The organism is Pseudomonas sp. GW821-FHT02A08, assembly GCF_059422045.1.
On the sequence record NZ_JBWKWD010000019.1, the window covers coordinates 1 to 57671 of the forward strand.

At 60.3% G+C, this 57671-nt stretch carries 52 protein-coding genes (1 of these 52 running past the window's edge); 22 read left to right on the plus strand and 30 right to left on the minus strand.

What is annotated here, in order from left to right; genetic code table 11:
* Positions 1-203: 203 nt before the first annotated feature.
* Genes AC07W4_RS14935 through AC07W4_RS14950 form a run of 4 tightly spaced genes read right to left on the minus strand, consistent with a single transcriptional unit; the run spans position 204 to position 3654 of the window.
* Positions 204-1361, minus strand: a complete 1158-nt coding sequence (locus AC07W4_RS14935; protein WP_008047416.1) for an osmoprotectant ABC transporter ATP-binding protein OsmV — start codon at positions 1359-1361, stop codon at positions 204-206.
* Positions 1358-2011 carry an ABC transporter permease gene (locus AC07W4_RS14940; RefSeq protein ID WP_495032942.1) on the minus strand — a complete coding sequence of 218 codons (654 nt, stop codon included), beginning with the start codon at positions 2009-2011 and terminating at the stop codon, positions 1358-1360. The genes AC07W4_RS14935 and AC07W4_RS14940 overlap by 4 nt, the downstream gene beginning before the upstream one ends.
* Positions 2012-2023: 12 nt before the next feature.
* Positions 2024-2917, minus strand: a complete 894-nt coding sequence (locus tag AC07W4_RS14945) for a glycine betaine ABC transporter substrate-binding protein (protein WP_495032943.1) — start codon at positions 2915-2917, stop codon at positions 2024-2026.
* A gap of 20 nt (positions 2918-2937) precedes the next feature.
* On the minus strand, positions 2938-3654 hold the full coding sequence (locus tag AC07W4_RS14950; RefSeq protein WP_495032944.1) for an ABC transporter permease: 717 nt from the start codon (positions 3652-3654) through the stop codon (positions 2938-2940).
* A 486-nt stretch (positions 3655-4140) separates the two neighbouring features.
* Between AC07W4_RS14950 and AC07W4_RS14955 the strand changes: the two genes are divergently transcribed.
* Positions 4141-5724: a peptide chain release factor 3 gene (locus tag AC07W4_RS14955; protein ID WP_033040112.1), complete on the plus strand. Its 1584-nt coding sequence runs from the start codon at positions 4141-4143 to the stop codon at positions 5722-5724.
* A gap of 338 nt (positions 5725-6062) precedes the next feature.
* Positions 6063-6317, plus strand: a complete 255-nt coding sequence (locus AC07W4_RS14960) for a hypothetical protein (protein ID WP_008051732.1) — start codon at positions 6063-6065, stop codon at positions 6315-6317.
* Between the two features lie 130 nt (positions 6318-6447).
* Here AC07W4_RS14960 and AC07W4_RS14965 read toward each other — a convergent pair whose 3' ends face one another.
* The 9 genes from AC07W4_RS14965 to AC07W4_RS15005 form a co-directional block, all read right to left on the minus strand.
* On the minus strand, positions 6448-7428 hold the full coding sequence (locus tag AC07W4_RS14965; protein ID WP_495032945.1) for a peptide ABC transporter ATP-binding protein: 981 nt from the start codon (positions 7426-7428) through the stop codon (positions 6448-6450).
* The gene (locus tag AC07W4_RS14970) at positions 7428-8396 is read right to left on the minus strand and encodes an ABC transporter ATP-binding protein (RefSeq protein ID WP_008051721.1); all 969 of its coding nucleotides are present in this window, start codon (positions 8394-8396) and stop codon (positions 7428-7430) included. Before AC07W4_RS14970 ends, AC07W4_RS14965 begins: the two co-directional genes overlap by 1 nt.
* Positions 8397-8406: 10 nt before the next feature.
* Positions 8407-9318 (minus strand): ABC transporter permease subunit, encoded by a 912-nt coding sequence (locus AC07W4_RS14975; RefSeq protein ID WP_008051719.1) that lies wholly within the window; start codon positions 9316-9318, stop codon positions 8407-8409.
* Between the two features lie 10 nt (positions 9319-9328).
* Positions 9329-10339, minus strand: coding sequence for an ABC transporter permease subunit (locus AC07W4_RS14980; RefSeq protein WP_008051717.1), 1011 nt, complete (start codon positions 10337-10339; stop codon positions 9329-9331).
* 72 nt (positions 10340-10411) lie between these two features.
* Positions 10412-12007, minus strand: a complete 1596-nt coding sequence (locus AC07W4_RS14985) for an ABC transporter substrate-binding protein (protein WP_008051710.1) — start codon at positions 12005-12007, stop codon at positions 10412-10414.
* A 78-nt stretch (positions 12008-12085) separates the two neighbouring features.
* Positions 12086-13519, minus strand: a complete 1434-nt coding sequence (locus tag AC07W4_RS14990) for an OprD family porin (RefSeq protein ID WP_495032946.1) — start codon at positions 13517-13519, stop codon at positions 12086-12088.
* 173 nt (positions 13520-13692) lie between these two features.
* On the minus strand, positions 13693-15294 hold the full coding sequence (locus AC07W4_RS14995; RefSeq protein WP_495032947.1) for an ABC transporter substrate-binding protein: 1602 nt from the start codon (positions 15292-15294) through the stop codon (positions 13693-13695).
* 303 nt (positions 15295-15597) lie between these two features.
* Positions 15598-17223: an ABC transporter substrate-binding protein gene (locus AC07W4_RS15000; protein ID WP_008051704.1), complete on the minus strand. Its 1626-nt coding sequence runs from the start codon at positions 17221-17223 to the stop codon at positions 15598-15600.
* A 447-nt stretch (positions 17224-17670) separates the two neighbouring features.
* On the minus strand, positions 17671-18387 hold the full coding sequence (locus AC07W4_RS15005; protein WP_495032948.1) for an SIMPL domain-containing protein: 717 nt from the start codon (positions 18385-18387) through the stop codon (positions 17671-17673).
* Between the two features lie 361 nt (positions 18388-18748).
* Here AC07W4_RS15005 and AC07W4_RS15010 point away from each other — a divergent pair, with 361 nt between their 5' ends.
* The 9 genes from AC07W4_RS15010 (at position 18749) to AC07W4_RS15050 (ending at position 30458) form a co-directional block, all read left to right on the plus strand.
* Positions 18749-20011: an ATP-binding protein gene (locus tag AC07W4_RS15010; protein WP_008051702.1), complete on the plus strand. Its 1263-nt coding sequence runs from the start codon at positions 18749-18751 to the stop codon at positions 20009-20011.
* The gene (locus AC07W4_RS15015; protein WP_007973041.1) at positions 20004-20564 is read left to right on the plus strand and encodes a response regulator transcription factor; all 561 of its coding nucleotides are present in this window, start codon (positions 20004-20006) and stop codon (positions 20562-20564) included. The genes AC07W4_RS15010 and AC07W4_RS15015 overlap by 8 nt, the downstream gene beginning before the upstream one ends.
* Positions 20565-20661: 97 nt before the next feature.
* Entirely contained in the window at positions 20662-22389 is a 1728-nt protein-coding gene (locus AC07W4_RS15020; RefSeq protein WP_495032949.1) for an ABC transporter ATP-binding protein/permease, read from the plus strand.
* A 193-nt stretch (positions 22390-22582) separates the two neighbouring features.
* Positions 22583-23332, plus strand: coding sequence for a FadR/GntR family transcriptional regulator (locus tag AC07W4_RS15025; protein WP_177318814.1), 750 nt, complete (start codon positions 22583-22585; stop codon positions 23330-23332).
* A gap of 424 nt (positions 23333-23756) precedes the next feature.
* Entirely contained in the window at positions 23757-24668 is a 912-nt protein-coding gene (gene kdgD / locus AC07W4_RS15030; RefSeq protein ID WP_007981458.1) for a 5-dehydro-4-deoxyglucarate dehydratase, read from the plus strand.
* Positions 24669-24728: 60 nt separating this feature from the next.
* Positions 24729-26174: an aldehyde dehydrogenase family protein gene (locus AC07W4_RS15035; RefSeq protein ID WP_495032950.1), complete on the plus strand. Its 1446-nt coding sequence runs from the start codon at positions 24729-24731 to the stop codon at positions 26172-26174.
* Between the two features lie 223 nt (positions 26175-26397).
* The gene (locus tag AC07W4_RS15040) at positions 26398-27765 is read left to right on the plus strand and encodes an MFS transporter (protein ID WP_495032951.1); all 1368 of its coding nucleotides are present in this window, start codon (positions 26398-26400) and stop codon (positions 27763-27765) included.
* Positions 27766-27776: 11 nt separating this feature from the next.
* Complete coding sequence (gene garD / locus AC07W4_RS15045; protein WP_495032952.1) at positions 27777-29330, plus strand: galactarate dehydratase; 1554 nt, start codon at positions 27777-27779, stop codon at positions 29328-29330.
* A gap of 186 nt (positions 29331-29516) precedes the next feature.
* The gene (locus AC07W4_RS15050; protein ID WP_413426888.1) at positions 29517-30458 is read left to right on the plus strand and encodes an AEC family transporter; all 942 of its coding nucleotides are present in this window, start codon (positions 29517-29519) and stop codon (positions 30456-30458) included.
* 127 nt (positions 30459-30585) lie between these two features.
* Here AC07W4_RS15050 and AC07W4_RS15055 read toward each other — a convergent pair whose 3' ends face one another.
* From AC07W4_RS15055 to gatC, 6 genes are all read right to left on the minus strand, one after another.
* Positions 30586-30966: a carboxymuconolactone decarboxylase family protein gene (locus tag AC07W4_RS15055; protein WP_495032953.1), complete on the minus strand. Its 381-nt coding sequence runs from the start codon at positions 30964-30966 to the stop codon at positions 30586-30588.
* On the minus strand, positions 30963-32024 hold the full coding sequence (locus tag AC07W4_RS15060) for a calcium/sodium antiporter (RefSeq protein WP_495032954.1): 1062 nt from the start codon (positions 32022-32024) through the stop codon (positions 30963-30965). The genes AC07W4_RS15055 and AC07W4_RS15060 overlap by 4 nt, the downstream gene beginning before the upstream one ends.
* Before the next feature lie 50 nt (positions 32025-32074).
* The gene (locus tag AC07W4_RS15065) at positions 32075-32449 is read right to left on the minus strand and encodes a septal ring lytic transglycosylase RlpA family protein (protein WP_495032955.1); all 375 of its coding nucleotides are present in this window, start codon (positions 32447-32449) and stop codon (positions 32075-32077) included.
* A gap of 163 nt (positions 32450-32612) precedes the next feature.
* Complete coding sequence (gene gatB, locus AC07W4_RS15070) at positions 32613-34058, minus strand: Asp-tRNA(Asn)/Glu-tRNA(Gln) amidotransferase subunit GatB (protein WP_008051679.1); 1446 nt, start codon at positions 34056-34058, stop codon at positions 32613-32615.
* Between the two features lie 10 nt (positions 34059-34068).
* Complete coding sequence (gene gatA, locus AC07W4_RS15075; RefSeq protein ID WP_495032956.1) at positions 34069-35520, minus strand: Asp-tRNA(Asn)/Glu-tRNA(Gln) amidotransferase subunit GatA; 1452 nt, start codon at positions 35518-35520, stop codon at positions 34069-34071.
* A gap of 17 nt (positions 35521-35537) precedes the next feature.
* Positions 35538-35825, minus strand: a complete 288-nt coding sequence (gatC, locus tag AC07W4_RS15080; protein WP_007901429.1) for an Asp-tRNA(Asn)/Glu-tRNA(Gln) amidotransferase subunit GatC — start codon at positions 35823-35825, stop codon at positions 35538-35540.
* A gap of 211 nt (positions 35826-36036) precedes the next feature.
* Here gatC and mreB point away from each other — a divergent pair, with 211 nt between their 5' ends.
* From mreB to tldD, 8 genes are all read left to right on the plus strand, one after another.
* Positions 36037-37074, plus strand: a complete 1038-nt coding sequence (gene mreB / locus AC07W4_RS15085; RefSeq protein WP_002555108.1) for a rod shape-determining protein MreB — start codon at positions 36037-36039, stop codon at positions 37072-37074.
* Positions 37075-37217: 143 nt separating this feature from the next.
* Positions 37218-38354, plus strand: a complete 1137-nt coding sequence (mreC, locus tag AC07W4_RS15090; protein WP_495032998.1) for a rod shape-determining protein MreC — start codon at positions 37218-37220, stop codon at positions 38352-38354.
* Positions 38354-38845, plus strand: a complete 492-nt coding sequence (gene mreD / locus AC07W4_RS15095) for a rod shape-determining protein MreD (protein ID WP_007970244.1) — start codon at positions 38354-38356, stop codon at positions 38843-38845. The genes mreC and mreD overlap by 1 nt, the downstream gene beginning before the upstream one ends.
* A gap of 32 nt (positions 38846-38877) precedes the next feature.
* Complete coding sequence (locus tag AC07W4_RS15100; RefSeq protein ID WP_495032957.1) at positions 38878-39474, plus strand: Maf family protein; 597 nt, start codon at positions 38878-38880, stop codon at positions 39472-39474.
* Positions 39475-39531: 57 nt separating this feature from the next.
* Positions 39532-40989, plus strand: coding sequence for a ribonuclease G (gene rng / locus AC07W4_RS15105; RefSeq protein ID WP_008018726.1), 1458 nt, complete (start codon positions 39532-39534; stop codon positions 40987-40989).
* A 75-nt stretch (positions 40990-41064) separates the two neighbouring features.
* Complete coding sequence (locus tag AC07W4_RS15110; RefSeq protein ID WP_495032958.1) at positions 41065-44868, plus strand: YhdP family protein; 3804 nt, start codon at positions 41065-41067, stop codon at positions 44866-44868.
* Positions 44869-44937: 69 nt separating this feature from the next.
* Positions 44938-45792 carry a carbon-nitrogen hydrolase family protein gene (locus AC07W4_RS15115; protein ID WP_495032959.1) on the plus strand — a complete coding sequence of 285 codons (855 nt, stop codon included), beginning with the start codon at positions 44938-44940 and terminating at the stop codon, positions 45790-45792.
* A gap of 12 nt (positions 45793-45804) precedes the next feature.
* Positions 45805-47247 (plus strand): metalloprotease TldD, encoded by a 1443-nt coding sequence (gene tldD, locus AC07W4_RS15120; protein WP_008046138.1) that lies wholly within the window; start codon positions 45805-45807, stop codon positions 47245-47247.
* Positions 47248-47349: 102 nt separating this feature from the next.
* Here the strand turns inward: tldD and yjgA are convergent, their stop codons facing one another.
* The gene (yjgA, locus tag AC07W4_RS15125) at positions 47350-47874 is read right to left on the minus strand and encodes a ribosome biogenesis factor YjgA (protein WP_008046139.1); all 525 of its coding nucleotides are present in this window, start codon (positions 47872-47874) and stop codon (positions 47350-47352) included.
* A gap of 108 nt (positions 47875-47982) precedes the next feature.
* Between yjgA and pmbA the strand changes: the two genes are divergently transcribed.
* Positions 47983-49329 (plus strand): metalloprotease PmbA, encoded by a 1347-nt coding sequence (gene pmbA, locus AC07W4_RS15130; protein WP_495032960.1) that lies wholly within the window; start codon positions 47983-47985, stop codon positions 49327-49329.
* Positions 49330-49467: 138 nt separating this feature from the next.
* On the opposite strand, the gene AC07W4_RS15135 is transcribed toward pmbA, so the two are convergent.
* From AC07W4_RS15135 to AC07W4_RS15180, 10 genes are all read right to left on the minus strand, one after another.
* Entirely contained in the window at positions 49468-49743 is a 276-nt protein-coding gene (locus AC07W4_RS15135) for an HPr family phosphocarrier protein (RefSeq protein ID WP_495032961.1), read from the minus strand.
* Positions 49744-49758: 15 nt separating this feature from the next.
* Complete coding sequence (gene rapZ / locus AC07W4_RS15140; protein WP_495032962.1) at positions 49759-50616, minus strand: RNase adapter RapZ; 858 nt, start codon at positions 50614-50616, stop codon at positions 49759-49761.
* A 2-nt stretch (positions 50617-50618) separates the two neighbouring features.
* Positions 50619-51083 carry a PTS IIA-like nitrogen regulatory protein PtsN gene (gene ptsN, locus AC07W4_RS15145; protein WP_008046148.1) on the minus strand — a complete coding sequence of 155 codons (465 nt, stop codon included), beginning with the start codon at positions 51081-51083 and terminating at the stop codon, positions 50619-50621.
* 12 nt (positions 51084-51095) lie between these two features.
* Complete coding sequence (gene hpf / locus AC07W4_RS15150) at positions 51096-51404, minus strand: ribosome hibernation-promoting factor, HPF/YfiA family (RefSeq protein WP_007941242.1); 309 nt, start codon at positions 51402-51404, stop codon at positions 51096-51098.
* 74 nt (positions 51405-51478) lie between these two features.
* A complete protein-coding gene (locus AC07W4_RS15155; protein WP_015093497.1) occupies positions 51479-52972 on the minus strand; it encodes an RNA polymerase factor sigma-54 in 1494 nt (497 codons plus the stop codon).
* A 245-nt stretch (positions 52973-53217) separates the two neighbouring features.
* Complete coding sequence (gene lptB / locus AC07W4_RS15160) at positions 53218-53943, minus strand: LPS export ABC transporter ATP-binding protein (protein WP_008054366.1); 726 nt, start codon at positions 53941-53943, stop codon at positions 53218-53220.
* Complete coding sequence (gene lptA / locus AC07W4_RS15165; RefSeq protein WP_008046154.1) at positions 53943-54491, minus strand: lipopolysaccharide transport periplasmic protein LptA; 549 nt, start codon at positions 54489-54491, stop codon at positions 53943-53945. Before lptA ends, lptB begins: the two co-directional genes overlap by 1 nt.
* Positions 54478-55050 (minus strand): LPS export ABC transporter periplasmic protein LptC, encoded by a 573-nt coding sequence (gene lptC, locus AC07W4_RS15170; protein ID WP_008046157.1) that lies wholly within the window; start codon positions 55048-55050, stop codon positions 54478-54480. Before lptC ends, lptA begins: the two co-directional genes overlap by 14 nt.
* A gap of 7 nt (positions 55051-55057) precedes the next feature.
* A complete protein-coding gene (locus AC07W4_RS15175; protein ID WP_008046159.1) occupies positions 55058-55582 on the minus strand; it encodes a KdsC family phosphatase in 525 nt (174 codons plus the stop codon).
* The gene (locus tag AC07W4_RS15180; protein ID WP_495032963.1) at positions 55582-56556 is read right to left on the minus strand and encodes a KpsF/GutQ family sugar-phosphate isomerase; all 975 of its coding nucleotides are present in this window, start codon (positions 56554-56556) and stop codon (positions 55582-55584) included. The genes AC07W4_RS15175 and AC07W4_RS15180 overlap by 1 nt, the downstream gene beginning before the upstream one ends.
* A gap of 275 nt (positions 56557-56831) precedes the next feature.
* On the opposite strand from AC07W4_RS15180, the gene AC07W4_RS15185 reads away from it, so the two are divergent.
* Together AC07W4_RS15185 and mlaE are read left to right on the plus strand one after the other, a co-directional pair.
* A complete protein-coding gene (locus AC07W4_RS15185) occupies positions 56832-57641 on the plus strand; it encodes an ATP-binding cassette domain-containing protein (RefSeq protein WP_008046162.1) in 810 nt (269 codons plus the stop codon).
* On the plus strand, positions 57641-57671 hold the 5' portion of the coding sequence (mlaE, locus tag AC07W4_RS15190; RefSeq protein WP_495032964.1) for a lipid asymmetry maintenance ABC transporter permease subunit MlaE. It continues 767 nt past the right edge of the window; only the first 31 of its 798 coding nucleotides appear in the window; it begins with the start codon at positions 57641-57643; its stop codon lies beyond the right edge, outside the window. The genes AC07W4_RS15185 and mlaE overlap by 1 nt, the downstream gene beginning before the upstream one ends.

Consider the following 57671-nt stretch of genomic DNA (forward strand, 5'->3'; position numbering starts at 1 on the left):
CAAGTTTCCAGATAGCTTTTGCAGACGCTACTGTTGATATTTTTTTCCGGCCTGCGAATCACTGGAAAATCCCACAGAACCTGTGGGAGCGAGCTTGCTCGCGATGACATTTTCACAGCCGGCATCGTAGTTGCCTGAAATGGCGCCATCGCGAGCAAGCTCGCTCCCACAGGTTTTGTATTTTTACCCGGTAATGTGAGCTGTCAGGCGACCACGGCCTCGGCAGGCGACACGATGTTGGTCTTCATCCCGCGCGAACGACCTGAGCTCAGGTAAGCCGCAATCGACTCCTGAGTGACTTCGCCAAGGAACACCCGCTCGGCATCCATCACCGGCAACCACGCTCGATTGAACTCGTACATGCGCGACAGCAGGATACGCAAGTGTTCGTCGTAGGCCGCCGTGGCGTTGAACTCCCGTTGGTACTGCGCGCAGGTGCCGGTCTGACGGTGCAGGTCGCGACGTCGTACATAACCCAGGGCTTTGTTCTCGGCACAAGTGACCACCACGTAGCGTCGGTCATGCTCGTCCATCAACTCCAGCGCTTCGGCCACCGGCGTTTCCGGGCTGACGGAAGGTGCGTTGTCCGCCGCGTCTTCGGCTTTCACCAGCAGCAGGCGTTTCAGCGTGCTGTCCTGACCGACGAAGTTACTGACAAACTCATCCGCCGGGTGTGCGAGCAAGGTGTCCGGGTGATCGATCTGCAACAGTTTGCCAGCGCGGAAGATCGCGATCTTGTCGCCGAGCTTGATCGCTTCATCGATGTCGTGGCTGACCATGATTACGGTCTTGTTCAGCGCCCGCTGCATTTCGAAGAACTCGTTCTGGATCATCTCGCGGTTGATCGGGTCGACCGCCCCGAACGGCTCGTCCATCAATAGCAGTGGTGCGTCGGCGGCCAGTGCGCGAATCACGCCGATCCGCTGTTGCTGCCCACCGGACAATTCCCGTGGATAACGATGCAGGTATTGCTTGGGTTCGAGCTTGATCATGCTCATCAACTCGCGGGCGCGGTCCTGGCATTTCTGCTTGTCCCAGCCGAGCAGTTTCGGTACCACGACGATGTTCTCCTCGATGGTCATGTTCGGGAACAAACCAATCTGCTGGATCACGTAGCCGATGTTGCGACGCAGGGTCACTTCGTCGAGGCCGGTGGTGTCTTCGCCGTTGATCAGGATTTTGCCCGAGGTCGGTTTGATCAGGCGGTTGATCATTTTCAGCGTGGTGCTTTTGCCGCAACCCGATGGCCCGAGGAACACGCAGATTTCGCCTTCATTGACGGTCAGGCTCACCGAGTCCACGGCTTTCACATCTTTGCCGTTGCTTTGGAAGGTCTTGCTGAGGTTTTGAAGTTCGATCATTTGAGGAGTCCTTTTGGAGTCAGCGAGCGTTGCAGCACTTGCAGGATCAGATCGGCGATGATCGCCAGCACACTGACCAGTACGGCGCCGACGATCAGCATCGACATGTCGCTGCGGCTGATGGAAGCGAGGATGAGTACGCCCAGGCCGCCGGCGCCGATGGTGGCGGCGATGGTCATGACGCCGATGTTCATCACCACGGCGGTACGCACACCGGCGAGGATCACCGGCACGGCGATGGGCAACTCGACCATGCGCAGGCGCTGGCCGAAGGTCATGCCGATGCCGCGGGCGGCTTCGCGGATGCCCGGCTCGACGTTGGTCAGGGCCAGGTAGGTGTTACGCATGATCGGTAGCAGCGAGTACAGGAACACCGCGGTAATCGCCGGCATCGGCCCCAGGCCCTGACCGAACTTTGAGTAGAACGGCAGCAGCAGGCCGAACAGGGCAATCGACGGTACGGTCAGCAGCACCGTGGCGCTGGCCTGCAAAGGCCCGGCGAGGCTCGGGAAGCGTGTCATCAGGATGCCCAATGGCACGCCGACCAGAATCGCCAGGGACACGGCGATGCCGACCAGGGTGATGTGTTGCCACGTCAGGTGTAAGACCAATGGCCAGTCGAGATGGGAAAAGGCGTTCAGGAATTCCATGACTTTTCCTCTTTAATTGATCGGGTGCTGGCGCAGGAAATCGGCGGCAACGGCTGAAGGACTTTGGTGCTCGACGTCGACCCGGGCGTTGAGTGCGCGCATGGTGTTGTCGTCGAACAGTTCCGCCAGCGGCTTGAGCTGTGCGGCCAACCGCGGATGCACATCGAGGTAGGCCTGACGCACCACCGGTGCGGCGGTGTAGTCGGGAAAGTAATGCTTGTCGTCTTCCAGCAGCTTCAGTTTGAAGGCGTTGAGGCGACCGTCGGTGGTGTAGACCAGACCGGCAAACACCTGATCGTTGCGCAAGGCGGTGTAGACGAGGCCGGCGTCCATCTGCCGGACGTTCTTGCGGGTCAGGTTCATGTCGTAGAGCTGGACCATGCCATCAAGACCGTCCGAACGGTTGGCGAACTCGGTATCCAGCGCCACCAGGTTGTTGGTCTCGGCTTCCTTGCGCAGCACCCTGTTCAGCTCGCTGATGGTGTTGATGTGCGGGTATCGGTCGGCGACGTTCTCCGGCAGGGCGAGGGCGTAGGTGTTGCTGAATTTCGACGGGGTGAGCCAGACCAGGCCTTTTTTCGCGTCGAGTTCTTTTACTCGTGCGTAGGACTGTTCGCTGTCGAGTTTTTCGGTGACATGGTTGTAGGCCACCAGCGAAACGCCGGTGTATTCCCAGAGCATGTCCAGTTGGCCACTTTCGTGGGCGCTACGGGCCAGATTGCTGCCCAGACCACCGGTCACTTGCACCTCGTAACCCTTGGTGCGCAGGTACTGCGAAGTGATTTCCGCCAGCAGGGTCTGTTCGGTGAACACCCGGGCGCCGATGCGGATCAAGGGTTTGTCAGCGGCTTGGGCAAATCCTGCGAACAGCAGGACGCAGCCTAGTAAAAAGCTTGAAGTTTTCATGACGATTCCTTTGCCGAGGCTTAAGACGGGCGCAAGCCGCGTTCGAGCCAGAGGTGGCTGGCGAGTGTCACCAGGCCGTCGAGCAACAAGGCCAGCAGGGCGGTGCAGGCCGCGCCGAGCAGCAATTGCGGCTGATTGTTCAGGGCAATGCCGGGGAAGATCAGGCTGCCGAGACTGTTGGCGCCGATCAGGAACGCCAGCGGCGCCGTCCCGACATTGATCGCCAATGCCACGCGCACTCCACCGATGATGATCGGCACCGCGTTGGGCAATTCGACTTTCCACAGCACCTGGCGCGGGGTCATGCCGATGCCGACGGCGGCTTCCTTGAGCGAACCCTGAACGTTTTTCAGGCCTTCATAAGTGTTGCGCACGATGGGCAGCAAGGAGGCGAGGAACAGGGCGAAGATGGCAGGGCCGCTGCCGATGCCGAGGATGCCAAGGGCGATGGCCAGGACGGCCAGGGGCGGAACGGTGTTGCCGATGTTGAAGATCTGCATGAAGCGTTCGGCGCGGCCGGCCATGGACGGGCGGCTGAGGAGGATACCGGCAGGAATGCCCACGACAAGGGCGGCCAGCATGGAAGCGAGGACGAGAACCAGATGAGCTTGCAGGTAAAACAACAAATCGTCGCGGTAGTGTTCGATCGTGTTGATGCCGATCCATTGAATCAGCAGGGCCAGAAGGGCGATTACCAGCGCGCCTCCTATCAGCCCTTTGCCATAGTGGATAGCCACAGGCGGACTCCTTTTTTCAGTCGGCGAACACTTTTTCGTGTGGCAACGCCTTGCTTGGCTGCCGAAAAAATGTCGCGATAAGCAGCTCGGGCAGGCCGGCAAACCAGCGTGCAATCGAGCCATGAGCACAGCCTCGTCAGGCCGAATTGCAGGTGTTTCAGGCCCCCGACGAGTGGTCGTAACGGGGGAGTGGACGTCTCCGTGCTTTAAAAGGTTCCCCAATCCAACATTATTTGGCCACCTGTCGTCGCACCTCGATTCACGTAGCAGCTGCCGAGCCTGCGAGGCTGCGTCCGGCGGCGCAGCCGTCGTAAAACCGGAACTTGCGGTGTATCAGGCAAACCTTGTTTGCCGACTCTACGACGGCTGCGCCGCCGGACGCAGCCTCGCGGGCTCGGCAGCTGCTACGGGCGAACGGTGGTTCGGAGGTCGCGATTTGGGCTATACTCGCCGCCCTTTTTTGAATCACCTGCCAGGCGATTTCCCATGACCAAACAGGCCGCCGAAGTCGCGAAACGCCGCACTTTCGCCATTATTTCCCACCCCGATGCCGGTAAGACCACCATCACCGAGAAGCTCCTGCTGATGGGCAAGGCGATTGCGGTAGCCGGTACGGTGAAATCTCGTAAATCCGATCGCCATGCCACCTCCGACTGGATGGAAATGGAAAAGCAGCGTGGTATCTCCATTACCACGTCGGTCATGCAGTTCCCGTATCGCGAACACATGATCAACCTGCTCGACACCCCGGGCCACGAAGACTTCTCCGAAGATACCTACCGCACCCTGACGGCGGTGGACTCGGCGTTGATGGTTCTCGACGGCGGTAAAGGTGTTGAGCCACGGACCATCGCCCTGATGGACGTCTGCCGTCTGCGTGACACGCCGATCGTCAGCTTCATCAACAAACTCGACCGTGACATCCGCGACCCGATCGAACTGCTCGACGAAATCGAGGCCGTCCTCAAGATCAAGGCGGCGCCGATCACCTGGCCGATTGGTTGCTACCGCGACTTCAAAGGCGTGTATCACCTCGCCGATGACTACATCATCGTGTACACCGCCGGTCACGGCCACGAACGCACCGAAACCAAGATCATCGAAAAGCTCGACTCCGATGAAGCCCGCGCCCACCTGGGTGACGAGTACGAGCGTTTCATCGAACAGCTGGAACTGGTGCAGGGCGCCTGCCATGAGTTCAACCAGCAGGAGTTCCTCGACGGCCAACTGACCCCGGTGTTCTTCGGTACTGCACTGGGCAACTTCGGTGTCGACCACGTCCTCGACGCCGTCGTCGATTGGGCTCCGCGCCCACTGGCGCGTGTGGCCAACGAGCGCACCGTGGAGCCGGTGGAAGAGAAGTTCTCGGGCTTCATCTTCAAGATCCAGGCGAACATGGACCCGAAACACCGCGACCGTATCGCCTTCATGCGTATCTGCTCCGGCAAGTACGAAAAAGGCATGAAGATGCGCCACGTGCGCACCGGCAAGGACGTGCGGATTGGCGACGCGCTGACCTTCTTCTCCTCCGAGCGTGAGCAACTGGAAGAGGCGTTTGCCGGCGACATCATCGGCCTGCACAACCACGGCACCATCCAGATCGGCGACACCTTCACCGAGGGCGAAGTCCTGGGCTTCACCGGCATCCCGCACTTCGCCCCGGAACTGTTCCGTCGCGTACGCCTGAAGGATCCCCTGAAATCCAAGCAACTGCGACAGGGCCTGCAACAGCTGGCCGAAGAAGGCGCGACCCAGGTGTTCTTCCCGGAACGCAGCAACGACATCATCCTCGGCGCCGTCGGTGTGCTGCAGTTCGATGTGGTCGCCAGCCGCCTGAAAGAGGAATACAAGGTCGAGTGCTCCTACGAGCCGATCACTGTTTACTCGGCTCGCTGGATCGAATGCAGCGATAAGAAGAAGCTTGAGGAATTCTCCAACAAGGCTGTGGAAAACCTGGCACTGGACGGCGGTGGTCACCTGACCTACCTCGCGCCTACGCGGGTCAACCTGGCGTTGATGGAAGAGCGCTGGCCGGACGTGAAATTCCGTGCGACCCGTGAGCATCACTAAGCGCTGACACCGAAACACCCAAAACCCCGTTGCGAAAGCTGCGGGGTTTTTTATTGCCTGGCGCAATTCCATGTAGGAGCGAGCCTGCTCGCGATGATTCCAGCCGCGCTGTGTTTATCCAGACAGAGCGCGTCATCGTTAGCATCCATCGCGAGCAGGCTCGCTCCTACAGGGTGCTGCGGTGTTAGTGGAATTGTGAATAACCCCTATTCCAAACCAGTCTCCCAACCCTCTGCATTTTCCCCTGTTCGATAGCGTCCAATCTGGAGAACCCGGCTGATCGGAACTAGATTTGACTCAGCGCCAGACAGGCACTCAACGAAAGGAAGGAATCGGCTATGAACAGGTTGTTTCGCGTTTTACTGCTGTTGAAGGTGATGGTGATGCTCTCGCTCGGCACTTCGATGGCGTGGGCCGAGTGTATCGATCATGGGGAGCAGGCTTCGAGCGGGCAGGCGGGTTATGCGGGGTTGATGATCGCCAAGTCCGAATCGGAACCGGGAGATCTGGGGCAGGGTGGTGCTGACAACGACGATGACTCGACCACCGACGAGCCGGACTCCGATGAAGAAGAGGGCGACAGCCAGACGTAGCCGCTCAACGGCGGGCAAAAGAAAACCCCTTCTACCCGAGTGATGCGCATTCGAGGCGGAAGGGGTCGGGTTAACGCTTGACTACTTGAGCTACTCAATTCCTGTGGGAGCGGGCTTGCTCCCACAGTTTTTAAGCCGCGCCGTCGAGGAATTGCTCGGCGTAGTGGCAAGCCACCTGGCGGTTGTCGAGCAGGCGCAGGGCCGGTTCTTCAGTGCTGCAACGCGCGGTGGCGTACGGGCAGCGCTTGTGGAAGGCGCAGCCGGACGGCGGGTTCAGCGGGTTGGGCAATTCGCCGACGATCTTGATTTTCGGCTTGTCCGGATCCGGGTGGATGGCCGGCGTTGCTGACAACAGCGCCTGGGTGTAGGGGTGCAGGGGACGGGAGTAAATGTCCTCTTTCGTGCCCATTTCCACCGGGCGACCGAGATACATCACCATCACATGGTCGGCAACGTGGCGTACCACTGCCAGGTTGTGGGAGATGAACACGTAGGCGGTGTTGAACTCTTGCTGCAAATCCATGAACAGGTTGAGCACCTGCGCCTGAATCGACACGTCCAGCGCCGAGGTCGGTTCGTCCGCCACCAGCACTTTCGGTTGCAGCATCATCGCCCGGGCCAGGGCGATCCGCTGGCGCTGACCGCCGGAGAACATGTGCGGATAACGCTGATAGTGCTCGGGACGCAAGCCCACCTGCTTCATCATCGCCTGGACTTTTTCGCGGCGCTCCGCAGCGCTCAGGTTGGTGTTGATCAGCAACGGCTCGGCCAACTGATCACCGACTTTCTGCCGTGGGTTCAACGAGGCGTACGGGCTCTGGAACACCATCTGCACGTCTTTGCGCAGTTGCTTGCGCTGGGCCTTGTCGGCGCCGGCGACTTCCTGCCCGGCAATTTTCAAGGAGCCGGAGGACGGCTCTTCGATCAGGGTCAGGGCACGGGCCAGGGTGGATTTGCCGCAACCCGACTCGCCGACGACAGCGAGGGTCTTGCCGGCTTCCAGTTCGAACGACACGCCGTTGAGGGCGCGCACGGTGGCGTGACCCTTGAACAAGCCTCGGGACACCTCGTAGTGACGGGTCAGGTCGCGGGCAGTAAGAACGACGGCCATTACGCCACCTCCTGGTTCAACGGGTAGAAGCAGCGAGCGAGGCTGTTGCTTTTCTGGTCAAGGGCCGGACGTTGTTGCCGGCAGTTGTCTTTCACGTACGGGCAGCGCGGCGACAGCAGGCAACCCTGCGGACGGTCGTAGCGACCGGGAACGATGCCCGGCAGGGTCGACAGGCGCGCGGCGCCCAGGCTGTGCTCCGGAATCGCCTTGAGCAGCGCTTCGCTGTACGGGTGCGCCGGGATGTCGAACAGTTGCGGCACCTGACCGACTTCGACCGCTTGGCCGGCGTACATCACGCAAACGCGCTGGGCGGTTTCGGCCACGACGGCGAGGTCGTGGGTGATCAGCACCAGGCCCATGTTCTGCTCTTTCTGCAACGCCAGCAGCAGGTCCATGATCTGCGCCTGGATGGTTACGTCCAGCGCCGTGGTCGGTTCGTCGGCGATCAGCAGTTTCGGTTCGCCGGCAATCGCCATGGCAATCGCGACACGCTGGCTCATGCCACCGGACAGTTGATGCGGGTAGGCGTCCATACGGCTGGCGGCACCCGGGATCTCGACTTTTTCCAGCAGTTCGATGGCGCGCTTGCGGGCAGCCTTGCCGGACATTTTCAGGTGCAGGCGCAGCACTTCTTCGATCTGGAAACCGACGGTGTAGCTCGGGTTCAGCGCGGTCATCGGATCCTGGAAGACCATGGACAGGTCTTTACCGACGATCTGCCGACGCTGGCGATTGTTGAGCTTGAGCATGTTCTTGCCGTCGAAATTCAGGGCGTCAGCGGTGACGATCCCCGGATGCTCGATCAGGCCCATCAGCGCCATCATGGTCACGGATTTACCGGAACCGGACTCGCCAACGATGGCCAGCACTTCGCCCTTGTCCACTTGCAGGTCGAGACCATCGACAACTGGCGTGGCGTTCTTGTCGCCGAAGCGAACGTTGAGATTCTTGATTTCTAGCAGTGACATGGGAATCTCCTCAGGCGGCGTTCTTGAGTTTCGGGTCCAGCGCATCGCGCAGGCCGTCGCCCATCAGGTTGATTGCCAGCACGCTGAGCAAAATGGTCAAACCAGGCAGGCTCACCACCCACCAGGCGCGTTCGATGTAGTCGCGGGCCGAAGCCAGCATGGTGCCCCACTCAGGGGTTGGCGGTTGTACGCCAAGGCCGAGGAAGCCCAGTGCGGCGGCATCGAGGATTGCCGAGGAGAAGCTCAGGGTGGCCTGAACGATCAACGGCGCCATGCAGTTTGGCAGCACGGTGACGAACATCAGGCGTGGCAGGCCGGCACCGGCCAGGCGTGCGGCGGTCACGTAGTCGCGGTTCAGCTCGCCCATCACCGCCGCGCGGGTCAGACGAACATAGGACGGCAGGGACACCACGGCGATGGCGATCACGGTGTTGATCAGACCAGGGCCGAGGATGGCGACGATCGCCACGGCCAGCAGCAGGGACGGCAGGGCCAGCATGATGTCCATCAAGCGCATGATGGTCGGACCGAGCACGCGCGGGAAGAACCCGGCGAACAGGCCCAGCAGGATGCCCGGAATCAGCGACATCACCACCGACGACAGGCCGATCATCAGCGACAGGCGCGAGCCAGTGATCAGGCGCGACAGCAGGTCGCGACCCAGTTCATCAGTGCCGAGCAGGAACTGCAGTTGCCCACCTTCCAGCCAGGCTGGCGGGGTCAGCAGGAAATCGCGGTACTGCTCGCTCGGATCGTGAGGGGCAACCCACGGGGCGAAGATGGCGCAGAAAATCACCAGCAGCATGAACATCAGGCCGGCGACGGCACCTTTGTTCTTGGAGAACGCTTGCCAGAATTCTTTGTACGGAGACGGGTACAGCAGGCTTTGATCGACTGCTACCGGTGGAATTGGAGTGGTCATGGTCATGATCTCAGCGCTGATGACGGATGCGTGGGTTGGCAAAGCCGTAGAGGATGTCCACTACGAAGTTGACCACAATCACCAGGCAGGCGATTAACAGGATGCCGTTTTGCACGACGGGATAGTCCCGGGCGCCAATGGCTTCGATCAGCCATTTGCCGATGCCGGGCCACGAGAAGATGGTTTCGGTCAGGACCGCACCGGCCAGCAGGGTGCCGACTTGCAGGCCGACCACGGTCAGTACCGGAATCAGCGCATTACGCAGGCCGTGTACGAACACCACGCGCGCCGGCGAAAGGCCTTTGGCCTTGGCGGTGCGGATGTAGTCTTCACGCAGCACTTCGAGCATCGACGAACGGGTCATCCGGGCGATCACTGCCAGCGGAATGGTGCCGAGCACAATGGCCGGCAGGATCAGGTGGTGCAGGGCGTCGAAGAAGGCGTCCGGCTCGTCGGCCAGCAGGGTATCGATCAGCATGAAGCCGGTGCGTGGCTCGATGTCGTAGAGCAGGTCGATCCGCCCGGACACCGGGGTCCAGCCCAGACTTACCGAGAAGAACATGATCAGGATCAGGCCCCACCAGAAGATCGGCATCGAGTATCCCGCCAGGGAGACACCCATCACCCCGTGGTCGAACAGGGACCCTCGCTTGAGTGCCGCGATCACCCCGGCCAGAAGGCCCAGGATGCCGGCGAACAACAGGGCGGCCATGGACAGTTCCAGGGTCGCGGGGAACAGGGAGGTGAATTCGCTCCACACGCTTTCACGGGTACGCAGGGATTCCCCGAGATCGCCGTGGGCCAGCTTGCCGATGTAATCCAGGTACTGGGCATACAGGGGTTTGTTCAGACCTAGGCGTTCCATTGCCTGAGCGTGCATTTCGGGATCGACCCTACGTTCTCCCATCATGACTTCCACGGGGTCGCCCGGGATCATGCGAATCAGCGCGAAAGTCAGCAAGGTGATGCCGAAGAACGTGGGGATCAGTAACCCCAGTCGGCGGGCAATAAAACTAAACATCGTGTGTTGTACCTCATCAGCCGGTTAGGCGTGCCCGGCATGCCTGGGTCAGGAATGCCGGGAGTTTTCTTATTACTTCACCTGGGTGGTGGCGAAGTTATTCGTGGTGAGGGGGCTAATGTGATAACCCTCTACGTTGTTGCGCATTGCGGTAAACATTCTAGTGTGTGCCATGCTGATCCACGGCTGGTCCTGGTTAAAAATAACCTGGGCCTGTTCGTAGAGCGCTGCGCGTTCGGCCGGATCGGTTTTTTCCCGAGCCTGGTCGAGCAGCGCCTGGAACTTGTCATTGCACCAACGTGCGTAGTTTTCTCCGTTCTTGGCCGCTTCACAACTGAGCATAGGCGTCAGGAAGTTATCCGGGTCGCCGTTATCGCCCGCCCATCCGGCGGAAACCATGTCGTGCTCGCCGTTTTTGGCGCGCTTGAGCATTTCGCCCCATTCCATCACGCGGATGTCGATCTTGATCCCGACCTTGGCCAGGTCGGCTTGCATCATCTGCGCGCCGAGCATCGGGTTCGGGTTGGTCGGACCGCCACCGTTGCGGGTGAACAGGGTGAAGGTGGTGCCTTCCGGTACGCCGGCCTCCTTGAGCAGGGCGCGAGCCTTGTCCAGATCACGGGCCGGGTTTTTCAGGCTGTGGTTGTAACCCAGCAGGGTGTCCGGGTACGGGTTGACCGCTGCCGTTGCATTGCCTTTGCCGAACAGGGCGTTGACGTAGGCTTCCTTGTCGAAGGCGATGTCGATGGCTTTGCGCACCCGCACATCACTCATGTATTTGTGCGTGGTGTTCATGGCGATGTAGGAAACGGTCATCGCGTTCAGCTCATCGACTTTCAGCTTGTCGTCTTTCTTGATGCTCGGGATATCGTCCGGCTTCGGATACAGCGCGACCTGGCACTCGTTGGCCTTGAGTTTTTGCAGGCGCACGTTGTTGTCGGTGGCGATGGCCAGGATCAGCGCATCAGCCGGAGGCTTGCCACGGAAGTAGTCCGGGTTGGCCTTGAAGCGGACCTGAGCGTCCTTGTTGTAGCGCTGGAAGACGAATGGGCCGGTGCCGACCGGCTTGTTGTTCAGGTCGCCGGTCTTGTTCGCCTTGAGCAACTGGTCGGCGTATTCGGCGGAGTAGATCGAAGAGAAGGCCATGGCGATGTCGGCCAGGAACGGCGCTTCGCGACGGGTCAGGGTGAACTTGACCGTGTTGTCGTCGACTTTCTCGACGCTTTTCAGCAGTTCCTTGAAGCCCATGCTTTCAAAGTACGGGAAGCCCACGCTCGACAGCTTGTGCCATGGATGATTCGGGTCCAGCTGGCGCTGGAAGCTCCAGACCACGTCGTCGGCATTCATGTCGCGGGTCGGCTTGAAGTATTCGGTGGTGTGGAACTTGACGCCTTTACGCAGATGGAACGTGTAGGTCAGGCCGTCTTCGCTGATGTCCCAGGAGTCGGCCAGTGCCGGAATCACGTCGGTGGTGCCGGGCTTGAAGTCCGCCAGGCGATTGAAGATGGTTTCGGCCACGGCATCGGCGGTGACTGCAGTCGTGTACTGGACCATGTCGAAGCCTTCGGGGCTGGCTTCCGTGCAAACCACCAGGGGTTTGGCCGAAACACCGACAGCGACACTGAGCAACGCGGCCGCGATGGCCGCACGTAGGGGAAGCATTTTCATCAAGAACCCTCTGCAATCAGTTAAAGGACAAAAGCCGAACGGTCGATTCGTCATCGAATCAGCCGTTCGGCACGGGCATTACAGGATGTTGAACGGAACCGTGGTCACCAGACGGAACTCGTTGATGCTGCCGTCAGCCTGGTTTTCGCTGGCACGGTGAGCGGTGTAGGTGCCGCGGATCGTGGTGGCCTTGAGCGGGCCGCTCTGCACGGCGTAGGTCGCGCCGATGCCGTATTCGTAATGGTGTTCGCCATCTTGCGACTGGATACCGTCGTAGCCTTTGCCAGCCACACCCTGGTTGCCGGTGTAGTGAGTACCGTCGATGCCCCAGCCGCGAGCCTGGTAGATGTTGAACTTCAGGCCCGGCACGCCGTATTCGGCCATGTTCAGACCGTAGGCAACCTGGAACGATTTTTCGTTCGGGCCGTTGAAGTCCGACAGCAGGGAGTTGGCCAGGTAGATGCCGTTGGTTTCGTGCAGGTAGTCGAAGTATTCGTTACCGTTCACTTCCTGGTACGAGAGGGTCAGGGTATGGGCCTGGTGGGTCAGGCCGAACGACAGCGAGTAGGTGTCGTTGTCGATATCGCCGATCAGGGCTTTACCGGTTTCCTTGGTTTTGTAGTAGTTCAGGCCGGTGGTCAGGCTCAGTACCTGGCTGTCGCCCAGTACGTGAGAGGCGCCGAAGTAGTACTGGTTCCAGATGTCTTCAGCCTGGGTCGCCCAGAGGCTGGTGGTCAGGCTGGCAAATGGGGTGTAGGTGATCCCGCCGGTGTGAACGTGGTCGGTTTCGACGATGCCGTTGGCGTATTCGGTGCGGAATTTGCGCTGGCTTTCTTCGGTACGCGGTGAGTTGCGGTCGAAGGTGGCCAGGTCGAAGGCCAGGTTGTTCAGCTCTTCGCTGTGGATAGCCACACCTTCGAAGCTCGAAGGCAGTGCACGGTTACCGATCACGTCGACCATCGGGCTGCTGAAGTTCATGCGGCCGGCGGTCAGGGTGCTGTTGGAAACACGGGCCTTGACGTTGGCCAGGCCCAGTTTGCTCCACTGGCCTTGAGCGTCGCCGCCCTCTTTGGTCAGGGTACGGTTGTTGCCCGCGCCTGGACGACTGCCTGGTGCGCCGCCGTTGTTGGATGCCAGGTCTTTGCGGTCCCGGTCCAGGGCGATGGCGTTGTAGGCGGCGACTTCAGTGCTGAAGCCAACAGTACCTTCGGTGAAGCCCGAGTTGTACTTGAGGATGGTGCCCTGGACCCAGTTGATCCGGCGATCGGTCGGGGTCGAAACGCCGTCCTTCTTGTAGGCGAACTTGGCGCCGCGTTGCAGTTGTTCGTTGGCATACCAGTTACGCGTGGTGCCGGTGATCGACTGGCCTTCGACAAAGCCGGTGGCTTCGCTTTGGGCGTTTTTCTCGTTCACGGTAACCGGGGTGAAAGCCTGGCTTTGGGTTTCTGCGTAAGCCGTGGCGGTTACGCTGCTTATGGCCAAGGCCAATAACGCGGTGCTGCTCAGTTTCATGGGTAAAGCTCCTTACTTTCTTTTTTTATGCCGGTCTTTTTTTGTGATCCGGCTATTGGTTTAGAACTCATTCACGGCATCGCAAACGTTTGCTGTCGGCCAAATTGGCGAAAGACGGCAAAGCGTCTGCGTGAGGGCGGAAAATCCGCCCCCCGGCATTTCTGGCTAATCGGTTATTTTTCTATGCTGACACCCGAGAAAACATTGCGACCGAACGGGCTCACTTTGAACCCTTCGATTTTGGCGCTCAGCGGCTGGTTGACCGTTGAGTGGGCGACCGGCGTGATCGGCACCTGCTGCTTGAGGTACTGCTGTGCCTGTTTGTAGAGCAGGGTGCGCTGGTCGCGGTCGGTGACGACCTTGGCCTGCTTGATCAGCTTGTCGTAAGCCGGATCACACCACATCGAGTAGTTGTTGCCACCAATGGCGTCGCAACTGTAGAGCGTGCCCAGCCAGTTGTCCGGATCACCGTTGTCACCGGTCCAGCCGATCAGGCTGATGTCGTGCTCGCCATTCTTGGTGCGCTTGATGTACTCGCCCCACTCATAGCTGACGATCTTGACCTTGAGGCCGATCTTCGCCCAGTCAGCCTGGAGCATCTCGGCCATCAACTTGGCATTGGGGTTGTACGGACGCTGGACCGGCATGGCCCAGAGGGTGATTTCGGTGCCTTCCTTGACGCCGGCAGCCTTGAGCAGCTCCTTGGCTTTTTCCGGGTTGTAGGCGGTGTCCTTGATCGTGTTGTCGTAGGACCATTGAGTCGGCGGCATGGCGTTGACCGCCAGTTGCCCCGCGCCCTGGTAGACGGCATTGAGAATGCCTTGCTTGTTCACCGCCATGTCCAGCGCCTGGCGCACTTCGAGCTGGTCGAACGGTTTGTGGCGCACGTTGTAGGCGATGTAGCCGAGGTTGAATCCAGGCTTCTCGATCAGTTGCAGGGCGGGGTCGTTCTTCAGTGCGGTCACATCGGCCGGGCGCGGGTGCAGGGTGATCTGGCACTCACCGGCCTTGAGTTTCTGCACGCGCACCGAGGCGTCGGTGTTGATGGCGAAAATCAGGTTGTCGAGCTTGACCCGGCTCGGGTCCCAGTAATGCTGGTTGCCGGTGTAGCGGATGTTCGAGTCTTTCTGGTAGCTCTTGAATACGAACGGCCCTGTGCCGATCGGCTTCTGGTTGATGTCGCTAGGCTTGCCTTCAGCCAGCAGCTTGTCGGCGTATTCGGCCGACAGGATGGCGGCGAAGCTCATGGCGATGTTCTGGATGAACGCGGCGTCCACGCTATTGAGCGTAAAGACCACGGTCAGCGGCCCGGTCTTTTCGACCTTGGCGATGTTCTTGTTCAGGCTCATGCCGTTGAAGTACGGAAACTCTGTCGGATAAGCCTTACGGAAGGGTTGTTGCGGATCGAGCATGCGATTGAACGTGAACAGCACGTCATCGGCGTTGAAGTCTCGGGTCGGCGTGAAGTATTTGGTGGTATGAAACTTCACCCCTTCGCGCAGGTGAAACGTGTATTTGAGGCCGTCCTCGGAGATGTCCCAGCTCGTGGCCAGGCCCGGTACGACGTTGGTCGCGCCTTTTTCAAACTCTGCCAACCGGTTGTACAGCGGTTCGGCGGCGTCGTTGTCGGTCGCAGTGGTGTACTGCGCCGTGTCGAAACCGGCGGGGCTGCCCTCGGAGCAGAACACCAGGCTGTTGTTGGCGGCCTGGGTGATGGTAGTGGCGGCCAACAGGCCGGTGCCCAGCAATGCGGATAAAACCAAGGTATGGCGCATAACGCTCCCTCTTCTCTCAAAGTGTTGTCAATGAGCCGCCGTCCCGTCCGCGGACGTAGAGGCATCACTGATTTCAAGCCACGCACGCAGCAGTAACCGATGACCCACGCATGCACTGGTCGGATCCCGACGGTATGAGCCACGGGTCCGGCAGTAAATGAGTAGAGTCCTAAAGACTCGTAGGAAATGGCAACGCGTCCTCGCCCGATGCTGTAGTCAGCTGCGGATTAGGATGTAGGCGAATTCCTGCTTTCTCGGTAGATAAAGCAACGGCGACGTCAGGAACGTCGCCGTTGCTAAACCTTATTTGCTGACGCTGACGCCGTAGAAGGAGTTCAAGCCAAATGGGCTGATCTTGAAGTCCTGCACGTTGGCGCGCATGGGTTGGAACACCGTCGAGTGAGCGATAGGTGTCATAGGCACAGCATCCTTGAGGACGTGTTGCGCCTGTTTGTACAGCTCGGTGCGTTTGCCTTGGTCCGAAGTGCGCTTGGCTTGCTTGACGATGTCGTCAAACTTCTTGTCGCACCATTTGGAGAAGTTGTTGCCTTCCAGCGAGTCGCAGCCGAACAGCACGTTCAGCCAGTTGTCCGGATCACCATTGTCACCGCTCCAGCCAATCAGCATCGCCTGGTTTTCGCCACCTTTGGAGCGCTTGATGTACTCGCCCCACTCGTAGCTCTGGATCTTGACCTTGAGGCCGATCTTGGACCAGTCGGACTGCAGCATTTCTGCCATCAGCTTGGCGTTCGGGTTGTATGGACGCTGTACCGGCATCGCCCAGAGAACGATTTCGGTGCCATCTTTGACGCCAGCTTCCTTGAGCAGCTCTTTGGCTTTCTCAGGGTTGTACGGCGCATCCTTGATGGTGGTGTCGTAGGACCACTGGGTCGGAGGCATGGCGTTGACGGCCAGTTGGCCAGCACCCTGGTACACGGAGTCGATGATCTGTTGCTTGTTGACCGCCATGTCCATTGCCTGGCGTACCTTCAGGTCAGCCAACGGGTTCGCATCGGTTTGTCCCTTGACCTTGGGCATCACGTTGTAGGCGATGTAACCGAGGTTGAAACCAGCCTGGTCAGGCAGCTTCAGGGTTTTGTCTTCGCGCAGAGCCTTCAGGTCGGCCGGACGAGGGAACAGGGTGACCTGGCACTCGTTCTTCTTCAGCTTCTGGATACGTACCGACGGGTCGGTGGTGATGGCGAAGATCAGGTTGTCGATCTTCACGTCGTCAGGCTTCCAGTAGTCCTTGTTCCCGGTGTAGCGGATGTTGGAGTCTTTCTGGTAGCTCTTGAACACGAACGGGCCAGTACCGACCGGCTTCTGGTTGATGTCGGCGGCCTTGCCTTCCTTGAGCAGCTGGGCAGCGTACTCGGCGGACTGGATCGAGGCGAAGCTCATGGCCATGTTCTGGATGAACGCGGCATCAACGTCCTTTAGGGTGAACTTGACAGTCTTGTCGTCGACTTTATCGATCTTGGTGATGTTGGTGTCCATCCCCATGTCGGTGAAGTACGGGAATTCGGTCGGGTACGCTTTGCGGAACGGGTCATCCTTGTTAATCATGCGATTAAAGGTGAACAGCACGTCGTCGGCGTTGAACTCACGAGTCGGCTTGAAGTACGGGGTAGTGTGGAACTTCACACCTTCACGCAGATGGAAGGTGTAGGTCAGGCCGTCATCGGAGACGTCCCAGCTGGTCGCCAGACCTGGAATGACAGCGGTGCCGCCGCGCTCGAACTGGGTGAGGCGGTTGAACATGGTTTCTGCAGAGGCGTCGAAGTCGGTTCCGGTGGTGTATTGACCTGGATCGAAACCGGCCGGGCTCCCTTCGGAGCAGAACACCAGGTTAGTCGCAGCTTGAGCGAACGGTGCACTAGCCAACAGGCTGGCGCCGACTAAAAACGGAATGACCGCGTGTTTAAGCATGGTGGCCTCATGATTTGTTGTCATTTTTGGAATTAGAGGACGACCTCGTGAGTCGTGCCTGCGGATACTTATGCAGGGGCCATACCCAATGCAAGATCCAGAGTGACTACAAGCCTTAAACGGTGGCACGAACGTACCTTAATGTCGCATTTGTATAATTGCTGACGCATTTGACCGTTTGCGCGGCATTTTTACGGTGCGAGTGACGCACTTTTACAGTGCGCGCCTGGTTCGGGTTGCTCCCCCGTGGGGCGGCGGTGTTACTTATTCATACCCCGGATTGTGGGGTGGGCATGGCGTGAATAAGAGTGGTTATTGTTGCACCGATAGTGGCCAATCGACGGCATTTCTCGGGTGGACCTATCCAGTTATAGCTCATGCCTGAAAACTGCCAAAAAAAACGGCGATCATTTTTATGATCGCCGTTCTTGTTTACGGGCTATCGATTCAAGGCATCAGCACTTCGATCGAACCATCGGCGGTCATGCTGACCTGGCTGGTGCCGGCCTCGACATCCGGCGTCACCGGTGCGCTGTCCATGGCGGCGGCTTTCATCATCATTGGTGCGCGCAGGTAAGGCTGTGGATAACCGTTGCTGTTGAGGTTCAGGTTGACGATTTTGTAGCTTTTGCCGCCGAGGGCGTCGGTGGCCAGTTGGGCGCGGGCCTTGAAGGCGGTCACGGCATCCTTGAGCAGGGCGTCTTCGCTGGCCTTGCGGGTCGGGGTGGCGATGGCGAAGTCCATGCCGCCCATTTTCAGGTCGGTGAGCAGTTCGCCGGTCAGTTTCGACAGTGCGGCGAAGTCCGAGCTTTCCAGGCGCAATTCGGCGCGCTCGCGCCAGCCGGTGATTTTCTGGCCCTTGGTGTCGTAGATCGGGTAGCTGTTACGGCTGCCCTGACGCAGGGTGATGTCCTTGACTTGCTTGGCCCTGGCCAGCGCCTTGTTCATGGTGGAGCTGACGTCGGCGGCGAGTTTGGCCGGGTCGGTGTTCTGTTCTTCGGTGTAGAGGGTCACGATCATCAGGTCGCGGGCCACTTCCTGACTGACTTCGGCGCGCAGGGAAATCTGGTTGTAATGAAGCTCGTCGGCGGCCAGGGTCGGGAGGCTGGCGACGATGCCAACACTCAGGGCGAGGAGGGCGGCGCTGCGGCGGAATGTGTGCATGAAGGCTCCTTGAAAGGTGCGCAGGGGTATGGTCCGGACCTGCGTGAAACCATCAGACTCTAGCTTTTATGCTCCGGTTCGCACAGTTACAACTTCTATACAGATGCACGCGATTCCCCGTAGCAGCTGCCGAAGGCGGCGTTCGGCTGCGAAGCAGTCGTAAACCTGCGTGCATGATGTCTTTGTATGAACGCGGAGCCTGATTGACGACTGCTTCGCAGCCGAACGCAGGCTTCGCCAGCTGCTACAAGGGATGTGTGCCGGCCAATAGGCTGTGGCCGTTTGCCGCACTTTTGCCTGTCAGCCCCCGCGCTTGGTTATACTCCCTGCGATCCGCCTGGAGCGCTCATCAGGAGAGCTCATGCTCGCCCCCGTTCAAATCACTTCCGCGACTCGCCAGAACCTCTGGCGGCTGACGTTCATCCGCACGTTGGTGCTGGCCGCCCAGGCCGGTTCCGTTGGCCTGGCCTACTGGCTCGAATTGCTGCCGCTGCCCTGGTTTCAGCTGGCAGCGACACTCGCATGCTCAATGCTGCTGTGCGTGTTCACGGCGATTCGCCTGCGCACCTCGTGGCCGGTGACCGAGCTCGAATACGCCGTGCAACTGGCCTGCGACCTGTTTATCCACAGCGCCCTGCTGTATTTCTCCGGTGGCTCGACCAACCCCTTCGTCTCCTATTACCTGGTGCCTCTGACGATTGCCGCCGTGACGTTGCCATGGCGTTATTCGGTGATCCTGTCGGGTATCGCGCTGACGATGTACACGCTGTTGCTGGCACAGTTCTACCCGTTGCAAACCTTTCCGATCGCTCGGGAAAACCTGCAGGTGTACGGAATGTGGTTGAGCTTTGCCCTCGCGGCTGCGGTGATTACGTTCTTCGCCGCGCGCATGGCCGAAGAGCTGCGTCGCCAGGAAGAGTTGCGCGCCATTCGTCGCGAAGAAGGCCTGCGCGATCAGCAACTGCTGGCCGTCGCCACCCAGGCCGCCGGTGCGGCCCATGAACTGGGCACGCCGCTGGCGACCATGAGTGTGCTGCTCAAGGAAATGCGTCAGGACCACCATGACCCGATGTTGCAGGACGACCTGAGCGTGCTGCAGGATCAGGTCAAGCTGTGCAAGCAAACCTTGCAGCAACTGGTGCGCGCCGCCGAGGCCAATCGCCGGTTGGCGGTGGAAATGCAGGACGTCACCGATTGGCTCGATGAAGCCCTCAATCGCTGGCACCTGATGCGCCCGGAAGCCAGCTATCGCTTCCAGCGCCTTGGCCAGGGCCCGGTTCCCCGCATGGCACCGCCACCGGACCTGACCCAGGCTTTGCTGAATCTGTTGAACAACGCTGCCGATGCCTGCCCCGAAGGGCTGCAAGTGACGCTGGACTGGGATTGGGAAAACCTCACCATCAGCATTCGCGACCATGGTGCCGGTGTGCCGCTGGCCATCGCCGAGCAAATCGGCAAACCGTTTTTTACCACCAAGGGCAAAGGCTTCGGCCTGGGCCTGTTTTTGAGCAAGGCCAGCGTGACACGCGCCGGCGGCTCAGTGAAACTCTACAGTCATGAGGAAGGTGGCACGCTCACCGAGCTGCGCCTGCCCCGTGTCGCCCGAGGAGACGAACATGAGTGAAGAGATCCAAGTCGAAGGCGAAGAACTGCCGCATTTGTTGCTGGTCGATGACGACGCCACATTCACCCGCGTCATGGCCCGCGCCATGGCCCGTCGCGGTTTTCGCGTCAGTACTGCCGGTTCCGCCGAAGAAGGCCTGGAGCTGGCCAAGGCCGATCTGCCGGATTATGCCGCCCTGGACCTGAAGATGGACGGCGATTCCGGCCTGGTGCTGCTGCCCAAGCTGCTGGAAATGGACCCGGAAATGCGCGTGGTGATCCTCACCGGTTACTCGAGCATCGCCACCGCCGTCGAGGCGATCAAGCGCGGTGCCTGCAACTACCTGTGCAAGCCGGCGGATGCCGACGACGTGCTGGCGGCGCTGCTGTCCGAGCACGCCGACCTCGACAGCCTGGTGCCGGAAAACCCGATGTCCGTGGACCGCCTGCAGTGGGAGCACATCCAGCGCGTGCTGACCGAACACGAAGGCAACATCTCCGCCACGGCCCGTGCCCTGGGCATGCACCGCCGCACCCTGCAGCGCAAACTGCAGAAGCGTCCCGTTCGCCGCTGAACCTGCGCTGAACGAATGCGGGCCGTATCTCGCGACAAACCGGACCGATCATCTATGATCGGTTCGTGTGCGTACTTTTCTCTATCGAGCCTTTTCCATGAATCAGAACGCTGAGTATTGCGCGGTCAACGACGCCGTGCGCGGGCAGTTTTTTCGCAAAGTGTGGGCAATGATCACGCCCTACTGGCGCAGTGAAGAGAAGGTCAAGGCCTGGACGCTACTGATTGCGGTGATTGCACTGTCGCTGATCAGCGTGGGGATCTCGGTGTGGTTCAACACCTGGTACAAAGACTTCTACAACGCCCTGCAAAAGAAGGACGAGGCCGCGTTCTGGCAATTGATCCTGTACTTCTGCGCGATTGCGGCGGTGGCGATCATCGGCGCGGTGTACCGGCTGTACCTGACGCAGATGCTGACGATCCGCTGGCGGGCATGGCTCACCGAAAAGCACTTTGCACGCTGGCTCGCCGACAAGAATTACTACCAGCTGGAGCAGGGCGGTTACACCGATAACCCGGACCAGCGGATTTCCGAAGACCTCAACAACTTCACCTCCAATACCCTTGAACTGGGTATCGGGTTGCTGCGCAATATCGTCAGCCTGGTGTCATTCTCGATCATTTTGTGGGGCGTGTCGGGCAGTATCGAAGTCTTCGGCATCACCATTCCCGGCTACATGTTCTGGTGCGTGCTGGTTTACGCGGTGGTCGGCAGCTGGTTGACGCATTTGATCGGTCGTCGCCTGATCGGCCTGAACAACCAGCAACAACGCTTCGAAGCCGACCTGCGTTTCTCGATGGTGCGAATTCGCGAGAATGCCGAAAGCATCGCGTTGTACAACGGCGAGCCGAACGAGAATCGTCGGTTGAGCGGCCGCTTCGGGATGGTCTGGCACAACTTCTGGGACATCATGAAAGTGTCCAAGCGCCTGACGTTCTTCACCGCCGGTTACAGCCAGGCCGCCATCATCTTCCCGTTCATGGTTGCCGCCCCGCGTTACCTTTCCGGCAAGATCGAACTGGGCGAACTGATGCAGATCAGCTCGGCGTTCGGCAATGTGCAGGAAAGCTTCAGCTGGTTTATCAGTGCGTACCAGAGCCTCGCTTCCTGGCGCGCCACCTGCGATCGTCTGTTGAGCTTCCACCAGGCCATGCGTGACAACGAAGAGCGTGCGCCGGCCATCGACGTACAGAATTCGGGCTCGGCGCTGAAAGTGCACAACCTCGGCCTCGACCTGGCTGAAGGTCGTCACCTGCTGACCAACGCCGACATGACCGTGGAGGAGGGCGAGCGTGTGATGCTCAGCGGTCGTTCCGGCAGCGGCAAGTCGACCCTGCTGCGGGCGATGGGGCATCTGTGGCCGGCCGGCCACGGCAGTATTCGCCTGCCATCGGCGCGCTACCTGTTCCTGCCGCAAAAACCCTATTTGCCGATTGGCACCCTGCGTGATGTCCTCAGTTATCCACAGCCCGGCGATACCTATCCGAACGAGCGCTATGCGCAGGTGCTGGAAACCTGCCGCTTGCCGCACCTGATTGCCCGTCTCGACGAGGCCAACCACTGGCAGCGCATGTTGTCTCCGGGGGAGCAGCAGCGGCTGGCCTTCGCCCGTGCGCTGCTTTATGCACCGCAATGGCTATACATGGACGAAGCCACCTCGGCGATGGACGAAGAAGACGAGGCCACGCTGTACCAGGCGCTGATCGATGAGTTGCCGGGGCTGAGCATTGTCAGCGTCGGCCATCGCAGCAGCCTGAAGCGCTTCCACCCGCGGCACATTCGTATCGAGAATGGCCATCTGGTGGACCAGGCCGTGACTGCATAAACACCCCGGTTCCTTGTAGGAGCGAGCTTGCTCGCGATGGACTTGAACGCGCCGTGTTTATTCAGAAAACACGCGTTATCGTTAGCCTCCATCGCGAGCAAGCTCGCTCCTACATGGGGTGGTGGTGATCGTACAACCGCGTTGCGCTATGATGCGCTTTCAGCCGCCGAATTTTTCGAGACAGATGTTCACCATGGAAAACCCGATCGACGCACCTCGCCTCCCTCGCAAGCGCCGCAGCCTCGCTCAGGAACTGGTGACGGTGCTGTCCGAGCAGATCCGCGACGGTCACCTCAAGCGTGGCGACAAGTTGCCCACCGAGTCGGCCATCATGGACGCCCATGGTGTCAGCCGCACGGTTGTGCGCGAGGCGATTTCCCGATTGCAGGCGGCAGGGCAGGTGGAAACCCGCCACGGCATCGGCACTTTCGTGCTCGACACGCCGAGCCCAAGCGGTTTCCGCATCGACCCGGCGACCGTGGTGACCTTGCGGGATGTGCTGGCGATCCTGGAGCTGCGCATCAGCCTGGAAGTGGAGTCTGCCGGGCTGGCGGCGCAACGTCGCAGCCCGGAACAGTTGGCCAATATGCGCGCCGCCCTCGATGCGTTGAATGAAAGTGCCGCTCACGCCAGTGACGCGGTGGCTTCGGACTTCGCCTTCCACCTCGAAATCGCGCTGTCCACCGGCAACCGTTACTTCACCGACATCATGACTCACCTGGGCACCAGCATCATTCCGCGCACACGGCTGAACTCCGCGCGCCTGGCCCATGACGACCAGCAACACTACATGAGTCGCCTGAGCCGTGAGCACGAAGAAATCTACGACGCCATTGCCCGCCAGGATTCCGATGCGGCGCGGGCCGCCATGCGTTTGCACCTGACCAACAGCCGTGAGCGGTTGCGTCATGCCCATGAAGAGGCTGAGGCGCAGCGGGGCTGAGTGTTCTGATCCAAGGCGGTATTGGCTGACAGATTGCCTTCGCGAGCAAGCCCGCTCCCACATTTGAATTTCTGCGAACTCACAATTTGTGAGCGACACAGATCAAGTGTGGGAGCGGGCTTGCTCGCGAAGGGGCCGTAAGCCATCCCACAAAACCTTCAGTCATCCTCTCTTTTACTTATCCCTCGCCACAATCTTCCGACAACGTATCTCCTGAGCACCTGTTTTTCGAGGTGTGATCATCCCTGTTCTCTTGCGCAGAAACCCTCTAAAACAGGGATTCTGCGCATTCTTGTCGAACAATTTTCACCCCCAGCGATGAAATGCAGTTGACGGTTGTATTTTAAGTTGTACGATGACCTACAACTTCGGCGCAGGCTGAACGGTTTTCTCACACAACGTCGCTATCCAGGGTGTTCGAATAATGAATCCACAAGAACTGAAGTCCATCCTCTCTGCCGGTCTGCTGTCTTTCCCGGTCACCGATTTCAATGCTCAGGGCGACTTCAATCGCGCGGGTTACATCAAGCGTCTCGAATGGCTGGCCCCATACGGCGCCTCGGCGTTGTTCGCTGCGGGCGGCACCGGTGAGTTCTTCTCTCTGGCGGCCAGCGAATATTCGGAAATCATCAAGACTGCAGTCGACACTTGCGCCACCAGCGTGCCAATCCTGGCCGGCGTGGGCGGTTCGACCCGCCAGGCCATCGAATACGCACAGGAAGCCGAGCGTCTGGGCGCCAAAGGCTTGTTGCTGCTGCCGCACTATCTGACCGAAGCCAGCCAGGACGGCGTTGCCGCCCACGTTGAAGCCGTGTGCAAATCGGTCAACATCGGCGTGGTGGTCTACAACCGTAACGTCTGCCGCCTGACCGCGCCGCTGCTGGAACGCCTGGCCGAGCGCTGCCCGAACCTGATCGGTTACAAGGATGGTCTGGGCGATATCGAGTTGATGGTGTCGATCCGTCGCCGCCTCGGCGATCGCTTCAGCTACCTGGGCGGTTTGCCAACCGCCGAAGTCTACGCCGCGGCCTACAAGGCGCTGGGCGTGCCGGTCTACTCCTCGGCGGTGTTCAACTTCATCCCGAAAACCGCGATGGATTTCTACCACGCCATTGCTCGCGAAGATCACGCCACCGTCGGCAAGATCATCGACGACTTCTTCCTGCCGTACCTGGACATCCGTAACCGCAAGGCCGGTTACGCCGTGAGCATCGTCAAGGCCGGGGCAAAAATTGCAGGCTATGACGCAGGTCCTGTGCGTGCGCCGCTGACCGATCTGACGGGCGAAGAGTATGAAATGCTCGCCGCGCTGATCGACAAGCAAGGTGCGCAATAACACTCGATAAAACCAAGGCCGCTGAGCAATCAGCGGCTTCTTGCGTGAGGAGATCTTCAAGTGGCTGATGCAAAGCGTTTCGATAACTACATCAACGGCGAATGGGTCAAGGGCAGTGATTACTGCGCCAACATCAACCCGTCCGAGTTGAGCGATACCATCGGCGAATACGCCAAGGCTGATCTGGCTCAGGTCCACGCCGCCATCGACGCCGCTCGCGCCGCGTTCCCGGCCTGGTCCACTTCCGGCATCCAGGCTCGCCACGATTCATTGGATAAAGTCGGCACTGAGATCCTCGCCCGCCGCGAAGAACTCGGCACCCTGCTGGCCCGGGAAGAGGGCAAGACCCTGCCCGAAGCCATTGGCGAAGTGACTCGCGCCGGTAACATCTTCAAGTTCTTCGCCGGTGAATGCCTGCGCCTGTCCGGTGACTACCTGCCGTCGGTGCGTCCGGGCGTCAACGTTGAAGTCACTCGCGAAGCCCTGGGCGTGGTTGGTCTGATCACCCCGTGGAACTTCCCGATTGCCATCCCTGCGTGGAAAATCGCCCCGGCCCTGGCCTACGGCAACTGCGTGGTGCTCAAACCCGCGGACCTGGTTCCGGGTTGCGCCTGGGCCCTGGCTGAAATCATCTCCCGTGCAGGCTTCCCGGCTGGTGTGTTCAACCTGGTGATGGGCAGCGGTCGCGTGGTTGGCGATGCACTGGTCCACAGCCCGAAAGTCGATGGCATCAGCTTCACCGGTTCCGTGGGTGTCGGTCGTCAGATCGCCGTCAGCTGCGTCTCGCGCCAAGCCAAGGTCCAGCTGGAAATGGGCGGCAAGAACCCGCAGATCATTCTCGACGACGCCGACCTCAAGCAAGCGGTCGAGCTGTCGGTACAGAGCGCGTTCTACTCCACCGGCCAGCGTTGCACCGCTTCCAGCCGCTTCATCGTCACTGCTGGCATCCACGAGCGGTTCGTCGAAGCCATGGCCGAGCGCATGAAGTCGATCAAGGTCGGTCACGCGTTGAAGGCTGGTACCGACATCGGTCCGGTGGTTTCCCAAGCGCAGCTTGAACAGGACATGAAGTACATCGACATCGGCCAGTCCGAAGGTGCACGTCTGGTCAGCGGCGGTGGTCTGGTGACCTGCGACACCGAGGGCTACTTCCTCGCGCCGACCCTGTTTGCCGACAGCGAAGCGTCGATGCGCATCAGCCGCGAAGAGATCTTCGGCCCGGTGGCCAACATCGTCCGTGTCGCCGATTACGACGCAGCCCTGGCCATGGCCAACGACACCGAGTTCGGGCTGTCGGCGGGCATTGCCACCACCTCGCTGAAGTACGCCAATCACTTCAAACGCCACTCCCAGGCCGGGATGGTGATGGTCAACCTGCCGACCGCCGGTGTGGATTACCACGTTCCGTTCGGTGGGCGTAAAGGTTCATCCTATGGATCACGTGAGCAAGGTCGCTATGCGCAAGAGTTCTACACAGTCGTGAAGACCTCTTACATCGGTTCGTAACACGCAACACCGCTGTATCCGGTGCCACCTCGGTGGCACCGATACCGCAAACCCATGTAGGAGCTGCCGCAGGCTGCGATCTTTTGATCCTGATTTTCGGTGCCTTTGATGGCGCTAAAGATCAAAAGATCGCAGCCTCGTTTCACTCGACAGCTCCTACAGCCCTACAGGGAATACACAAGATTCACCCGCGCATAAAAATAATCAGTGGGAGTACATCTACATGCAATCGACCAAGCCGACTCACGTCCGCTATTTGATCCTGCTCATGCTGTTCCTGGTGACCACGATCAACTACGCCGACCGGGCTACCATCGCAATCGCCGGCTCCAGTCTGCAAAAAGACCTCGGTATCGACGCCGTTACCCTCGGCTACATCTTCTCCGCATTCGGTTGGGCCTACGTGGCCGGGCAAATCCCTGGCGGCTGGCTGCTGGACCGTTTCGGCTCGAAAAAAATCTACGCACTGAGCATCTTTACCTGGTCGCTGTTCACCGTCCTGCAGGGCTATGTCGGCGAGTTCGGCATGTCCACCGCTGTGGTCGCGCTGTTCATGCTGCGCTTTTTAGTGGGCCTGGCCGAAGCGCCATCCTTCCCCGGCAACGCGCGTATCGTGGCCGCCTGGTTCCCGACCGCTGAGCGTGGCACCGCCTCGGCGATCTTCAACTCGGCGCAGTACTTTGCCACTGTGTTGTTCGCACCGCTGATGGGCTGGATCGTCTACAGCTTCGGCTGGCAGCACGTGTTCATCGTCATGGGCGTGATCGGCATCATTTTCTCAGGTATCTGGCTCAAAGTGATCTACAGCCCGCGCCAGCACCCGATGATCAATGACGCCGAGTTCAAGCACATCGCCGACAACGGCGGCATGGTCGACATGGACCAGGACAAGGGCAAAGGCAAAAAAGGCGACGGTCCGAAGTGGGATTACATCCGCCAACTGCTGACCAACCGTATGATGCTCGGCGTGTACCTGGGCCAGTACTGCATCAATGGCATCACTTACTTCTTCCTGACCTGGTTCCCGGTGTACCTGGTGCAGGAACGCGGCATGACCATCCTCAAGGCTGGTTTCATCGCGTCCTTGCCGGCTATCTGCGGCTTCATCGGTGGTGTGCACGGCGGGGTGATTTCCGATTACCTGTTGCGCAAAGGCCATTCCCTGACCTTCGCCCGCAAGGCGCCGATCATTGCCGGCCTGCTGGTTTCCAGCAGCATCGTGGCCTGCAACTATGTCGATGTTGAATGGATGGTCGTCGGCTTCATGGCCCTGGCCTTCTTCGGCAAAGGTGTGGGCGCATTGGGCTGGGCCGTGGTGTCCGACACCTCGCCGAAGCAGATCGCCGGCCTGAGCGGTGGCCTGTTCAACACCTTTGGTAACCTGGCCTCGATCACCACCCCGATCGTGATCGGCTACATCATCAGCTCCACCGGCTCGTTCAAGTGGGCGTTGGTGTTCGTTGGTTGCAACGCACTGGTCGCGGTGTTCAGCTATCTGGTGATCGTCGGCCCGATCAAGCGCGTGGTGCTCAAAGAGCCACCAGCGAACGGTACTGAAGCCCCTGGCAAATTGTCTCAAGCGCATTCCTGAGGAGCGGCGTCATGCAGTTGATTGAACATTCCGACTCGCCGCGCTATATCCGCCTGCACGAGCGGGACAACGTAGTGATTGTGGTCAACGATCAAGGCGTACCGGCCGGTACCGAGTTTGCGGACGGCCTGGTCACCGTGGACTTCGTGCCACAGAGCCACAAAGTCACCCTGGAAGATATTCCCGAAGGTGGCGAGGTGATTCGTTACGGTCAGGTCATTGGCTATGCCTTGCAGCCGATTCCCCGCGGCAGTTGGGTCAAGGAAGATCAACTGCGCATGCCGACCGCGCCACCGCTGGACAGCCTGCCGCTGTCCACCGATGTGCCGGCCGCGCAGGCACCGCTGGAAGGCTTCACCTTCGAGGGTTATCGCAATGCCGACGGCACCGTCGGCACGCGTAACATTCTCGGCATCACTACCACCGTGCAGTGCGTTACCGGGGTGCTGGATCATGCGGTCAAACGCATCAAGGATGAGTTGTTGCCCAAGTACCCGCACGTCGATGACGTGGTGGCGCTGACCCACAGCTACGGCTGCGGCGTGGCCATCACCGCCACTGACGCGTACATTCCGATCCGTACCGTGCGCAACCTGGCCCGCAACCCGAACCTGGGTGGCGAAGCCCTGGTGATCAGCCTGGGCTGCGAGAAATTGCAGGCCGGGCAGGTGATGCACGAGAACGACAGCTCGGTGGATCTCAGCGAGCCTTGGTTGTACCGCTTGCAGGACTCCAGTCACGGCTTTACCGAAATGATCGAGCAGATCATGGAACTGGCCGAGACGCGCTTGAAGAAGCTCGATCAACGTCGCCGGGAAACCGTGCCGGCGTCCGAGCTGATCCTGGGCATGCAATGCGGCGGCAGTGATGCGTTTTCCGGCATCACCGCCAACCCGGCGCTCGGTTATGCCTCGGACCTGTTGCTGCGGGCCGGTGCGACGGTGATGTTTTCCGAAGTCACCGAAGTGCGCGATGCCATTTACTTGCTGACCTCACGTGCGGAGAACCAGGACGTCGCCCGGGAACTGGTGCGGGAAATGGACTGGTACGATCGCTACCTGGCCAAGGGCGAGGCGGATCGCAGTGCCAACACCACGCCGGGCAACAAGAAGGGCGGGTTGTCGAACATTGTCGAGAAATCCCTGGGATCGATCGTCAAGTCCGGCAGCAGCGCGATCAACGGCGTGCTCGGCCCAGGCGAGCGCTTCAAGCGCAAAGGCCTGATCTTCTGTGCGACCCCGGCCAGCGACTTTGTCTGCGGGACCTTGCAGTTAGCGGCGGGGATGAACCTGCATGTGTTCACCACCGGTCGTGGCACGCCTTACGGGCTGGCCATGGCACCGGTGGTGAAGGTCTCGACCCGGACCGAGCTGGCGCAGCGCTGGCCGGACCTGATCGACATCGATGCCGGGCGCATTGCCACCGGCCGCGCATCGATCGAGGAGCTGGGTTGGGAGCTGTTCCACTACTACCTGGACGTGGCCAGCGGCAAGAAACAGACGTGGGCCGAGCAGCACAAACTGCATAACGACATCACCCTGTTCAACCCGGCGCCTGTTACTTAAGACCGAGTCGCCTGCTTCGCGAGCAAGCCCGCTCCCACACTGGATTGTCGCCGCGCATAAATTTTGTGTTCGACACTGATCAAATGTGGGAGCGGGTTTGCTCGCGAAGGCGATCCAGCAGGCGCCGAAGTCTTCAGTGGCTTATCATTAGCCACCTAACGACGCTCACCAAGGTTACCCCCCGGCATGCTGGCAATTTTCCTCGAAACCCTGAACATCACCGCGCCGGTGTTTGCCATGCTGTTTCTGGGTGTGCTGCTCAAGCGCATCGACTGGATCAACGACAACTTCATCCACACCGCATCGGCTCTGGTGTTCAACGTCACCATGCCGGCGTTGCTGTTTCTGGGCATCTTGCATGCCGACCTGCACGCGGCATTGCAGCCGGCGCTGCTGATCTATTTCTCCCTCGCGACCCTGGTGTGTTTTGCCATCGCCTGGGGCTGGGCGATCTGGAAGTGCCCGCGGGAGGATCGGGGGATCTACACCCAAGGCGCCTTTCGCGGTAACAACGGGGTCATCGGCCTGGCGCTGGCGGCAAGCATGTATGGCGACTACGGGATTTCCCTCGGGGCGATCCTGGCGGCGTTGGTGATCCTGTTCTACAACACCCTCTCGACCATCGTGCTGGCGGTGTACAGCCCGGTGATCAAGTCCGATCCGTGGAGCATCTGCAAAAGCGTGTTCAGCAATCCGTTGATCATCAGCGTGATTGCGGCTGCGCCGTTTGCCTATTTCAAGATCGGCTTGCCCGGCTGGCTGGAAACCTCCGGCCAGTACCTGGCGCAAACCACCTTGCCGCTGGCGCTGATCTGCATCGGCGGTACGCTGTCCCTGGCGGCACTGCGCAAAAGCGGCAACATGGCACTGAGTTCAAGCCTGGTGAAGATGATCGGCTTGCCGGTGCTGGCGACGCTGGGGGCGTGGTTGTGGGGCTTTCGCGGCGCGGAACTGGGGATTCTGTTCCTGTACTTCGGCAGCCCGACCGCCGCCGCCAGTTTCGTCATGGCCCGGGCGGCGGATGGCAATCACGAGCTGGCGGCGGCGATTATCGTGATCACCACGCTGATGGCGGCGGTCACCACCAATGTCGGGATCTTCTTTTTGCAGTGGGGTGGGTGGATCTGACCTCAGGCTTTGCGGTGTTCTTTCGAGCCATTCGCGAGCAAGCCCGCTCCCACATTTGGAATGCATTCCTCTGTGGGAGCGGGCTTGCTCGCGAAGGCGTCATGTCGGGCGCCCCGATTTCAATGACTCACTCAGGCTTCTGATAACTGTCGATCACTTCCTGCGCAGCCCGAAACGCATCAATCGCCGCCGGCACACCGGCATAAACCGCACAATGCAGCAGCGCCTCGCGAATCTCCTCCACAGTGCAGCCGTTGTTCAGCGCACCGCGCACGTGACCTTTCAACTCCTGCGGGCACTTGAGTGCAGTCAGGGCGCCAAGGGTGATCAGGCTGCGGGTTTTCAGCGGCAGGCCTTCGCGATTCCACACACCGCCCCAGGCGTGTTCATTGACGAAATCCTGCAGCGGCTGGGTGAACTCGGTGGCATTGCCCAGTGCGCGGTCGACGAAGGCGTCGCCCATCACTTGGCGGCGGACTTCAACGCCGGTTTTTTTATTCTCGGTCATGGGATTTCCCTCTTGTGGTGTTGGCGACGCCAGGCGCGTAGTGACGTGAACAGCAAGAACGCCACCAGCGCCGGCAGGACGAAAAACAGCATCAGGTGTTCCAGCTTGCCGGCCAGAGGCATGCCGGTGGTGAACGACACCACGTGCAGCCCATACGCCAGGTACAAACCCAGAAACAGCAGGCCTTCGGCACGGGTCACCCGATAGCCGGAATAGAACACCGGCAGGCACAGCGCCGCGACACCGAGCATCACCGGCAGGTCGAAATCCAGGGCGTTGGGCGACACCGACAGCGGCGTTGGCGCTACCAGTGCGGTAAAACCGAGCACACCCAAGAGGTTGAACAGGTTGCTGCCAATCACGTTGCCCACGGCAATATCGCGCTCGCCGCGCATTGCCGCGATCAACGAAGTGGCGAGCTCAGGCAGCGAGGTGCTGACGGCGACGATGGTCAGGCCGATGATCCGCTCCGACAACCCAAGGTCGGTGGCCACGGCAACCGCCGCGCCCAGCAGCAAGTGCCCGGCGTACACCAGCATCGCCAGCCCGGTGACGATCATCAGCAGGCTGCTCAGCCATGGCGCTTGCGCATGATGGTCATGGCTCGATACCGGGCGTGCCGAATGCCGTGACTGGCGCAGCAACAAGCCCAGGTAAATCGCCAGTGCCGTCAGCAACATCACGCCGTCGGCACGGTTCAGTTCTTCATTCCAGGCGAGTACGAACACCAACAGGCTGGCGCCGATCATCAGCGGAATATCCAGGCGCACCAGTTGCCGGGACACCCGCAAAGGAATGATCAGTGCGGACAACCCGAGGGTGACGAGAATGTTGAAAATGCTGCTGCCAATCACGCTGCCGACGGCAATGTCGGCGTTGTGCGCCAGGGTCGCCTGCAGGCTGACCGCCATCTGCGGTGCGCTGCTGCCGAGGGCGACGATGGTCAGGCCGATAATCAGCGGGCGTATGTGCAGCCGAGCGGCAATGCGTACGGCGGCGCGCACCATCAATTCGGCGCCGACAATCAGCAGGAGCAATCCGCTGAGCAATTCGATCACGCTGATCAGGGGTAAATCGGCTAGTCCGAAAATGGTCGGGGCTCCATCGGTCAGTCGTCGAGGGCTTGCACGCGAACCCGCGCGGTGCCGCTGCGCAGCATGCCCAGGCGCTCGGCGGCTTCCTTGGACAGGTCGATCAGGCGGCCCCGGGTGTGCGGCCCGCGATCATTGATGCGCACCACGCAGGATTTGTCGTTATTCAGATTGGTGACCTTCACCCGTGTACCGAAGGGTAGTTGGCGATGGGCGGCGGTCATGGAATTCATGTTGAAACGCTCGCCGTTGGCGGTGCGTTTGCCTTGGTGTTTGGCGCCGTAGTACGACGCCACGCCGGTTTTGTCGTAACCATGCGGATCGACGGTGTCGGTGCTGGCGCAACCGGCCAGGAGCGAGAAGAGGGCGCAGGCGCTGAACAGACGCTTCATTTGGGCGTTCCAAAAAACAAATGTGGGAGCGGGCTTGCTCGCGAATGCATTCTGACAGTCAACATTGAATTGAGTGCCAAACCGCATTCGTCGGAACGCCGCCCGGAGCAAGCCCGCTCCCACAGGAAAATGGAGCCAGTGAGTCGGGCTGGCTCCATCCTCATCAGCCTTCGAGCTTGCTTTTGAGCAGTTCGTTGACCTGTTGCGGGTTGGCCTTGCCTTTGGAGGCTTTCATGGCCTGGCCGACAAAGAAGCCGAACATCTTGCCGCGTTTGGCTTCGTCTGCCGCGCGGTATTGTTCGACCTGCTCGGCGTTGGCCGCGAGCATTTCGTCCAGCACCGCCGAGATGGCGCCGGTGTCGGTCACTTGCTTGAGGCCGCGCTTGTCGATGATCTCGTCCGCGCTGCCTTCGCCGTTGGCCATCGCTTCAAACACCACCTTGGCGATCTTGCCGGAGATGGTGTTGTCCTTGATGCGCAGCAGCATGCCGCCCAGAAGCTCTGCGGAAACCGGCGACTGTTCGATGTCCAGGCCTTGCTTGTTGAGCAGGCTGCCCAACTCGACCATCACCCAGTTGGCCGCCAGTTTGGCGTCGCCGCCGATGCTCGCGACTTTCTCGAAGTAATCGGCTTGTTCGCGGCTGGTGGCCAGCACGCTGGCGTCGTAGACCGACAGACCGAACTGCTCCTGGAAGCGCTCGCGCTTCTGCGGTGGCAATTCCGGCAGGGTGGCGCGCACGTCGTCGAGGAACGAGTTCTCGATGACCACCGGCAGCAGGTCCGGATCGGGGAAGTAACGGTAGTCGTTGGCTTCCTCTTTGCTGCGCATCGGACGGGTCTCGTCCTTGTTCGGATCGTACAGACGGGTCTGCTGGATCACCTTGCCGCCGTCTTCGATCAGTTCGATCTGACGCTGGATTTCGCTGTTGATCGCCTTTTCGATGAAACGGAACGAGTTGACGTTCTTGATCTCGCAGCGGGTGCCGAATTCGACCTGGCCTTTCGGACGGATCGATACGTTGCAGTCGCAACGCAGCGAGCCTTCGGCCATGTTGCCGTCGCAAATCCCTAAGTAACGCACCAGCGCGTGGATCGCCTTGACGTAGGCCACGGCTTCCTTGGCGCTGCGCATGTCCGGTTCGGAAACGATTTCCAGCAGCGGTGTACCGGCACGGTTCAGGTCGATGCCGGTGGCGCCGCTGAATTCTTCGTGCAGGCTTTTGCCGGCGTCTTCTTCCAGGTGCGCGCGGGTGATGCCGACCCGTTTGACCGTGCCGTCTTCCAGGGCGATGTCCAGGTGACCCTTGCCGACGATCGGCAATTCCATCTGGCTGATCTGGTAGCCCTTGGGCAGGTCCGGGTAGAAGTAGTTTTTACGGGCGAACACGTTGTGCTGGCCAATCTCGGCGTCAATCGCCAGACCGAACATCACCGCCATGCGCACCGCCTCCTGGTTCAGCACCGGCAGCACGCCGGGCATGCCCAGGTCTACCAGGCTGGCCTGGGTGTTCGGCTCGGAGCCAAAGGTGGTGGAACTACCGGAAAAGATTTTCGACCGGGTGGTGAGCTGGGTGTGAATCTCCAGCCCGATCACGACTTCCCATTGCATGTGTGTCTCCTCAGAAGCCGGTTGGGGTGCGGGTGTGCCAGTCAGTGTTCAACTGATACTGATGGGCAACGTTCAACAGGCGACCTTCCTGGAAATACGGGGCGAGCAGTTGCACGCCAACCGGCAGACCGTCGACAAAACCGGCCGGCATCGACAGGCCAGGCAGGCCCGCGAGGTTGGCGGTGATGGTGTAGACGTCTTCCAGGTAAGCAGCGACCGGGTCGCTGTTCTTGGCGCCGAGCTTCCAGGCCGGGTTCGGCGTGGTCGGGCCAAGGATGATGTCGACCTCATTGAAGGCCGCCATGAAGTCGTTCTTGATCAAGCGACGGATCTTCTGCGCCTTCAGGTAATAGGCGTCGTAGTAACCGGCGGACAGCGCGTAGGCACCGACCATGATCCGGCGCTGTACTTCCGGGCCGAAGCCTTCGCCACGGGAGCGCTTGTACAGGTCGATCAGGTTGACCGGGTTTTCGCAGCGGTAGCCGAAGCGTACGCCGTCGAAACGCGACAGGTTGGACGAGGCTTCCGCCGGGGCGATCACGTAGTACGCAGGAATTGCGTGCTGCATGTTCGGCAGGCTGATTTCCTTGATCACGGCGCCGAGCTTTTCCAGCTCCTTGACGCTGTTGTGGATCAGCTCGGCGATGCGCGGGTCGAGACCGGCGCTGAAGTATTCCTTCGGCACGCCGATGCGCAGGCCTTGCAGCGAGCCGTTGAGGCTGGCGCTGTAGTCCGGCACGGGCTCATCGATGCTGGTGGAGTCGTTCGGATCGAAGCCGGCCATACCTTGCAACAAAATAGCGCAGTCTTCGGCGGTGCGTGCCATCGGGCCGCCCTGATCGAGGCTGGAGGCGTAGGCGATCATGCCCCAGCGCGAAACGCGACCGTACGTCGGTTTCAGGCCGGTGAGGTTGGTCAGGGCCGCCGGCTGACGGATCGAACCGCCAGTGTCGGTGCCGGTGGCCGCCGGCAACAGACGAGCGGCCACCGCCGCAGCGGAGCCGCCGGACGAACCGCCCGGAACGTGTTCCAGGTTCCACGGGTTTTTCACCGCGCCGTAGTAGCTCGACTCGTTGGCCGAACCCATGGCGAATTCGTCCATGTTGGTCTTGCCCAGGGTCACGGCCCCGGCAGCGGCCAGCTTGGCGACGACAGTGGCATCGTACGGTGCTTTAAAGTTGTCGAGCATCTTCGAGCCGCAGCTGGTGCGAATGCCCTGGGTGCAGAACAGGTCTTTGTGGGCGATCGGCGCGCCGAGCAGGGCGCCGCTCTCACCATTGGCCCGGCGGGCGTCAGCGGCTTTCGCCTGCGTCAGCGCCAAGTCTTCGGTGAGGCTGATGAAACTGTTGAGCTGTGGATCGAGCTGGGCGATGCGCGCCAGCAGGACCTTGGTCAGCTCTTCGGAGGAAAACTTTTTATCGGCGAGTCCGCGGGCGATCTCGGCCAGAGTCAATTGATGCATTGCAGGCTCTTTCCCTATTAGTCGATGACTTTCGGAACCAGGTACAGGCCGTTTTCGACCGCTGGTGCGATGGACTGGTAGGCCTCGCGGTGATTGGTCTCGGTCACGACGTCTGCGCGCAGGCGCTGGCTGGCTTCCAGTGGGTGGGCCAGCGGTTCGATACCGTCGGTATTGACCGCCTGCATTTCGTCGACCAGCCCGAGAATGCTGTTGAGGGCCGAAGTGATGTGTGGAAGATCGGCATCATTGAGGCCAAGGCAGGCCAGATGAGCGATTTTTTCCACGTCGGAGCGTTCAAGCGCCATTGGGATTCTCCAGTGGAAAACAAAACGGACGGCGTCCGTGTGTTAGATTGTCGGAACACTACCGCACTTCTACGGTCATAAGGCCGCGATTGTGGGGCTTGGTGCACAGAAAAGCGGCCAATTTAACATATTGGCGCCTTGCCCAAAATCCCTGTCGTTGTTAGAGTTTGCCGCACTTTTTTACCCACGCGTTGCCTAGGGTCCCTTTCCCATGTTCAAGAAACTGCGTGGCATGTTTTCCAGCGATCTCTCCATTGACCTGGGCACTGCCAACACCCTTATTTACGTGCGCGAGCGCGGTATCGTCCTGAATGAGCCATCGGTTGTGGCCATTCGGACACACGGTAACCAGAAAAGTGTCGTTGCTGTCGGCACCGAAGCCAAGCGCATGCTGGGCCGTACTCCGGGCAACATTGCTGCCATTCGTCCGATGAAGGACGGCGTGATCGCCGACTTCAGCGTGTGCGAAAAAATGCTGCAGTACTTCATCAACAAGGTTCACGAAAACAGCTTCCTGCAGCCTAGCCCTCGCGTGTTGATCTGCGTTCCATGCAAATCCACCCAGGTTGAGCGTCGTGCAATCCGTGAATCGGCCCTCGGTGCCGGTGCCCGTGAAGTGTTTCTGATCGAAGAGCCAATGGCCGCTGCGATCGGTGCCGGCCTGCCGGTAGAAGAAGCTCGCGGCTCGATGGTCGTGGATATCGGTGGCGGTACCACTGAAATCGCGCTGATCTCCCTCAATGGTGTGGTTTACGCCGAATCCGTACGTGTAGGCGGCGACCGCTTCGACGAAGCGATCATCACCTACGTGCGTCGCAACTACGGCAGCCTGATCGGCGAATCCACCGCCGAGCGCATCAAGCAGGAAATCGGTACGGCCTACCCGGGCGGCGAAGTTCGCGAAGTCGACGTTCGTGGCCGTAACCTGGCCGAAGGCGTTCCACGGGCATTCACCCTGAACTCCAACGAAGTGCTGGAAGCTCTGCAAGAGTCCCTGGCTACCATCGTTCAGGCCGTGAAAAGCGCCCTGGAGCAATCGCCTCCGGAACTGGCTTCCGATATCGCCGAGCGTGGCCTGGTACTGACCGGTGGTGGCGCCTTGTTGCGTGACCTGGACAAATTGCTGGCCCAGGAGACTGGTCTGCCGGTGATCGTCGCCGAAGACCCGCTGACCTGCGTTGCTCGCGGCGGTGGCCGTGCATTGGAAATGATGGATAAACACACCATGGACCTGCTTTCCAGCGAATAAGTCGCCGGATTGCCTCTATGCTGTTGAGCGCGCAGGCGGCACTTTGCAGTGCTGCCTGTTCGCGTTTATCTTCTGTCAGTCTGCATCCAGGCCGGATTGCTGCCGTATGAATAAACAGAACATTTGCCTGGGAGGAGCGGCTTATTAAACCGCTTTTCACCAAGGGCCCTTCACTGGGCGTGCGCCTGTTGGTGCTGGTCGTGCTATCGGTCACGCTGATGGTGGTCGATGCCCGTTTCAGTCTGCTCAAGCCTGCACGCAGCCAGATGTCGCTGGTGCTGATGGACGCCTACTGGATCACCGACCTGCCCGGACGACTGTGGGAAGGCGTTGCCAGTCAGTTTGGCAGCCGGACCGAACTCGTCGCCGAAAACGAAAAACTCAAGACCGAGAACCTGCTGTTGCAGGGGCGCATGCAGAAGCTGGCCGCCCTGACCGAGCAGAACGTTCGGCTGCGCGAGTTGCTCAACTCTTCGGCCCTGGTCAACGAGAAGGTCGAAGTGGCCGAGTTGATCGGCATGGACCCCAATCCCTTCACCCATCGCATCATCATCAATAAAGGTGAGCGCGACGGCGTGGTCCTTGGTCAGCCGGTACTCGATGCCCGTGGCCTGATGGGCCAGGTGGTCGAGTTGATGCCCTACACGTCCCGTGTCTTGCTGCTGACCGATACCACCCACAGCATTCCGGTGCAGGTGAACCGTAACGGTTTGCGGGCGATTGCCAGCGGCACCGGCAACCCGGAGCGTCTGGAGTTGCGGCATGTGGCCGATACCGCCGACATCAAGGAAGGCGACTTGCTGGTCAGCTCCGGCCTTGGTCAGCGTTTCCCGGCCGGTTATCCGGTGGCGACGGTCAAGGAAGTGATTCACGATTCCGGCCAGCCGTTTGCCATTGTCCGCGCCGTTCCGACCGCCGCCTTGAACCGTAGCCGTTACCTGCTGCTGGTGTTCAGCGACAACCGGACTGCCGAAGAGCGCGTCAACGCTGCCGCCCAGGCCCAGGAAAGCCTGGATGCACAGGGCGGCGGGCCGACCATTCCGGCGACGGTTCCGAAGCTGGTCAGCCCCGCGGTACCGGCTGCACCGGCTGCCGCACCGGCGATTCCTGCCACGGCGGCGCCTGCGGCCACTGCCCCGGCCAAGCCAGCCACCACGCCGGCCAAGCCCGCAGCCTCGCATCCTGCTGCGGCTAAACCGCCGGCGGCGCAACCCGCTGCCGCGAAGCCTGCCGCCAAACCGCCAGTCTCCGCGCCGGCCACTCCAGTGGGGAGAGAATAATGGGCGGTGTAAAAGCATCCCGAAACGGCTGGATAGTCTGGTTGACGTTCGCCGTCGGTCTGCTGTTGAGCGTTTCGCCTCTGCCGCAATTCATGGAAATCCTGCGCCCGCTGTGGCTGGCCTTGTTGCTGGCATTCTGGGCGTTGAACCTGCCGCAGACCGTCGGGATGGTGACGGCGTTTTGCCTGGGGCTGGCTGAAGACGTGCTCTACGGCACGCTCCTGGGGCAGAACGCCTTGATCCTGACCCTCATCACCTATCTGGTGCTGGCGCTGCAACAACGCCTGCGGATGTTTCCGATGTGGCAGCAGAGCCTGGTGATCCTGGTGATCTTCGGCCTCGCCCAGCTCGTACAACTGTGGCTCAGTGCCTTGACCGGCAATCGTCAGCCGACGCTGGCGCTGGTGCTGCCGGCACTGGTCAGTGCGCTGCTCTGGCCCTGGATCAGTTTCGGTTTGCGCGGACTGCGTCGACGCTACAAAATCAATTAATTCGCTTAGGCATTGGACAGGGAGAGGTCTTGATGAAACGGTTGTACCTCGCCTCTGGTTCGCCGCGTCGACGTGAATTGCTTACGCAGATCGGCGTTCCGTTCTGCGCCGTCAGCGCGGACATCGATGAAACTCCTTTAGCTCAAGAATCCCCATCGGCTTATGTCGAGCGCCTGGCGCGCGGCAAGGCCGAGGCCGGACGCGGCGGCGCTGTGTTCGAAGAACCGTTCTGCGTGCTCGGCGCCGATACCGCCGTGGTGCTCGATGGAAAAATTCTCGGTAAACCGGTTGATCAAGCGGATGCGTGCGCCATGCTGATGATGTTGTCAGGGTGCGAGCATGAAGTCCTGACCGCGATTGCCGTGCTCGATGGCGAACGTTGCGAATCCCGGGTTGTCACCAGTCGCGTGCGTTTTCGGGATATCAGTCGTGAAGAAGCCGTGGCCTACTGGGCCAGCGGCGAACCACGGGACAAGGCGGGCGGTTATGGCATTCAAGGACTGGGTGCGGTGTTTGTCGCCGGGCTCGATGGAAGTTATTCAGCGGTGGTCGGACTGCCGCTTTGCGAAACCGCGGAACTGCTCGGCCATTTCGGCATACCCTGTTGGCAACCCCGGAACGCGCTTTAAGCGTCTTCCTGAACAGATGCGGCCATTATCGTGAACATGCCTGAACGAGACCCTGCCATGAGTGAAGAGATCCTGATCAACATCACGCCGATGGAGTCGCGCGTGGCGGTGGTCGAAAACGGTGTCCTGCAAGAGGTCCATGTCGAGCGCACGCAAAAGCGCGGGATCGTCGGGAACATCTATAAAGGCAAGGTCGTGCGGGTATTGCCGGGGATGCAAGCGGCATTCGTCGATATCGGCCTGGACCGTGCAGCATTCATTCATGCGTCGGAAATTTCCCTGCGCGAAGGCCCGGCGGTCGAGAGCATCAGTGCACTGGTGCACGAAGGCCAGAGCCTGGTGGTGCAGGTGACCAAGGACCCGATCGGCTCCAAGGGCGCACGCCTGACCACCCAGCTTTCGATCCCTTCGCGTTACCTGGTATACATGCCGCGCACCGCTCACGTCGGCATTTCCCTGAAGATCGAAGACGAAGCCGAGCGCGAACGCCTCAAGCAGGTGGTCACCGACTGCGTGGCCAAGGAAGGGATAAAGGAGGCCGGCGGTTTCATCTTGCGCACCGCAGCCGAAGGAGCCGGCGCCGATGAAATCCTCATGGACATCCGCTACCTGCGCCGTCTCTGGGATCAGATCAACGCCCAGATCAAAACCATCAGCGCGCCTAGCGTGATCTACGAAGACCTCGGTCTGGCGCTGCGCACCCTGCGTGACCTGGTGAGCCCGAAAATCGAGAAGATCCGCATCGACTCTCGGGAAACCTTTCAGAAAACCACGCAATTCGTCGCCGAACTGATGCCCGAGATTGCTGACCGCCTGGAGCATTACCCGGGTGAGCGGCCGATTTTCGACCTGTATGGCGTCGAAGACGAAATCCAGAAGGCCCTCGAACGCAAGGTCCCGCTCAAGTCCGGCGGCTATCTGGTGGTCGATCCGGCGGAAGCCATGAGCACCATCGACGTCAATACCGGGGCGTTCGTCGGCCATCGCAACCTCGAAGAGACCATCTTCAAGACCAACCTCGAAGCCGCGACGGCCATCGCCCGTCAATTGCGCCTGCGTAACCTGGGCGGAATCATCATCATCGACTTCATCGACATGGAAGATGAAGAACACCAGCGTCAGGTGTTGCGCACCCTCGAAAAGCAATTGGAGCGCGATCACGCCAAGACCAACATCATCGGTATCACCGAGCTGGGCCTGGTGCAGATGACCCGCAAGCGCACCCGCGAAAGCCTTGAGCAAGTGTTGTGCGAGCCGTGCAATGCCTGTCAGGGACGGGGCAAGCTCAAGACCCCGGAAACCGTTTGCTACGAAATCTTCCGTGAAATCCTGCGTGAGGCTCGCGCCTATCAGGCGGAAGGCTATCGTGTATTGGCGAACCAGAAAGTGGTGGACCGCCTGCTCGACGAAGAGTCGGGTAACGTTGCCGAACTGGAAGGATTTATCGGGCGCACCATCCGCTTTCAGGTCGAAACCATGTATTCCCAGGAACAATACGACGTGGTGCTGCTCTGAAGCATTTCGTTTTGATTGTTCAAGAATGGCTGGCCTCAGCTTTTTGCAAAACCTTTGCCATGGGGGCCATCTGACATGGACCGTCTGACACGCATTTTGGCCGCACTGACCCGCTGGGGTCTGGGCCTGTGCGCGTTGGTTTTGGTGTTGATGGCGCTCTACGTCAGCCTTGGCCGGGAGCTGACGCCGTTAGTCGCCGAGTACCGTGCCGACATCGAAACCAAAGCCAGCGATGCCTTGGGCATGCCGTTGCAGATCGGCGAGCTCGAAGGCAACTGGAGTGGATTCGCCCCTATATTGATGGCGCACGATGTGACGGTCGGCGAGGGCGCCAATGCCTTGCACCTGGACCAGGTGCGTGCCGTACCGGATCTTTGGGCCAGCCTGCTGGCTCGTCAGGTACGCATCGCTCATCTGGAACTGAGCGGGCTGAAGATCAACCTAAAGGAGGGCGACGACGGTCAATGGGCGCTGGAAGGTTTGCCGGTGCAGCAAGACCAGGCCACCGATCCGGAACAACTTTTCAATCGCATGCAGATGATCCAGCAACTGTCGGTGCTCGACAGTCAGGTGACCTTGCAGCCGTTTGGCCAGTCGCCTCTGACCCTGACTTATGTCGGCCTGAACCTGAAAACCGGGGTGTCACGGCAGCGGCTCGACGCACGACTGACCCTGCCCGACGGGCAACCGGTGGCCATGAGCCTGCGTACCCGTATTCGAGCCAGTCAATGGAAGGACGGTGAAGCCGAGGTCTACCTGAGCCTTCCGCAAAGCGACTGGTCGAAGTGGTTGCCCGAGCGAGTGACCCAAGAGTGGACTTTTTCCGAGATCAAGGCCGGCGGCGAGTTGTGGGCGAGCTGGGGCAAAGGCACCTTGCAAAGCGCTGCAGTGCGCCTGAACGCGCCACAACTCAAGGGCGCGTACGGCGAGCGCAAGCCAGTCCAGATCAACAACCTGGCGCTCAATGGCTACTTCCAGCGCAGTGCCAAAGGCGCGTCGGTGACTCTGGACTCCCTGGCAATGAGCCTCGGCGAGACCCGCTGGGAAACGCATTTGCAGCTCACGCAAAGCGCCGCCACTGATAAAACCCAAGAGCTCTGGCACCTGCAAGCCGACCGGGTTGATCTCACTCCGCTGACCCCGCTGCTAAACGCCCTGGCGCCGTTGCCAGAAGGTTTTGCCACGGTTGTCGATCGATTGAAAGTCACGGGTGGCCTGCGTAACGTGCTGGTCGACTTCCGCCCCAATGCCATCGACGACAGCAAGTTCGGGTTTGCCGCCAACCTCGACCAGGTCGGCTTCGACGCTTATCACGGCGCACCGGCGGCGCGCAATGTCAGCGGCAGCATCAGCGGTGACCTGGGGCAAGGCGAGTTGCGCATGGACAGCAAGGATTTCATGCTGCACCTGGACCCGATTTTCGCCAAGCCATGGCAGTACATTCAGGCCAATGCGCGGCTGACCTGGAAACTCGATAAAGAAGGTTTCACCCTGATCGCGCCATATCTGAAAGTGCTGGGCGAGGAAGGCAAGATCGCCGGCGACTTCCTGATTCGCCTGCACTTCGACAGCACTCAGGAAGACTACATGGACCTGCGGGTCGGCATGGTGGACGGTGACGGTCGCTACACCGCCAAGTACCTGCCGGCAGTCCTCGGCCCTGCGCTGGATGAATGGCTGCGCACGGCGATTCTCAAGGGCGCGGTGGATCAAGGCTTCTTCCAGTATCAAGGGTCGCTCAGCCATGGTGCCGCGGACGTCGATCGCAGCATCAGCCTGTTCTTCAAGGTCCACGATGCCGAACTGGCCTTTCAGCCGGGCTGGCCCCATGTCAGCAAGGTCAGCGGTGATGTGTTTGTCGAAGACAGCGGCGTGCGGATTCTGGCCAGCAAGGGCCAGTTGCTCGATACGCAGGTCAACGATATCTACGTCAACATTCCCCATGTGCCGGCCGGGCAGAACTCTCATTTGTTCCTCGATGGAGGATTTGCCGGCGGGTTGGGCGATGGACTGAAAATCCTCCAGGAAGCGCCTATCGGCACCGGGGCAACCTTTGCCGGCTGGGAGGGCGAGGGGGACCTGCAAGGCAAGTTGAAGCTGGATATTCCCCTGGCAAGAGGCGAGGAGCCGAAGATCCTCGTCGACTTCAAGACCGCCAAGGCTCGCTTGAAACTGGCCGAACCTGCGCTGGAGCTGACCCAGCTCAAAGGTGATTTCCGTTTCGACAGTGGCAAAGGCCTGAGCGGGCACAGCATCAGTGCCCGGGCGTTCGACAAGCCGGTCACCGCACAGATTTTTGCCGATGGCAGCCCGGGCAAACTCAATACCCGGGTGGCCGCGTCAGGGCAGGTCGAGGTCAAGAAACTGACCGACTGGCTGAAGGTGACCCAGCCTCTGCCGGTGAGCGGCGTGATCCCGTATCAACTGCAACTGACCCTGGACGGCGCCAATAGCCAGTTGATGGTCAATTCCAGTCTCAGGGGCGTGGCCGTCGATTTGCCAGCGCCGTTCGGCATGACCTCCGAGGCTGGGCGCGACACGACGTTGCGCATGACTTTGCAGGGCGACGAGCGGCGTTATTGGGCCAACTACGGGGACCTGGCGAGTTTCACGTTCGCGGCTCCGGCCAGCAATTTCGCCGATGGTCGCGGGGACTTGTTCCTCGGTGGCGGCGAGGCCGTGTTGCCGGACACCAAAGGCCTGCGGATACGGGGCGTGTTGTCGGAGCTGGACGTTGGTCCGTGGAAGGACCTGGTGGACAGATACGCCGGACAGGACCCAGGCGGCAGCGCCAGGCAACTGCTCAGCGGCGCGGATTTCCAGGTCGGCAAGCTCAGCGGTATCGGCACCACCCTTGATCAGGCCTCGATCCAGCTGGCGCGCAAGCCTTCCGCCTGGGCGTTGCAACTGGACAGCCAGCAGATCAAGGGCAGCGCCAATCTTCCCGATTTGAAGGCCGCGCCAATCACGATCAATCTGCAAACCGTGCGTCTGCCCGCGCCGGACCCGACCGTGCTGGCCGATGAAAACTCGCCGGATCCGCTGGCGTCGGTGGACCCGACGAAAATCCCCGCGATGGACATCACCATCAATCAGCTATTCCAGGGCCAGGATCTGGTGGGTGGCTGGTCGCTGAAGATTCGTCCGACGCCCAAGGGCATCGTGTTCAACTCCCTGGACCTGGGCCTCAAGGGCATGCTGTTGGTGGGCAGTGGTGGCTGGGAAGGCGTGCCTGGCGCCAGCAACAGCTGGTACAAGGGCCGCATCAGCGGCAAGAACCTGGCCGATGTGCTCAAGGGCTGGGGGTTTGCGCCGAGCGTCACCAGCAAGGATTTCTATATGGACGTTGATGGCCGCTGGCCCGGCTCGCCGGCCTGGGTGGCGACCAAGCGTTTCTCCGGCTCGCTCGATGCGACGCTCAATCAGGGCCAGTTCGTCGAGGTTGAGGGCAGTGCCCAGGCGTTGCGGGTATTTGGCTTGCTCAACTTCAACTCCATCGGCCGGCGCCTGCGCCTGGACTTCTCCGACCTGTTCGGCAAGGGCCTGAGTTATGACCGGGTCAAAGGGCTGCTGGTCGGGACCAATGGCGTGTATGTCACCCGTGAGCCGATCCGGCTGACGGGGCCGTCGAGCACAATCGAACTCGACGGCACCCTGAACATGGTGGCCGATCAGATCGATGCGAAACTGATGGTGACCTTGCCTGTGACCAATAACCTGCCGATTGCCGCGCTGATCGTCGGCGCACCCGCGGTCGGTGGAGCGCTGTTCCTGATCGACAAGCTGATCGGTGACCGGGTCGCCCGTTTCGCCAGTGTGAAGTACACCGTCAAAGGACCGTGGAAAGAACCGAAGATTACCTTCGACAAGGCTTTTTGAGATCCTTTTGAAAAGGCGCTCGGCAAGCCTATGGAGTAGCATGGCCGCATACGATTCCAGGAGTGCGCCATGTCTGTAGCGGTGATTCAAATGGTCAGCCAGAGCGATGTGCCGGCCAATCTGGCCCAGGCCCGTCGGCTGCTCGAGCAAGCGGCCGCCGGTGGCGCGAAACTGGCCGTATTGCCGGAAAACTTCGCCGCCATGGGCCGGCGCGACATTGCCGACATCGGGCGCGCCGAAGCACTGGGCGAAGGCCCGATCCTGCCATGGTTGAAACAGACCGCGCGCGACCTCAAGTTATGGATTGTGGCCGGCACATTGCCGTTGCCGCCGGTGGATCAACCGACGGCCAAGGTGCATGCCTGTTCATTGCTGGTCGATGATCAGGGCGAAACGGTGGCGCGCTACGACAAGCTGCACCTGTTCGACGTCGACGTGGCGGACAATCGCGGCCGTTATCGTGAATCCGATGACTATGCTTATGGCAACGGGGTGGTCGTGGCGGACACGCCTGTCGGCCGGGTTGGCCTGACGGTCTGTTACGACTTGCGCTTCCCGGAACTGTACAGCGAATTGCGCGCAGCCGGCGCGGAGCTGATTACCGCCCCTTCGGCCTTCACGGCGGTGACCGGCGCGGCGCATTGGGATGTGCTGATTCGTGCGCGAGCCATCGAAACGCAATGTTACGTGCTCGCGGCTGCCCAGGGCGGGAAGCATCCGGGGCCGCGGGAAACCTTTGGGCATGCCGCCATCGTCGACCCGTGGGGGCGTGTGCTGGCACAACAGGATCAAGGCGAGGCCGTGCTGCTGGCCGAACGCGACAGCAGCGAACAGGCGTCCATCCGGGCGCGGATGCCGGTGTCCAGTCACCGGCGCTTTTTCTCGCAGGGCGCCCAGCGACCTGCATCAGAACGACGAATTTAAGGCGTAAAGCATATGAGCGAGTTGTTGTCCTCAGTCAGTGAACACCTGCTGGCGCCCGGTGGCGTCACGATCGAGAGCCTGCAAGGCGTGCTCGGCGATCTGGCCGGGCCGGGCATCGATGCGGCCGACCTGTATTTCCAGGGGCAGATCTCCGAGTCCTGGGCGCTGGAAGACGGCATCGTCAAGGAAGGCAGCTTCAACCTTGACCAGGGTGTGGGCGTGCGCGCGCAATCGGGTGAAAAAACCGGATTTGCCTACAGCAATGCCATCACCCTGGAAGCCCTTGGCGCGGCGGCGCGTGCTGCCCGTTCGATTTCCCGGGCAGGGCAGCACGGCACCGTACAGGCATTCAGCAGCCAGGATGTCGCGCAGTTGTATGCGCCGGATAATCCCCTGGAAGTGCTGACTCGTGCCGAGAAAGTCGATTTGCTCAAGCGAATCGATGCCGCGACCCGCGCCCTCGACCCGCGCATCCAGCAAGTCACCGTGAGCATGGCCGGTGTCTGGGAACGGATTCTGGTGGCCTCCACTGACGGCGGTCTGGCGGCGGATGTGCGCCCGCTGGTGCGTTTCAATGTCAGCGTGATCGTCGAGCAGAACGGTCGCCGCGAGCGCGGCGGCCATGGTGGTGGCGGTCGGACCGATTACCGTTATTTCCTCGGCGAAGACCGCGCCATGGGCTATGCCCGTGAAGCGTTGCGCCAGGCGCTGGTCAACCTCGAAGCCATTCCGGCACCGGCCGGTACCTTGCCGGTGGTGCTCGGCTCAGGCTGGTCCGGCGTGCTGTTGCACGAAGCGGTCGGTCACGGTCTGGAAGGCGACTTCAACCGCAAGGGCAGTTCGGCTTACAGCGGGCGCATGGGCGAGATGGTTGCGTCGAAACTGTGCACCATTGTCGATGACGGCACCCTGGCCGGTCGCCGTGGCTCGTTGAGCGTCGACGACGAAGGCACGCCGACCGAGTGCACCACGCTGATCGAAAACGGCGTACTCAAGGGCTACATGCAGGACAAGCTCAACGCCCGCCTGATGGGCGTGGCGCGCACCGGTAACGGTCGTCGCGAATCCTACGCGCACCTGCCGATGCCGCGCATGACCAACACCTACATGCTCGCTGGCGAAAGCGATCCGGCGGAAATCATCGCCTCGGTGAAGCGCGGCATCTACTGCGCCAACCTCGGTGGCGGTCAGGTGGACATCACCAGCGGCAAATTCGTGTTCTCCACCAGCGAGGCGTACCTGATCGAGGACGGCAAGATCACCGCTCCGGTCAAGGGCGCAACCCTGATCGGCAACGGGCCGGAAGCCATGAGCAAGGTGTCGATGGTCGGTAATGATCTGGCGCTGGACAGCGGCGTGGGGACGTGTGGCAAGGATGGGCAGTCGGTGCCGGTGGGTGTCGGCCAGCCAACGCTGAAGATTGATGCGATCACCGTGGGTGGCACGGGGTCGTAAGGAGATACACCGCCTTTGTAGGAGCTGCCGCAGGCTGCGATCTTTGCTTTTTCAAGATCAAAAGATCGCAGCCTGCGGCAGCTCCTACAGGGGCTCGATGAATTAACGCAGACCGCGTTGAGTCTCGTCCAGCTCACGGATGTACTTGAAGATTTTACGGCTGGAAGCAGGAGGCTTGTTTTGCGCAAGCTCATGCTGGGCCTGACGGATCAGGGAACGCAATTGCTGGCGGTCCGCGTCCGGGTAGTCGACGACGAATTTTTCCAGAACGGCATCGTCGCCGGCGATCAGACGATCGCGCCAGCGCTCCAGGTTATGGAAGCGTTCGTTGTATTGACGGGTGGAGGCATCGAGTTGATCGAGCAGAACCAGAATGGCGGCAGTGTCCTGATCGCGCATCAGTTTGCCGATGAACTGAAGGTGCCGTTTGCGCGCGATATTCGCGGTGTGCTTGGGCGCATCGGCCAAAGCCCGACGCATTCCGTCGGTCAAGGGCAGTTTTGCCAGCAAGTCAGGCTTGAGTGTTGTAAGGCGCTCGCCAAGGTCAACCAGAGCATGCAGCTCGCGTTTGACCTGGGATTTGCTTTTTTCTCCCGTATCGAGGGAGTCGTCGTAAGAATCAACCATGGTGGCCGTCCGCAAAGAATCGCCGCCATGATAACCAGTCGGGGGCCGCTTGTCCGGCCCGGTCGCTCGATGACCGTTACCGAAAGCAGAATTTGAGTGGAGAACAGCATGAGTGCAGTTGAAAACGTCGGCCCACAAGCGTTGCCGGCACTGCAGGAACAAGTCGAGCAGATCATCGCTGAAGCCAGGCGCCAAGGGGCCAGCGCCTGTGAAGTGGCGGTGTCGCTGGAGCAGGGTTTGTCGACTTCGGTGCGCCAGCGTGAGGTCGAAACCGTTGAATTCAACCGCGACCAGGGTTTCGGCATCACCCTGTACGTCGGTCAGCGCAAAGGCTCGGCCAGCACTTCGGCCAGCGGCCCTGACGCGATTCGCGAAACCGTCGCCGCTGCACTGGCCATCGCCAAACACACTTCGGAAGACGAAGCTTCGGGCTTGGCGGATGCCGCGCTGATGGCGCGGGATATTCAGGATTTCGACCTGTTCCACCAATGGGACATCACGCCAGAACAAGCCATCGAACAGGCCCTGGCCTGCGAAGCCGCGGCGTTTGCCGCCGACAGCCGGATCAAGAACGCCGACGGCACCACCCTCAGTACCCATCAGGGCTGCCGTGTTTATGGCAATAGCCACGGGTTTATCGGCGGTTACGCCTCGACTCGTCACAGCCTGAGCTGCGTGATGATCGCCGAGGCCGATGGCCAGATGCAACGCGATTACTGGTATGACGTGAACCGCCAGGGCAATCTGCTCGCCGACCCGGTGAGTATCGGTCAGCGCGCCGCGCAACGGGCGGCGAGCCGTCTGGGCGCGCGTCCGGTGCCGACTTGCGAGGTGCCGGTGCTGTTTTCCGCCGAGTTGGCCGGGGGGCTGTTCGGCAGTTTCCTGTCGGCGATCTCCGGCGGCAGTCTGTATCGCAAGTCTTCGTTCCTTGAGGGCACTCTCGGTCAGAAGCTGTTTCCGGAGTGGCTGACCATTGACGAGCGTCCACATCTGATGCGTGCCATGGGCAGCGCAGCGTTCGACGGTGATGGTTTGGCAACCTACGCCAAGCCGTTCGTCGAAAAGGGCGAGTTGGTGTCGTACATCCTCGGTACCTATTCCGGTCGCAAGCTCGGCATGCCGAGCACGGCCAATGCCGGTGGCGTGCATAACCTGTTCGTCACCCATGGTGACGAAGACCAGGCTGCCTTGCTGCGGCGCATGGGGCGTGGCTTGCTGGTGACTGAATTGATGGGGCAGGGCCTCAACATGGTCACCGGCGATTACTCCCGTGGTGCGGCGGGTTACTGGGTCGAGAACGGCGAAATCCAGTTCGCGGTGCAGGAAGTGACCATCGCCGGGAACATGCGCGATATGTTTAAACAGATCGTTGCCGTGGGTAACGACCTGGAACTGCGCAGCAATATTCGCACGGGCTCCGTGCTGATCGAGCGGATGACGGTGGCGGGTAGCTAGCCTGCGAACGCTGCACAAAAAAGGCGCGCCACCCATCCGGGTGGCGCGCCTTTTTTTGTGGATCAAAAGATCGCAGCCTTCGGCAGCTCCTGCACGAACCCAATGCAGGAGCTGCCGAAGGCTGCGATCTTTTGAGGTTTATTCGCCTTCGTCGAAGTAGTTATTGATCAGGGTTACCAGCGCTTCCATCGCTTCCTTTTCCTGCTCGCCTTCCGTGCTCAGATGGATTTTGGTGCCCTTGCCGGCAGCCAGCATCATCATCGCCATGATGCTTTTGCCATCTACCGTTGATTCGGGTGTGCGTCCTACCCTGATCGTGCATTCCTTGAACTGGCCGGCGACCCCGACGAATTTTGCAGATGCCCGGGCATGCAGACCCAGCTTGTTGATGATTTCGATTTCCAGAGCAGGCATCGCGATGTGAATCCTTTAGCTGAGGTCGCGGTGGCGGACCTGGACGTTCTTCAGGGATTGTTGCAGCGTCTGCCCCAGACGCTCGGTCAGGTAGACGGAACGGTGATGTCCGCCAGTGCAGCCAATGGCAATGGTGACGTAGGCGCGGTTGCTGGCGGCAAAACGAGGCAGCCACTTTAGCAGGTATGTGGAAATGTCCTGGAACATCTCTTCGACATCCGGCTGTGCCGCCAGGTATTCGGCAACCGGTTGATCGAGCCCGGACTGCTCGCGCAACTCCGGTTTCCAGTAAGGATTGGGCAGGCAGCGCACATCGAACACCAGGTCGGCGTCCACCGGCATGCCACGCTTGAAGCCGAAGGATTCCACCAGGAACGCAGTCCCGGGCTCAGGCTGATTCAACAGGCGCAGTTTGATGGCGTCGCGCAGTTGATACAGGTTCAGGCTGGTGGTGTTGATCTTGAGATCGGCAAGGTCGGCAATCGGCCCGAGCAGGACGCTCTCAACGTTGATGGCTTCGGCCAGCGAGCGGTTGGCGTTGCTCAGGGGGTGACGTCGGCGGGTTTCCGAGAAACGCTTGAGCAGGGTTTCTTCGTCGGCGTCCAGATACAGCACATCGCACTGGATGTGGCGGGCACGGACTTCCTCGAGCAGCTCGGGGAAGCGTGACAGGTGGCTTGGCAGGTTGCGCGCATCAATGGAAACGGCGACCAGCGGCTGCAACAGCTCGGTATGAATCAAGGCGCGTTCTGCCAGCTCCGGCAGCAGACCGGCAGGCAGGTTGTCGATGCAGTAGTAGCCGTTGTCCTCAAGAACGTTGAGGGCGGTACTTTTACCTGAGCCGGAACGGCCACTGACGATGATCAAGCGCATGATTACTGACCGTTTTGCTCGTCCAGGACAACCTGATACAGGGCTTCGTTGCTTGCAGCACTACGCAGCTTTTCGCGCACTTCCTTGCGGTCGAGCATGCTGGCGATTTGTCGCAGCAGCTCAAGGTGCGCATCGGTGGCGGCTTCCGGGACCAGCAGCACGAACAGCAGGTCGACCGGCGCGCCATCGATGGCGTCGAAATCGATAGGGGCGTCCAGGTGCATCAATGCACTGATGGGCGAAACACAGCCCTTGAGGCGGCAATGTGGAATGGCGATGCCATTGCCAAACCCGGTGGAGCCGAGTTTTTCACGGGCGATCAATGCCTCGAAGACATCTTGCATCTCCAGGGCCGGCACTTCGCGGGCGATCAGATTGGCAATTTGTTCGAGGGCTTTCTTTTTACTGCCTCCCGGCACGTTCACCAGGGAACGGCCGGGGGTCAGGATACTTTCAAGTCGGATCATGGGTAGGGAGTGTTAACGACCGGTTGCGCCCTGGAGGAGGCTCTGGGTCTTTTCCTTATGCTTTTTGAGTTGTTTATCCAGCTTGTCGGTGAGTGCGTCGATCGCGGCATACATATCGGTATGTTCCGCGTTGGCGACCACTTCATTCCCGGGAATATGCAGCGTGGCTTCGATTTTCTGCTTCAGTTTTTCGACGGTCATCGTGACCTGCACATTAGTGATCTTGTCGAAATGTCGCTCCAATCGTTCGAGTTTTTCGCCGATGTAGGTGCGAAGAGGTTCGGTCACTTCCAGTTGGTGTCCACTGATGTTGACTTGCATACAGCTTCTCCTTCGTTGCCAGTGCATAAAGCGGTAGATCAGATGATCTACCACTGGAACGCTGTGGCGTGGCCCTACATCAACCGCTTGCGTTCGCTCGAAGGCGCGATCCCGAGGGATTCGCGGTACTTGGCGACGGTGCGGCGAGCCACCTGAATGCCTTGTGCCTCCAGTAAACCAGCGATCTTGCTGTCACTCAACGGCTTTTTCTGATTTTCCGCTGCAACCAGTTTTTTGATGATCGCCCGGATCGCCGTAGACGAGCATTCGCCGCCTTCGGAGGTGCTTACGTGGCTGGAAAAAAAGTACTTCAGTTCATAAATGCCCCGGGGGGTGTGCATGAACTTCTGGGTGGTCACCCGTGAAATCGTCGATTCATGCATGCCGACCGCTTCGGCGATGTCATGCAGGACCAGCGGCTTCATGGCTTCGTCGCCATATTCGAGGAACCCGCGCTGATGCTCGACGATCTGGGTGGCAACCTTCATCAGGGTTTCATTGCGGCTTTGCAGGCTCTTGATGAACCAGCGGGCCTCCTGCAACTGATTGCGCATGAAGGTATTGTCGGCGCTGGTGTCGGCGCGGCGCACGAAACCGGCGTACTGGGCATTGACCCGCAGTCGTGGCACCGACTCCTGATTGAGCTCGACCAGCCAGCGCTCGTTGTCCTTGCGCACGATGACGTCAGGAACGACATACTCGGCTTCTGTGGACTCGATCTGCGAGCCCGGGCGAGGGTTGAGGCTCTGAACCAGCTCGATGACCTGGCGCAGTTCGTCTTCCTTGAGCTTCATGCGACGCATCAACTGGCTGTAGTCGCGGCTGCCAAGCAGGTCGATGTAATCGGTGACCAGGCGCTTGGCCTCGGCCAGCCAAGGGGTCTTGGCAGGCAGCTGGCGCAATTGCAGCAGCAGGCATTCGCCCAGGTTGCGGGCGCCGATGCCGGCAGGCTCGAATTGCTGGATGCGATGCAGGACGGCTTCGATTTCGTCCAGCTCGATGTCCAGTTCCGGGTCGAAGGCTTCGAGGATTTCCTCGAGGGTTTCGTCCAGGTAGCCCTGATTGTTGATGCAGTCGATCAGGGTCACGGCGATCAGGCGATCGGTGTCGGACATCGGGGCCAGGTTCAGTTGCCACAGCAAGTGGCTCTGCAGGCTTTCGCCGGCCGAGGTGCGGGTGGTGAAGTCCCACTCGTCATCATCATTGCTGGGCAGGCTGCTGGCGCTGGTCTGGTAAACGTCTTCCCACGCGGTGTCGACGGGGAGTTCGTTGGGAATACGCTCGTTCCAGTCACCCTCATCGAGGTTATCAACCGTCGGGGCGCTTTCCTGGTAGGAGGGCTCCTGGATGTCAGTGTTGGGCTTTTGTTCGGCGTTGTCGGCCAAGGGGTCGGAATTGTCGAAGTCGTCGCCTTCTTCCTGGCGTTCGAGCATCGGATTGGACTCCAGGGCCTCCTGGATTTCCTGTTGCAGGTCCAGGGTCGACAATTGGAGCAGGCGGATGGCCTGTTGCAGCTGCGGTGTCATCGTCAGCTGCTGGCCCATTCTCAAGACTAGCGATGGTTTCATGGCAGGGGCTTAACACCTTATTCGCCGGCGCACATGCGCCATCCACTACAGGGCGCCGGGGCGCCAAACTTAAGCAAATTATATGCCTGAAACTAAAGGGTTTGCCTAGAGCGCTGTAACAATAAAAAACTATAAATTTGTGTTGCTGCGCTGCCCTTGTCGGGGGCTGACCACGCTCGTCGGCACGAGGCGCTGGTGAGTGGCTGGCCGGGTGCCCGGGCAGATGCCTGGGCACGGCTCAGCGTTTACAGGCGGAACTCATGGCCCAGATACACTTCCTTGACCAGGTCGTTGGCCAGGATTGTCTCTGCGTCGCCTTCGGCGATCAGTTGGCCGTCATTGACGATATAGGCGGTTTCACAGATATCCAGGGTTTCACGAACGTTGTGGTCCGTGATCAGCACGCCAATGCCTTTGGCCTTGAGGTGGTGAATGATCTGCTTGATGTCGCCGACCGAAATCGGGTCCACACCGGCGAAGGGTTCATCGAGGAGGATGAATTTCGGGTTGGTGGCCAGGGCACGGGCGATTTCCACGCGACGGCGCTCGCCGCCGGACAGGCTCATGCCCAGGTTGTCGCGGATGTGGCTGATGTGGAACTCCTGCAGCAGGCTTTCCAGTTCCTTGCGACGGCCGGCCTTGTCGAGTTCCTTGCGGGTCTCGAGGATGGCCATGATGTTGTCGGCCACCGACAGTTTGCGGAAGATCGATGCTTCTTGCGGCAGGTAGCCGATACCGGCCTTTGCACGGCCGTGCATCGGCTGGTGGCTGACGTCCAGGTCATCGATCAGGACGCGGCCCTGATCGGCTTGCACCAGGCCGACGATCATGTAGAAGCAGGTGGTCTTGCCGGCGCCGTTCGGGCCAAGCAGGCCGACGATCTGGCCGCTGTCGATGGACAGGCTGACGTCACGCACGACCTGGCGGCTCTTGTAGCTCTTGGCCAGATGCTGAGCTTTCAGAGTTGCCATTACTGGGCCTTTTTCTCGTCGGTTTTCTTCTTCGGCTGGATCACCATGTCGATACGCGGGCGCGACTCGGTGATCTTGCTGCCTGTGGCGCGACCGGCGCTGGCGAGTTTCTTGTCCGTGTCGTAGACAATTTTCTCGCCTTGGGTGACGTTGTTGTCCTTGTCGACAACCTTGGCCTTGTCGATCAGTACGACGCGATTTTGCGTGGCGTGATACTGGATCGTCACGCCCCAGCCCTGGACAGGCTTGGTATCGCCAGCCGTTTGCAATTGCTCGAAGTACGCCAGGTTGCCCACCGAGGTCACTACGTCAATGTCACCAGTCGGGGTGCGGGTGATGGTAACGGTGTTGCCTGTCACCTTCATCGAGCCTTGGGTGATGATCACGTCACCCTTATAGGTGGCAATACCTTGCTTGTCGTCCAGTTGGGCATCGTCGGCCTGAATGCGGATAGGCTGCTGTTGATCTTCCGGCAGAGCCCAGGCGCTCACGCTTCCCAGTGCTGCGCCCAGACTGAGCAAAATCGGGAGGGTTTTAACGAGCCTCATACTGTCCTCTTACGTTCGATAGCAGGTGTATCCTGCTTTCTTTCAAATACGCTTTCATTCCCTTGCCAGTCGATACACCGCCAGCGCCGTCGATTCTAACGTCTTGCTCGGTCTGCGCATATTGCTGCTGCGGGAACACGGTCATGCGGGTGCTGGTGATCAGGGTCTTGCGGTTTTTCTCGTCGAAGCGCGTGATACGCACGTCATCGATCAGTTCGACCTGTGTGCCATCAGGGTTGACCTCGCCGCGCAGGCTCTGGACGTGCCACGGGAATTCAGTGCCGCGGAACACATTCAGGTCGGGGTTGGTCAGCAATGTCACCTCGGTCGCTTTCAGGTGCTCGACCTTGTCCGACACCAGATCATATTGCAGCTTGCCGTCCGGCAGGTACTGCACGCTGTGGGCGTTGATGGCGTAATAGTCGATCGCGCTTTCATCGACCGGCGTTACCGCCTTGTCGAGGAAGCGTTCCGGGCTGATGTTCCAGTAGCCAACCGCGGCGAATATCGCCGCGATGCAAGTGAACATCAGTGTGTTGCGAAACTTTTTGCTCAGCATGTCGGGCTCACAGGTACGCCGCATTGGCCGCGTCGAGGCGGTCCTGGGCGCGCAGGATCAATTCGCAGAATTCGCGAGCAGCACCTTCGCCGCCTCGGGCGAGGGTGATGCCGTGGGCGTGTTCACGCACGAAGCCGGCGGCATTGGCCACCGCCATCCCCAGCCCTACACGACGGATCACCGGCAGGTCTGGCAGGTCGTCGCCGAGGTAGGCCACCTGTTCATAGCTCAGGTTGAGTTGGGCCAGTAGTTCGTCGAGTACCACCAGTTTATCTTCGCGACCTTGATAGAGGTGCGGGATTCCGAGGTTTTTGGCCCGACGCTCGACCACCGGGGTCTTGCGGCCGCTGATGATGGCGGTCTGCACGCCGGCGGCCATCAGCATCTTGATGCCCTGGCCATCGAGGGTGTTGAACGTCTTGAATTCGCTGCCGTCTTCGAGGAAGTACAGGCGCCCGTCGGTCAGCACGCCATCGACATCGAACACCGCCAGCTTGATCTGTTTGCCGCGTTGCAGCAGGTCCGCACTCATTACATTACTCCTGCACGCAGCAAGTCGTGCATGTTCAAGGCGCCGACCGGGCGGTCTTCACGATCGACCACGACCAGCGCGCTGATTTTATGGTCTTCCATGATTTTCAGCGCTTCGGCGGCGAGCATCTCGGCGCGGGCAGTCTTGCCGTGAGCAGTCATGACCTGGTCGATTGTAGCGCTATGGATGTCGATGCTACGGTCCAGCGTGCGACGCAAGTCACCGTCGGTAAAGATCCCGGCCAGCTTTCCATCGGCTTCCAGGATCACGGTCATGCCCAGGCCTTTGCGGGTCATTTCCATTAGCGCGTCCTTCAGCAGGGTGCCGCGCTGTACTTGCGGCAGCTCTTGCCCGGCGTGCATGACGTTTTCCACTTTCAGCAGCAGGCGTCGGCCCAGGGCGCCGCCAGGATGGGAAAAGGCGAAGTCTTCGGCGGTAAAACCACGGGCTTCCAGCAGCGCGACGGCCAGGGCGTCGCCCATGACCAGGGCGGCGGTGGTCGACGAGGTGGGGGCCAGGTTCAACGGGCAGGCTTCGTGCTCGACGTGAACATTCAGGTTGACCTCGGCGGCCTTGGCCAGCGGCGAGTCAGGGTTGCCGGTCATGCTGATCAACTGGATGCCCAGGCGCTTGATCAGTGGCAGCAGGGTCACGATTTCATTGGTGGAGCCGGAATTCGAGAGCGCCAGAATGATGTCGTCGCGGGTAATCATGCCCATGTCACCGTGGCTGGCTTCAGCCGGGTGCACAAAAAACGCCGTGGTGCCGGTGCTGGCCAGGGTCGCGGCAATCTTGTTGCCGATGTGCCCCGACTTGCCCATGCCGACCACGACCACGCGGCCTTTGCTGGCCAGAATCATCTCGCAAGCGCGTACGAAATCTGCGTCGATATGGGGTAGCAGGCCTTGCACGGCTTCTACCTCGAGGCGGATGGTGCGTTGTGCTGATTGAATCAGGTCGCTGGATTGGCTCATGTCAGAAATCGTATAGCCTGATGAAAAGGCGGCGATTATAGCGGTTATGATCGAATCCCTCACGCTAGTTCGTCGCGCATTGTCATCCTTGTTGCGGGAAACCTTCTAAACGGGGCTTTCAACCAGTCATGCAGTTGAGCATGTGCAGGCTTTGGCCTTGGGCGCACAGCCTTTGCAGTGATATAGTTCGCCGCCAGTTCGGCCTGCCCGGGAGGTATGTGCTTTCGTGAGAAAGTCAGGCGTCCGAGTGAGAGGCTGCATCGCAAGGAGTTTAGATGAGTGCCGATAACGCCTACGCGGTCGAGCTGAAGGGACTGTCCTTCAAGCGCGGCGCGCGCAGCATTTTCAATAATGTCGATATCCGTATCCCGCGCGGCAAGGTCACCGGCATCATGGGGCCTTCCGGGTGTGGCAAGACCACACTCTTGCGTCTGATGGGCGCCCAGCTGCGGCCCACCAAGGGCGAGGTCTGGGTCAACGGCCAGAACCTGCCGAAACTGTCGCGCAGCGACCTGTTCGATGCGCGCAAGCATATGGGCGTGCTGTTTCAGAGCGGCGCACTGTTTACCGACCTCGATGTCTTCGAGAACGTCGCTTTTCCCCTGCGGGTTCACACGCAACTGCCGGAAGAAATGATCCGCGACATCGTCCTGCTCAAGTTGCAGGCCGTGGGCTTGCGCGGTGCCATCGAACTGATGCCCGACGAGCTTTCCGGCGGCATGAAGCGCCGTGTTGCGCTGGCCCGGGCGATTGCGCTCGACCCGCAGATCCTCATGTACGACGAGCCGTTTGTCGGCCAGGACCCCATCGCAATGGGCGTTCTGGTGCGCCTGATTCGTTTGCTCAACGATGCGCTGGGTATCACCAGCATCGTGGTGTCCCACGACCTGGCCGAGACCGCGAGCATTGCCGATTACATTTATGTGGTGGGCGATGGTCAGGTGTTGGGGCAAGGTACGCCGGGCGAATTGATGAACTCGGATGAACCGCGCATTCGCCAGTTCATGACCGGTGAACCCGATGGCCCGGTCCCGTACCACTTTCCAGCGACGGATTACCGCGCAGATCTTCTGGGGAAGCGCTGATGCGCAGAATTTCATTGATAGAGCGCGTTC

Excerpts from the sequence above, each read along its gene's own strand:
- AC07W4_RS14935 (WP_008047416.1), bottom strand. The coding sequence starts at position 1,361 with ATGATCGAACTTCAAAACCTCAGCAAGACCTTCCAAAGCAACGGCAAA.
- AC07W4_RS14940 (WP_495032942.1), bottom strand. The coding sequence starts at position 2,011 with ATGGAATTCCTGAACGCCTTTTCCCATCTCGACTGGCCATTGGTCTTA.
- AC07W4_RS14945 (WP_495032943.1), bottom strand. The coding sequence starts at position 2,917 with ATGAAAACTTCAAGCTTTTTACTAGGCTGCGTCCTGCTGTTCGCAGGA.
- AC07W4_RS14955 (WP_033040112.1), top strand. The coding sequence starts at position 4,141 with ATGACCAAACAGGCCGCCGAAGTCGCGAAACGCCGCACTTTCGCCATT.
- AC07W4_RS14960 (WP_008051732.1), top strand. The coding sequence starts at position 6,063 with ATGAACAGGTTGTTTCGCGTTTTACTGCTGTTGAAGGTGATGGTGATG.
- AC07W4_RS14965 (WP_495032945.1), bottom strand. The coding sequence starts at position 7,428 with ATGGCCGTCGTTCTTACTGCCCGCGACCTGACCCGTCACTACGAGGTG.
- AC07W4_RS14970 (WP_008051721.1), bottom strand. The coding sequence starts at position 8,396 with ATGTCACTGCTAGAAATCAAGAATCTCAACGTTCGCTTCGGCGACAAG.
- AC07W4_RS14975 (WP_008051719.1), bottom strand. The coding sequence starts at position 9,318 with ATGACCACTCCAATTCCACCGGTAGCAGTCGATCAAAGCCTGCTGTAC.
- AC07W4_RS14980 (WP_008051717.1), bottom strand. The coding sequence starts at position 10,339 with ATGTTTAGTTTTATTGCCCGCCGACTGGGGTTACTGATCCCCACGTTC.
- AC07W4_RS14985 (WP_008051710.1), bottom strand. The coding sequence starts at position 12,007 with ATGAAAATGCTTCCCCTACGTGCGGCCATCGCGGCCGCGTTGCTCAGT.
- AC07W4_RS14990 (WP_495032946.1), bottom strand. The coding sequence starts at position 13,519 with ATGAAACTGAGCAGCACCGCGTTATTGGCCTTGGCCATAAGCAGCGTA.
- AC07W4_RS14995 (WP_495032947.1), bottom strand. The coding sequence starts at position 15,294 with ATGCGCCATACCTTGGTTTTATCCGCATTGCTGGGCACCGGCCTGTTG.
- AC07W4_RS15000 (WP_008051704.1), bottom strand. The coding sequence starts at position 17,223 with ATGCTTAAACACGCGGTCATTCCGTTTTTAGTCGGCGCCAGCCTGTTG.
- AC07W4_RS15005 (WP_495032948.1), bottom strand. The coding sequence starts at position 18,387 with ATGCACACATTCCGCCGCAGCGCCGCCCTCCTCGCCCTGAGTGTTGGC.
- AC07W4_RS15010 (WP_008051702.1), top strand. The coding sequence starts at position 18,749 with ATGCTCGCCCCCGTTCAAATCACTTCCGCGACTCGCCAGAACCTCTGG.
- AC07W4_RS15015 (WP_007973041.1), top strand. The coding sequence starts at position 20,004 with ATGAGTGAAGAGATCCAAGTCGAAGGCGAAGAACTGCCGCATTTGTTG.
- AC07W4_RS15020 (WP_495032949.1), top strand. The coding sequence starts at position 20,662 with ATGAATCAGAACGCTGAGTATTGCGCGGTCAACGACGCCGTGCGCGGG.
- AC07W4_RS15025 (WP_177318814.1), top strand. The coding sequence starts at position 22,583 with ATGGAAAACCCGATCGACGCACCTCGCCTCCCTCGCAAGCGCCGCAGC.
- kdgD (WP_007981458.1), top strand. The coding sequence starts at position 23,757 with ATGAATCCACAAGAACTGAAGTCCATCCTCTCTGCCGGTCTGCTGTCT.
- AC07W4_RS15040 (WP_495032951.1), top strand. The coding sequence starts at position 26,398 with ATGCAATCGACCAAGCCGACTCACGTCCGCTATTTGATCCTGCTCATG.
- garD (WP_495032952.1), top strand. The coding sequence starts at position 27,777 with ATGCAGTTGATTGAACATTCCGACTCGCCGCGCTATATCCGCCTGCAC.
- AC07W4_RS15050 (WP_413426888.1), top strand. The coding sequence starts at position 29,517 with ATGCTGGCAATTTTCCTCGAAACCCTGAACATCACCGCGCCGGTGTTT.
- AC07W4_RS15055 (WP_495032953.1), bottom strand. The coding sequence starts at position 30,966 with ATGACCGAGAATAAAAAAACCGGCGTTGAAGTCCGCCGCCAAGTGATG.
- AC07W4_RS15065 (WP_495032955.1), bottom strand. The coding sequence starts at position 32,449 with ATGAAGCGTCTGTTCAGCGCCTGCGCCCTCTTCTCGCTCCTGGCCGGT.
- gatB (WP_008051679.1), bottom strand. The coding sequence starts at position 34,058 with ATGCAATGGGAAGTCGTGATCGGGCTGGAGATTCACACCCAGCTCACC.
- gatA (WP_495032956.1), bottom strand. The coding sequence starts at position 35,520 with ATGCATCAATTGACTCTGGCCGAGATCGCCCGCGGACTCGCCGATAAA.
- gatC (WP_007901429.1), bottom strand. The coding sequence starts at position 35,825 with ATGGCGCTTGAACGCTCCGACGTGGAAAAAATCGCTCATCTGGCCTGC.
- mreB (WP_002555108.1), top strand. The coding sequence starts at position 36,037 with ATGTTCAAGAAACTGCGTGGCATGTTTTCCAGCGATCTCTCCATTGAC.
- mreD (WP_007970244.1), top strand. The coding sequence starts at position 38,354 with ATGGGCGGTGTAAAAGCATCCCGAAACGGCTGGATAGTCTGGTTGACG.
- AC07W4_RS15100 (WP_495032957.1), top strand. The coding sequence starts at position 38,878 with ATGAAACGGTTGTACCTCGCCTCTGGTTCGCCGCGTCGACGTGAATTG.
- rng (WP_008018726.1), top strand. The coding sequence starts at position 39,532 with ATGAGTGAAGAGATCCTGATCAACATCACGCCGATGGAGTCGCGCGTG.
- AC07W4_RS15110 (WP_495032958.1), top strand. The coding sequence starts at position 41,065 with ATGGACCGTCTGACACGCATTTTGGCCGCACTGACCCGCTGGGGTCTG.
- AC07W4_RS15115 (WP_495032959.1), top strand. The coding sequence starts at position 44,938 with ATGTCTGTAGCGGTGATTCAAATGGTCAGCCAGAGCGATGTGCCGGCC.
- tldD (WP_008046138.1), top strand. The coding sequence starts at position 45,805 with ATGAGCGAGTTGTTGTCCTCAGTCAGTGAACACCTGCTGGCGCCCGGT.
- yjgA (WP_008046139.1), bottom strand. The coding sequence starts at position 47,874 with ATGGTTGATTCTTACGACGACTCCCTCGATACGGGAGAAAAAAGCAAA.
- pmbA (WP_495032960.1), top strand. The coding sequence starts at position 47,983 with ATGAGTGCAGTTGAAAACGTCGGCCCACAAGCGTTGCCGGCACTGCAG.
- AC07W4_RS15135 (WP_495032961.1), bottom strand. The coding sequence starts at position 49,743 with ATGCCTGCTCTGGAAATCGAAATCATCAACAAGCTGGGTCTGCATGCC.
- rapZ (WP_495032962.1), bottom strand. The coding sequence starts at position 50,616 with ATGCGCTTGATCATCGTCAGTGGCCGTTCCGGCTCAGGTAAAAGTACC.
- ptsN (WP_008046148.1), bottom strand. The coding sequence starts at position 51,083 with ATGATCCGACTTGAAAGTATCCTGACCCCCGGCCGTTCCCTGGTGAAC.
- hpf (WP_007941242.1), bottom strand. The coding sequence starts at position 51,404 with ATGCAAGTCAACATCAGTGGACACCAACTGGAAGTGACCGAACCTCTT.
- AC07W4_RS15155 (WP_015093497.1), bottom strand. The coding sequence starts at position 52,972 with ATGAAACCATCGCTAGTCTTGAGAATGGGCCAGCAGCTGACGATGACA.
- lptB (WP_008054366.1), bottom strand. The coding sequence starts at position 53,943 with ATGGCAACTCTGAAAGCTCAGCATCTGGCCAAGAGCTACAAGAGCCGC.
- lptA (WP_008046154.1), bottom strand. The coding sequence starts at position 54,491 with ATGAGGCTCGTTAAAACCCTCCCGATTTTGCTCAGTCTGGGCGCAGCA.
- lptC (WP_008046157.1), bottom strand. The coding sequence starts at position 55,050 with ATGCTGAGCAAAAAGTTTCGCAACACACTGATGTTCACTTGCATCGCG.
- AC07W4_RS15175 (WP_008046159.1), bottom strand. The coding sequence starts at position 55,582 with ATGAGTGCGGACCTGCTGCAACGCGGCAAACAGATCAAGCTGGCGGTG.
- AC07W4_RS15180 (WP_495032963.1), bottom strand. The coding sequence starts at position 56,556 with ATGAGCCAATCCAGCGACCTGATTCAATCAGCACAACGCACCATCCGC.
- AC07W4_RS15185 (WP_008046162.1), top strand. The coding sequence starts at position 56,832 with ATGAGTGCCGATAACGCCTACGCGGTCGAGCTGAAGGGACTGTCCTTC.